This is a genomic window from Oscillospiraceae bacterium MB24-C1 (assembly GCA_030913685.1).
Taxonomy (GTDB): Bacteria; Bacillota; Clostridia; order Oscillospirales; family Ruminococcaceae; genus Yanshouia.
The window spans coordinates 1,952,501-2,010,171 of record CP133187.1; the positions used below are offsets into that span (position 1 = coordinate 1,952,501).

At 45.9% G+C, this 57,671-nt stretch carries 53 protein-coding genes, 3 tRNA genes and 2 rRNA genes (2 of these 58 running past the window's edge); 37 read left to right on the forward strand and 21 right to left on the reverse strand.

The features are described 5' to 3' along the window. Positions 1-986, forward strand: a 23S ribosomal RNA gene (locus tag RBH76_09355) (it extends 1,845 nt beyond the left edge of the window). Positions 987-1,087: 101 nt separating this feature from the next. Beyond that, positions 1,088-1,204, forward strand: a 5S ribosomal RNA gene (rrf, locus tag RBH76_09360). Between the two features lie 486 nt (positions 1,205-1,690). Here the strand turns inward: rrf and RBH76_09365 are convergent. Next, positions 1,691-2,389 carry an alpha/beta hydrolase gene (locus RBH76_09365; GenBank protein WMJ82941.1) on the reverse strand — a complete coding sequence of 233 codons (699 nt, stop codon included), beginning with the start codon at positions 2,387-2,389 and terminating at the stop codon, positions 1,691-1,693. Between the two features lie 404 nt (positions 2,390-2,793). On the opposite strand from RBH76_09365, the gene RBH76_09370 reads away from it, so the two are divergent. From RBH76_09370 to RBH76_09380, 3 genes are all read left to right on the forward strand, one after another. Then, complete coding sequence (locus tag RBH76_09370; protein ID WMJ82942.1) at positions 2,794-3,003, forward strand: hypothetical protein; 210 nt, start codon at positions 2,794-2,796, stop codon at positions 3,001-3,003. Between the two features lie 846 nt (positions 3,004-3,849). Further along, positions 3,850-5,922 carry a methyl-accepting chemotaxis protein gene (locus RBH76_09375; protein WMJ82943.1) on the forward strand — a complete coding sequence of 691 codons (2,073 nt, stop codon included), beginning with the start codon at positions 3,850-3,852 and terminating at the stop codon, positions 5,920-5,922. A 174-nt stretch (positions 5,923-6,096) separates the two neighbouring features. After that, complete coding sequence (locus RBH76_09380; GenBank protein WMJ82944.1) at positions 6,097-8,433, forward strand: bifunctional diguanylate cyclase/phosphodiesterase; 2,337 nt, start codon at positions 6,097-6,099, stop codon at positions 8,431-8,433. Positions 8,434-8,856: 423 nt separating this feature from the next. Here the strand turns inward: RBH76_09380 and RBH76_09385 are convergent, their stop codons facing one another. Then, positions 8,857-9,501, reverse strand: a complete 645-nt coding sequence (locus RBH76_09385; GenBank protein ID WMJ82945.1) for a flavin reductase — start codon at positions 9,499-9,501, stop codon at positions 8,857-8,859. 886 nt (positions 9,502-10,387) lie between these two features. After that, positions 10,388-10,963 carry a hypothetical protein gene (locus tag RBH76_09390; protein ID WMJ82946.1) on the reverse strand — a complete coding sequence of 192 codons (576 nt, stop codon included), beginning with the start codon at positions 10,961-10,963 and terminating at the stop codon, positions 10,388-10,390. Here RBH76_09390 and RBH76_09395 point away from each other — a divergent pair. Together RBH76_09395 and RBH76_09400 are read left to right on the forward strand one after the other, a co-directional pair. After that, positions 10,942-11,355 (forward strand): hypothetical protein, encoded by a 414-nt coding sequence (locus RBH76_09395; GenBank protein ID WMJ82947.1) that lies wholly within the window; start codon positions 10,942-10,944, stop codon positions 11,353-11,355. The two genes, RBH76_09390 and RBH76_09395, sit on opposite strands and share 22 nt — an antisense overlap. Positions 11,356-11,485: 130 nt before the next feature. Next, positions 11,486-12,631, forward strand: coding sequence for a glycosyltransferase (locus RBH76_09400; GenBank protein WMJ82948.1), 1,146 nt, complete (start codon positions 11,486-11,488; stop codon positions 12,629-12,631). Positions 12,632-12,761: 130 nt separating this feature from the next. Here the strand turns inward: RBH76_09400 and RBH76_09405 are convergent. Together RBH76_09405 and RBH76_09410 are read right to left on the reverse strand one after the other, a co-directional pair. After that, a tRNA-Tyr gene (locus RBH76_09405) sits at positions 12,762-12,847 on the reverse strand. Positions 12,848-12,867: 20 nt separating this feature from the next. Beyond that, positions 12,868-12,943 (reverse strand) — tRNA-Thr (locus RBH76_09410). A 229-nt stretch (positions 12,944-13,172) separates the two neighbouring features. On the opposite strand from RBH76_09410, the gene RBH76_09415 reads away from it, so the two are divergent. From RBH76_09415 to RBH76_09435, 5 genes are all read left to right on the forward strand, one after another. Next, positions 13,173-13,248, forward strand: a tRNA-Pro gene (locus RBH76_09415). Positions 13,249-13,700: 452 nt separating this feature from the next. Further along, on the forward strand, positions 13,701-14,198 hold the full coding sequence (locus tag RBH76_09420) for an RNA polymerase sigma factor (GenBank protein ID WMJ82949.1): 498 nt from the start codon (positions 13,701-13,703) through the stop codon (positions 14,196-14,198). Next, entirely contained in the window at positions 14,188-15,135 is a 948-nt protein-coding gene (locus RBH76_09425) for a hypothetical protein (protein ID WMJ82950.1), read from the forward strand. Before RBH76_09420 ends, RBH76_09425 begins: the two co-directional genes overlap by 11 nt. A 234-nt stretch (positions 15,136-15,369) precedes the next feature. Further along, positions 15,370-15,633: a hypothetical protein gene (locus tag RBH76_09430; protein WMJ82951.1), complete on the forward strand. Its 264-nt coding sequence runs from the start codon at positions 15,370-15,372 to the stop codon at positions 15,631-15,633. A 273-nt stretch (positions 15,634-15,906) separates the two neighbouring features. After that, positions 15,907-17,082 (forward strand): pyridoxal phosphate-dependent aminotransferase, encoded by a 1,176-nt coding sequence (locus RBH76_09435; GenBank protein ID WMJ82952.1) that lies wholly within the window; start codon positions 15,907-15,909, stop codon positions 17,080-17,082. A 217-nt stretch (positions 17,083-17,299) separates the two neighbouring features. On the opposite strand, the gene wecB is transcribed toward RBH76_09435, so the two are convergent. Then, the gene (gene wecB / locus RBH76_09440; protein ID WMJ82953.1) at positions 17,300-18,466 is read right to left on the reverse strand and encodes a UDP-N-acetylglucosamine 2-epimerase (non-hydrolyzing); all 1,167 of its coding nucleotides are present in this window, start codon (positions 18,464-18,466) and stop codon (positions 17,300-17,302) included. 212 nt (positions 18,467-18,678) lie between these two features. Here wecB and RBH76_09445 point away from each other — a divergent pair, with 212 nt between their 5' ends. The 7 genes from RBH76_09445 (at position 18,679) to RBH76_09475 (ending at position 27,724) form a co-directional block, all read left to right on the forward strand. Continuing rightward, a complete protein-coding gene (locus RBH76_09445) occupies positions 18,679-20,178 on the forward strand; it encodes a hypothetical protein (protein ID WMJ82954.1) in 1,500 nt (499 codons plus the stop codon). Then, positions 20,169-21,317, forward strand: a complete 1,149-nt coding sequence (locus RBH76_09450; protein WMJ82955.1) for a hypothetical protein — start codon at positions 20,169-20,171, stop codon at positions 21,315-21,317. Before RBH76_09445 ends, RBH76_09450 begins: the two co-directional genes overlap by 10 nt. Next, positions 21,314-22,615 (forward strand): DUF2334 domain-containing protein, encoded by a 1,302-nt coding sequence (locus RBH76_09455; GenBank protein ID WMJ82956.1) that lies wholly within the window; start codon positions 21,314-21,316, stop codon positions 22,613-22,615. The genes RBH76_09450 and RBH76_09455 overlap by 4 nt, the downstream gene beginning before the upstream one ends. Positions 22,616-22,649: 34 nt before the next feature. Further along, positions 22,650-23,879: a glycosyltransferase gene (locus RBH76_09460; GenBank protein WMJ85221.1), complete on the forward strand. Its 1,230-nt coding sequence runs from the start codon at positions 22,650-22,652 to the stop codon at positions 23,877-23,879. Positions 23,880-23,892: 13 nt separating this feature from the next. Next, the gene (locus RBH76_09465; protein ID WMJ82957.1) at positions 23,893-26,052 is read left to right on the forward strand and encodes a cellulose biosynthesis cyclic di-GMP-binding regulatory protein BcsB; all 2,160 of its coding nucleotides are present in this window, start codon (positions 23,893-23,895) and stop codon (positions 26,050-26,052) included. Then, positions 26,049-26,900, forward strand: a complete 852-nt coding sequence (locus tag RBH76_09470) for a diguanylate cyclase (GenBank protein ID WMJ82958.1) — start codon at positions 26,049-26,051, stop codon at positions 26,898-26,900. Before RBH76_09465 ends, RBH76_09470 begins: the two co-directional genes overlap by 4 nt. A gap of 173 nt (positions 26,901-27,073) precedes the next feature. Next, positions 27,074-27,724: a DNA-3-methyladenine glycosylase 2 family protein gene (locus tag RBH76_09475; protein ID WMJ82959.1), complete on the forward strand. Its 651-nt coding sequence runs from the start codon at positions 27,074-27,076 to the stop codon at positions 27,722-27,724. Between the two features lie 40 nt (positions 27,725-27,764). Here RBH76_09475 and RBH76_09480 read toward each other — a convergent pair whose 3' ends face one another. Both RBH76_09480 and RBH76_09485 read right to left on the reverse strand, forming a co-directional pair. Next, positions 27,765-28,184 carry a YjdF family protein gene (locus RBH76_09480; protein WMJ82960.1) on the reverse strand — a complete coding sequence of 140 codons (420 nt, stop codon included), beginning with the start codon at positions 28,182-28,184 and terminating at the stop codon, positions 27,765-27,767. Positions 28,185-28,468: 284 nt separating this feature from the next. Beyond that, positions 28,469-28,984, reverse strand: a complete 516-nt coding sequence (locus RBH76_09485; GenBank protein ID WMJ82961.1) for a DUF2179 domain-containing protein — start codon at positions 28,982-28,984, stop codon at positions 28,469-28,471. Between the two features lie 256 nt (positions 28,985-29,240). Here RBH76_09485 and RBH76_09490 point away from each other — a divergent pair, with 256 nt between their 5' ends. Continuing rightward, the gene (locus tag RBH76_09490; protein WMJ82962.1) at positions 29,241-29,597 is read left to right on the forward strand and encodes a CoA-binding protein; all 357 of its coding nucleotides are present in this window, start codon (positions 29,241-29,243) and stop codon (positions 29,595-29,597) included. Between the two features lie 249 nt (positions 29,598-29,846). Here RBH76_09490 and RBH76_09495 read toward each other — a convergent pair whose 3' ends face one another. Then, entirely contained in the window at positions 29,847-31,868 is a 2,022-nt protein-coding gene (locus RBH76_09495; GenBank protein WMJ82963.1) for a thioredoxin domain-containing protein, read from the reverse strand. Between the two features lie 258 nt (positions 31,869-32,126). Here RBH76_09495 and RBH76_09500 point away from each other — a divergent pair, with 258 nt between their 5' ends. From RBH76_09500 to RBH76_09515, 4 genes are all read left to right on the forward strand, one after another. After that, positions 32,127-32,327 (forward strand): 4Fe-4S binding protein, encoded by a 201-nt coding sequence (locus RBH76_09500; protein ID WMJ82964.1) that lies wholly within the window; start codon positions 32,127-32,129, stop codon positions 32,325-32,327. Continuing rightward, complete coding sequence (locus RBH76_09505) at positions 32,324-32,920, forward strand: 4Fe-4S binding protein (protein WMJ82965.1); 597 nt, start codon at positions 32,324-32,326, stop codon at positions 32,918-32,920. Before RBH76_09500 ends, RBH76_09505 begins: the two co-directional genes overlap by 4 nt. 102 nt (positions 32,921-33,022) lie before the next feature. Then, on the forward strand, positions 33,023-33,334 hold the full coding sequence (gene trxA / locus RBH76_09510; protein ID WMJ82966.1) for a thioredoxin: 312 nt from the start codon (positions 33,023-33,025) through the stop codon (positions 33,332-33,334). A 74-nt stretch (positions 33,335-33,408) separates the two neighbouring features. Next, positions 33,409-35,853, forward strand: a complete 2,445-nt coding sequence (locus RBH76_09515) for a DsrE/DsrF/DrsH-like family protein (GenBank protein ID WMJ82967.1) — start codon at positions 33,409-33,411, stop codon at positions 35,851-35,853. Positions 35,854-36,128: 275 nt separating this feature from the next. Here the strand turns inward: RBH76_09515 and RBH76_09520 are convergent, their stop codons facing one another. Continuing rightward, the gene (locus tag RBH76_09520) at positions 36,129-36,833 is read right to left on the reverse strand and encodes a hypothetical protein (protein WMJ82968.1); all 705 of its coding nucleotides are present in this window, start codon (positions 36,831-36,833) and stop codon (positions 36,129-36,131) included. Between the two features lie 424 nt (positions 36,834-37,257). After that, positions 37,258-38,451: a bifunctional phosphopantothenoylcysteine decarboxylase/phosphopantothenate--cysteine ligase CoaBC gene (gene coaBC, locus RBH76_09525; protein ID WMJ82969.1), complete on the reverse strand. Its 1,194-nt coding sequence runs from the start codon at positions 38,449-38,451 to the stop codon at positions 37,258-37,260. Positions 38,452-38,717: 266 nt separating this feature from the next. Between coaBC and RBH76_09530 the strand changes: the two genes are divergently transcribed. Then, positions 38,718-39,371, forward strand: a complete 654-nt coding sequence (locus RBH76_09530) for an ECF transporter S component (GenBank protein ID WMJ82970.1) — start codon at positions 38,718-38,720, stop codon at positions 39,369-39,371. A 9-nt stretch (positions 39,372-39,380) separates the two neighbouring features. Next, positions 39,381-40,172 (forward strand): type III pantothenate kinase, encoded by a 792-nt coding sequence (locus RBH76_09535; GenBank protein WMJ82971.1) that lies wholly within the window; start codon positions 39,381-39,383, stop codon positions 40,170-40,172. 107 nt (positions 40,173-40,279) lie between these two features. Here RBH76_09535 and RBH76_09540 read toward each other — a convergent pair whose 3' ends face one another. Next, positions 40,280-40,621 (reverse strand): DUF5658 family protein, encoded by a 342-nt coding sequence (locus RBH76_09540; protein ID WMJ82972.1) that lies wholly within the window; start codon positions 40,619-40,621, stop codon positions 40,280-40,282. Between the two features lie 130 nt (positions 40,622-40,751). Here RBH76_09540 and RBH76_09545 point away from each other — a divergent pair, with 130 nt between their 5' ends. From RBH76_09545 to RBH76_09555, 3 genes are all read left to right on the forward strand, one after another. Next, a complete protein-coding gene (locus RBH76_09545) occupies positions 40,752-41,516 on the forward strand; it encodes a M15 family metallopeptidase (protein WMJ82973.1) in 765 nt (254 codons plus the stop codon). A 215-nt stretch (positions 41,517-41,731) separates the two neighbouring features. Beyond that, positions 41,732-42,085, forward strand: a complete 354-nt coding sequence (locus RBH76_09550) for a DUF1622 domain-containing protein (GenBank protein WMJ82974.1) — start codon at positions 41,732-41,734, stop codon at positions 42,083-42,085. A 372-nt stretch (positions 42,086-42,457) separates the two neighbouring features. Beyond that, positions 42,458-43,753, forward strand: a complete 1,296-nt coding sequence (locus RBH76_09555; protein WMJ82975.1) for a cation:proton antiporter — start codon at positions 42,458-42,460, stop codon at positions 43,751-43,753. 111 nt (positions 43,754-43,864) lie between these two features. On the opposite strand, the gene RBH76_09560 is transcribed toward RBH76_09555, so the two are convergent. Further along, positions 43,865-44,848, reverse strand: coding sequence for an ABC transporter substrate-binding protein (locus tag RBH76_09560; GenBank protein ID WMJ82976.1), 984 nt, complete (start codon positions 44,846-44,848; stop codon positions 43,865-43,867). A 184-nt stretch (positions 44,849-45,032) separates the two neighbouring features. On the opposite strand from RBH76_09560, the gene RBH76_09565 reads away from it, so the two are divergent. Beyond that, positions 45,033-45,530 (forward strand): hypothetical protein, encoded by a 498-nt coding sequence (locus RBH76_09565; GenBank protein ID WMJ82977.1) that lies wholly within the window; start codon positions 45,033-45,035, stop codon positions 45,528-45,530. A 71-nt stretch (positions 45,531-45,601) separates the two neighbouring features. On the opposite strand, the gene RBH76_09570 is transcribed toward RBH76_09565, so the two are convergent. Together RBH76_09570 and RBH76_09575 are read right to left on the reverse strand one after the other, a co-directional pair. Further along, complete coding sequence (locus RBH76_09570; GenBank protein ID WMJ82978.1) at positions 45,602-45,982, reverse strand: RidA family protein; 381 nt, start codon at positions 45,980-45,982, stop codon at positions 45,602-45,604. Positions 45,983-46,084: 102 nt separating this feature from the next. After that, positions 46,085-46,489, reverse strand: coding sequence for a GNAT family N-acetyltransferase (locus tag RBH76_09575; protein WMJ82979.1), 405 nt, complete (start codon positions 46,487-46,489; stop codon positions 46,085-46,087). A gap of 367 nt (positions 46,490-46,856) precedes the next feature. Here RBH76_09575 and RBH76_09580 point away from each other — a divergent pair, with 367 nt between their 5' ends. Beyond that, positions 46,857-47,534 carry a Crp/Fnr family transcriptional regulator gene (locus RBH76_09580; GenBank protein WMJ82980.1) on the forward strand — a complete coding sequence of 226 codons (678 nt, stop codon included), beginning with the start codon at positions 46,857-46,859 and terminating at the stop codon, positions 47,532-47,534. Positions 47,535-47,814: 280 nt separating this feature from the next. On the opposite strand, the gene RBH76_09585 is transcribed toward RBH76_09580, so the two are convergent. The 3 genes from RBH76_09585 to RBH76_09595 form a co-directional block, all read right to left on the reverse strand. Next, entirely contained in the window at positions 47,815-48,537 is a 723-nt protein-coding gene (locus tag RBH76_09585; protein WMJ82981.1) for an amino acid ABC transporter ATP-binding protein, read from the reverse strand. Beyond that, positions 48,524-49,231, reverse strand: coding sequence for an amino acid ABC transporter permease (locus RBH76_09590; protein WMJ82982.1), 708 nt, complete (start codon positions 49,229-49,231; stop codon positions 48,524-48,526). Before RBH76_09590 ends, RBH76_09585 begins: the two co-directional genes overlap by 14 nt. Positions 49,232-49,342: 111 nt before the next feature. Next, positions 49,343-50,167 carry a transporter substrate-binding domain-containing protein gene (locus RBH76_09595; GenBank protein ID WMJ82983.1) on the reverse strand — a complete coding sequence of 275 codons (825 nt, stop codon included), beginning with the start codon at positions 50,165-50,167 and terminating at the stop codon, positions 49,343-49,345. A 321-nt stretch (positions 50,168-50,488) separates the two neighbouring features. Between RBH76_09595 and RBH76_09600 the strand changes: the two genes are divergently transcribed. From RBH76_09600 to RBH76_09615, 4 genes are all read left to right on the forward strand, one after another. After that, positions 50,489-50,671, forward strand: a complete 183-nt coding sequence (locus RBH76_09600; GenBank protein ID WMJ82984.1) for a hypothetical protein — start codon at positions 50,489-50,491, stop codon at positions 50,669-50,671. A 147-nt stretch (positions 50,672-50,818) separates the two neighbouring features. Further along, positions 50,819-51,658 (forward strand): fumarate hydratase, encoded by an 840-nt coding sequence (locus RBH76_09605; protein ID WMJ85222.1) that lies wholly within the window; start codon positions 50,819-50,821, stop codon positions 51,656-51,658. Between the two features lie 12 nt (positions 51,659-51,670). Further along, positions 51,671-52,246 carry a Fe-S-containing hydro-lyase gene (locus RBH76_09610; GenBank protein ID WMJ82985.1) on the forward strand — a complete coding sequence of 192 codons (576 nt, stop codon included), beginning with the start codon at positions 51,671-51,673 and terminating at the stop codon, positions 52,244-52,246. Then, complete coding sequence (locus RBH76_09615) at positions 52,243-52,497, forward strand: hypothetical protein (GenBank protein WMJ82986.1); 255 nt, start codon at positions 52,243-52,245, stop codon at positions 52,495-52,497. Before RBH76_09610 ends, RBH76_09615 begins: the two co-directional genes overlap by 4 nt. A gap of 222 nt (positions 52,498-52,719) precedes the next feature. On the opposite strand, the gene aspS is transcribed toward RBH76_09615, so the two are convergent. The 3 genes from aspS to RBH76_09630 all read right to left on the reverse strand — a co-directional run bounded on the left by aspS (position 52,720) and on the right by RBH76_09630 (position 55,832). Next, positions 52,720-54,468, reverse strand: a complete 1,749-nt coding sequence (gene aspS / locus RBH76_09620; protein ID WMJ82987.1) for an aspartate--tRNA ligase — start codon at positions 54,466-54,468, stop codon at positions 52,720-52,722. A 198-nt stretch (positions 54,469-54,666) separates the two neighbouring features. Further along, positions 54,667-55,161: an SLOG family protein gene (locus tag RBH76_09625; protein WMJ82988.1), complete on the reverse strand. Its 495-nt coding sequence runs from the start codon at positions 55,159-55,161 to the stop codon at positions 54,667-54,669. 125 nt (positions 55,162-55,286) lie between these two features. Then, positions 55,287-55,832, reverse strand: a complete 546-nt coding sequence (locus RBH76_09630) for a manganese efflux pump (GenBank protein ID WMJ82989.1) — start codon at positions 55,830-55,832, stop codon at positions 55,287-55,289. Between the two features lie 337 nt (positions 55,833-56,169). Between RBH76_09630 and RBH76_09635 the strand changes: the two genes are divergently transcribed. Both RBH76_09635 and RBH76_09640 read left to right on the forward strand, forming a co-directional pair. Then, the gene (locus RBH76_09635) at positions 56,170-57,360 is read left to right on the forward strand and encodes a hypothetical protein (GenBank protein ID WMJ82990.1); all 1,191 of its coding nucleotides are present in this window, start codon (positions 56,170-56,172) and stop codon (positions 57,358-57,360) included. 139 nt (positions 57,361-57,499) lie between these two features. Next, positions 57,500-57,671, forward strand: partial view of an oligosaccharide flippase family protein gene (locus RBH76_09640; protein WMJ82991.1) — the 5' portion only. Its footprint extends 1,244 nt past the window's final position; 172 of the gene's 1,416 nt are visible here — the first part of the coding sequence; its start codon is at positions 57,500-57,502; the stop codon falls past the right edge of the window.

Below are 57,671 nucleotides of genomic sequence, written 5' to 3' on the forward strand. Positions count from 1 at the left end.
AACGGTCCTAAGGTAGCGAAATTCCTTGTCAGGTAAGTTCTGACCCGCACGAATGGCGTAACGATCTGGACACTGTCTCAACAGCCCACCCGGCGAAATTGTAGTACCGGTGAAGATGCCGGTTACCCGCGACTAGACGGAAAGACCCCATGGAGCTTCACTGCAGCTTGATATTGGATTTCGGTATTTAATGTACAGGATAGGTGGGAGCCTATGAAGCGTGGACGTCAGTTCACGTGGAGGCGCCGTTGGGATACCACTCTTTAGGTACTGGAATTCTAACCTGCGGCCATGAATCTGGCCGGGGGACATTGTCAGGCGGGCAGTTTGACTGGGGCGGTCGCCTCCGAAAAGGTAACGGAGGCGCTCAAAGGTTAGCTCAGCATGGACGGAAACCATGCGTCAGAGTGTAAACGCATAAGCTAGCCTAACTGCGAGACCGACGGGTCGAGCAGTAACGAAAGTTGGAGTTAGTGATCCGGTGGTATGTGAGTGGAAATGCCATCGCTCAACGGATAAAAGCTACCCTGGGGATAACAGGCTGATCTCCCCCAAGAGTCCACATCGTCGGGGAGGTTTGGCACCTCGATGTCGGCTCATCGCATCCTGGGGCTGTATTCGGTCCCAAGGGTTTGGCTGTTCGCCAATTAAAGCGGTACGCGAGCTGGGTTCAGAACGTCGTGAGACAGTTCGGTCCCTATCTGTCGTGGGCGCAGGATATTTGAGAGGAGCTGTCCTTAGTACGAGAGGACCGGGATGGACGCACCTCTGGTGCACCAGTTGTCACGCCAGTGGCACAGCTGGGCAGCTATGTGCGGATCGGATAAACGCTGAAAGCATCTAAGCGTGAAGCCGTCCTCAAGATAAGATATCCCACTGCTATAAGCAGGTAAGACCCCCGGAAGACTACCGGGTTGATAGGCTCAAGGTGTAAGCACGGCGACGTGTTAAGCCAGCGAGTACTAATCGGTCGAGGGCTTGACCTTTAAGTGATCTTAATAGGTCTCGCATATTGCAGACATTTCATTGTTCAATTTTGAGTGTGCAGAACATTCTAAATAGTCTTGGGGCTATGCCGCAAGACACAGCCGGTGCCAATGACGATGAGGATCCACCCGTTCCCATTCCGAACACGGTCGTTAAGCTCATCAGTGCCGAAAATACTTGGATGGAGACGTCCTGGGAAGATAGGTCGGTGCCGGCACTTTTACGGACATCCCTGCAATAGCGGGGGTGTTCGTTTTATTTTTATGTTATTATTTACGCTTTTGAGATGACGCCATTTTGTGCTATAATACCATACGGTGATGATATGAAAAAAATGCCCAATGAAGCGGTTTTAGTGCTGATAATATCAAGCCTATCTTTGCTTCGTGGAATTATCGTAAAGGATGGTAATATTACTAGTCCACCAGCAATTATTATTGAAATATTGTCACAGATCTGTTGGGTTTCTCTATTCCTAATGGATGGCTGGGACAAAACGCGACTCAAAGATGTTGAGGACGTTGACATTTTAGCGTTATATAATATCGCGGATTGTCTGTTTTTATGGCGGTTCTTTTTGCGTTCAAATCAGGTATACGCAGGGATATCAGGATAAATTCGGAAACAAATGGCTGAGGTTACTTTTACTCGCAGGAATATTACTTTTGCTTTATTTCTTAAGCACTATATACTGGCTATAAGTTTAAAGCTTATCATCCAGCCAGTGGCCATAAAATGCAAGTTGTTTAGGTGTATGGAAGAAATGTTCGGATTCAACCTTTGTCACACGCGAACTACTTTGTATGCTAAACTGATCTATCACGTCTTCAGGTATAAGATTATCTTCAAAGCCCCAAAGAATGTCAGTAGGCGTGTTCCAGCAGATGGGGTGGGCGCAGACATAGGAATAATAACTCCAGTCTAAAAATTGGCCATTGGGTAGGCTGATGTATTTTTTTGTTTGAAGCTGTTCAGAAGTTATATTAAATGAAGCCATCAGGCCTTCAATCAAAAACTTCATATCGACAACAGGTGACAGGAACATACTATGTACAATATCTTTTTCGGCCAAGGCCATCATACTCATATAGGCACCGATGCTACACCCATACAGGCCGATACTTCTTGAATTGGTTGCAAGTGTATCATAGACGCTGCACAGCTCCTCTGTACAGGTCCAGGGGTTGAGTTTTGCACTATCTTTACGCTCACCGTGTTCCGGCAGGTCGATGCTAATGATCTGATAGCCCTTGGGCACGGCGTTTTCAGCCAACAATCGGATATCGATGTCGGCCTTATGCGACATAAGACCGTGGACAGCTAGTATCGTATTACCGGTGAAATCCCCCCAATTTATGGCGGGTATTGCATTTATATCGATATATTCTGTTTTTATATTCATATTAAAACACTCCTGAAAATGGTATGCACATTATAACATAATATAGGAATTTAATTCAAATAGACTAAAAACATAACAGTGAGGCCGCATACTCTTGAACATGGAATATGCGGCCGTATTTTAAGCTTTAAAACATATTATAAATTTACGCTTACAAAGGGCGTCCTCACCGGATTTATGACAAGAGGATGTGCCTACGGATATTTTATTTAATATTAAATCTTTTTGTTTATCAACCTGCGTCCCTATCCGGAGAGGGTTGTCGGTCACTCAGGTGCTTTTTGATGCATGGAGACACCTTTGTGCAATCAATACCTTTAATCCCTCGAAAAAAAGAGTTATCAAAGGGCAGCAAGAGCCGCATTTATCAGCCCCAGAGCAAAGGCTACAAGTGAAAAAATCTTATGCGCAACGCAGACAACCAAATTATTCTGCCCGTCAAAGAACTGATAGCGGTCGAACTACGTGCGATGATGGATGGCTTCGTTTCAGTCGCATTCTTGACCCCGGTGCAAACCATATCAGGCTCTCTTGAGGATGTGGCTGCATCGGATGTACTGGTTAAAGTGCTGCGCAGCTATGCCGTGGGGTGCCGATATTTCGCGGATGCGTAAGGAGTGGTTGCATTTGTCCTAAAAGAAATGGCGTGACATCTTTCAGTACAAACAGCAGCTTATAAATTTTAGATATTTTGATATAATGTAATGGGTTTTAGTTTTGGGCGATTGAACCGCTGCCGACTTATTTTGTTGACAGCGGTTCATTTTAACGTAACCCAAACCGGGGCGCACATACTTATGGGAGATACCGGACGGAAATGGACTTTTTAGTTGTTGCTTTTTCACTTAGCATCCTTCATTTTAAGAAGATTTGGCCGATTAAGATTATTGAGGGCTTGAAACTCGAGACTGTTGCAAGACGACGTTTCTACATTTCCTAAAATCACAAATAGAAACTGATACGGGGTGGCTTCGCCCCCAAGCTCCAATCCGGTAACGCGAAATCGCCAGGTCAGTGATTTGTTTTGGTATTCTTATCGGCTACCGGGGGGCTCAACCACGGCACAGCCCAATAAAATCATCACATTGGGATGAGGGCACAAAAACAGCTGGCAATCTACGATGGCTTGTCGGGCACTTTTTATAAATATAAAAACAAACATTTAAATACTTGTGACTGAGTTACAGAAGAAATACTTTATATTTAGTACAATAATGGAAAATAAGGAGGAATTTTTATGAGCAATCATGGGTGTTAAGTTTATCTTAGCAAATAGTACAGATGAAAGTTGCAAACTGCCCGGTCCTACCGAATATTGAAGAGAATTTACAAACTAAAAGAATTATGGATATCGGTAAGCAAGTGATTTTCCAAGAGCTGTTTGTAATATGACAAATAAAATGTCATAGCGAATTTGAGATTTCGGTAAAGTAAAATTTGATTTTTTAGGAGGCTGAATTATGAAATCAATAAAACTAAAGCTACTACTGATATTTACTGCAATTATTGTGATCTTAAATTTGGGCATCGTCATTGTTACAACAACCGTTGTCACCAACCAGATTGTTCAAGATTCCCATCAACATCTGATGGATATGGCAAAGCAGGAGGCGAAGCATGTACAGGCAATAGTGGACGGCCGACTGGAATATATCAGCTCGCTCGCCCAAAACCCGATTTTGTTGGATGAGGAGATGACATTTCAAGAAAAGGCCGCTTTTTTTGAAGCTGAAGCCAAAAGAACGGGTTACCTCGCTTTTGCTTTTGCAGATAAACAAGGAAATGCAACTGTTTTTAACACCAAGCGCGAAACTACCAATATAGGTTCGCGTGATTACTTTCAAAGTGCATTAAATGGTCAAGCCGCATCTTCAGACTTGATAGTCAGCAGCGCTACCGGTGAACTGGTCATGATTTATGCCGCCCCTGTTTATAAGCAGGGTCAGATTATCGGTGTCATCTATGGCAGAAGAGAGGGGAATGACCTAAGCCAAATTGTCAACGGCATTAGTTATAAACAGACAGGCTATGCTTATATGATTAATAACCAAGGTGTAACAGTTGGGCATGAAAATATAGATTTAGTCTTTGCACAGGATAACGACATAGAGAATATGAAAACGGATGCGTCTTTGCGTGAACTGGGGGAGCTAACTCAAAAAATGACGGCTCGTACAGTAGGCAGCGGGGAGTATAGCTACAACCACATCACCAAAATTGCAGGCTACGCACCTATTGAAAACACACCTTGGATTATGGTGTTTGGCGTTGAGAAAAACGATATTTTATCCGGTGCTAGATTGTTGCAAGGCATTCTGGTAGGGATATCCATTGGAGCAGTCTTGATAGGGGCATTGGCAACATATTTTGTCAGCAGCAGCATCACCAACCCCATTAAAAAAGTTACCGTTGCAGCACAGCAAATTGCGGATGGCAATTTTGATGTATCGCTTTCCGTAAACTCCAAGGATGAAGTAGGACAACTTGCAAATGCCTTTAACTTTACCATCGACAGATTGGTTAATTATCAAGGTTATATCGATGAAATTTCCGATGCGCTACACCATGTGTCAAATGGTAACTTAAAGGTTGAACTTCAACGAGAGTATGCTGGTCAGTTTAAAAAGCTTAAAGATAGCATGATGGCGTTGCTTGCCAATTTGAACTCCACCATATTGCAGATAAATCAATCTTCGGAACAGGTACATAGTGGTGCTGAGCAGGTTGCAAATGCTTCTCAAGCGCTTTCACAGGGTGCAACTGAACAAGCAAGTTCTATTGAAGAATTATCCGCGTCTATCACAGAGGTAACTGAACAAATAAGAAAAAATGCAGAAAATGCAAAATTGGCACATGAAAAGGCCAACTTTGCTGGGAACGAAATGCGTGATAGCAATGAACAAATGCGCGAAATGATGGCCGCTATGGAGCAGATTACTTTTAAATCTTCTGAAATCTCAAAAATAATCAAAATAATTGAGGATATAGCATTTCAAACCAATATTCTTGCGTTAAATGCTGCGGTGGAAGCGGCTCGTGCAGGTGCAGCAGGAAAGGGTTTTGCAGTTGTTGCAGATGAAGTAAGAAGTCTTGCTGGAAAGTCGGCTGAAGCAGCAAAGAATACAACAGGTTTGATTGAGGAGACTATTAAAGCTGTTGATAATGGGTCACAAATTGCTGGCAAGACGGCCGCTTCTTTGGACAAGAGCGCTCAAGTGACAGTGGATGCTGTAACTTTGATTGATGAAATTGCGTTGGCTTCTCAGGAGCAGGCGACGGCTATTGTACAGATAAATCAGGGCATAGAACAGATTTCAACGGTCGTTCAAACTAATGCTGCTACCGCTGAGGAGAGCGCCGCTGCAAGCGAAGAGCTGTCCGGACAAGCGAATATTTTACAGGAGCTTATTTCTAAATTTATTCTTAGCGAAACTGATCACACTTTTAATTTGAAGAATGATAAAATTAGCCAAGACAATTCTTTTAACCATTACGATTCTTTTAACTTTGATAATGGCAGCAGTAAATATTGATGTATGCTTAAATTTTAGTCAACTATTTGTAGCACAATAAAAGCCGAAGATCTAAGCAAATACAGCTGCAGGTACCCGGTTTGGTATTTGCAGCTGTATTTATGAAAAGACGTGTTTAATTTCTGCTTCTTTAAGCTGCCTTGAAATTTCAATAAAAGTAGAAAAGGAGCGAAGATGATGAGAGAAGCTAGGCCGAAGCCAATCCTACACATTCTTCTGATCATGTTCTTTATATATTTCGCTATCATATTGATGGGAAGCGACTTTTGGGGGAATATATTGTCCCCCATTGTAGCTTTCTTGTCTTCGTTACTGATTTTTATCTCTGCAAAGCGCACAAAAAGTTCTAAGCTATATGACGTACTGCTGTTTTTTAGCACTTTAATTTGGGGTATCGCTGATTTAGCTTGGTTGATTTATGAGAATGTTCTCTTAATAGATCCCATAAGCATTAACTTTTTAAATGCCCTTTATGTGATACCAAACCTGATTTTTACCATTTTTTTAACACATTATATTTTCAAAACCTATTCAAATTGGAACCTATGGCAACTAGTTATTGATATTTTTACATTTTCTACAATGGGCTCAATTTTAATTTGGTCTTTTATTTTTTCAAAAACAAAGCTTGCATTTAATTGGGATTTTAATTATATCCTTACAATGTTTTATTTATTTTTAGACTTTTATTTAATCGTCGCTATTGGCCTAATTTGTTTTTCTAAAAGTTTTAAGCGGATTAAAAAGAGTTCGTTATTTGTGTTAGCAGGAATGTTTATATATGTTGTCACCGATTATTATTACGCCTATCTGGGTTTGATCAGATCTTATGATCCCAATACATTTATTGACGTTGTCTATATGCTTTGTAATGTGCTTTTTGCGGTGGGAATCGCTTACGAAGCGGTAAATCCATTTATTGGCAACAACTCACGGCTCAATCAACTTTCCGAAAACTTAAGAAAGCCCACTAAATTAGTGTTTCTGAATATCGCTGCTTTCTATTTTTTATATTTGACTAATATTTTCAGTTTGCAGGTATTCACAATTGCAAGCGTTATTTGCATTTTATATTGGGTTCTGACAACCAATTTACTGGCAAATATGCTGGATAAACTTATGTTAAAAACAGAAAAAGAAATGAATGAACATCTCGAAAAACTTATCACAAAAAGAACGATGGAGCTTAATCGCGTAAATCAACATTTGCAAGAGATATCAAATAGAGATGCTTTGACTGGATTATATAACCGAAGGTATCTTGTCAGCCATCTCGATTCATTGGTTTCTATAAAAACTCCTTTTGCATTACTGTATATAGACGTTAACCGATTCAAGTCAATTAATGATTCCTATGGCCACGAAATGGGTGATAAAGTTTTATGTACATTGTGTGGGCACCTTTTAGGTAATCATAGCCCTAATTGCACCGTATTTCGCATAGGCGGTGATGAGATTGCTATTACAATAGAAAATTATGCTGATAAAGCGAATGTTGCTCTAATTGCGGAAAAAATCTTAAAAACAATACAAGCTCCTATTAAAATAGAGTCTTTTGTATTTACATTAAACGCAAGCATTGGAATTGCACTATACCCACAGGATGCCGATGATAGAGATATTCTAATGCAGTATGCAGATATGGCTATGTATGAAGTGAAGTCTATGGTAAATAGAAACAATTATCTGTTTTTTAATGCAGAGCTTAGTGAAAAAAACAAAAGACATTATGAAATTGATCTTGCATTACGGAGTGCAAATTATGATAAAGAATTTGTTTTATATTTTCAGCCACAATTTAGCGTCAAAACAAATTCACTTATGGGAATGGAAGCCTTGATCAGATGGGTTCAACCACAAAAAGGATTTATTTCTCCTTCCGAATTCATTCCCGTGGCAGAAAAAAATGGAACGATCTTTGATATTGGGGAGTGGGTTATAAACAGAGCATTTGCTCAGATAAAAAAGTGGAATCAAACATATGACTTGAATTTAAAAATGGGCATCAATATCTCTCCCATCCAAATTGAGAATATTGGTTTTATTGATTGGTTTCGTGAAAAACTTCAAAATGAAGATATAAAACCAAATTGGATTGATCTAGAAATAACAGAAAGTATTGCAATAAAACCAGATGCTTTAACCGCGCAAATATTCGATTTATTGCATGAAATTGGTGTGTACACTTCAATTGATGATTTTGGCACAGGGTATTCGTCCCTTAGTTATATTAAAAGATTTAATATTGATCGACTCAAAATTGCAAAAGAGCTAATTGACAATATTGAAAATGATCAAAATTCATTACTTATCGTCCAAGCTATTGTTATGATGGCAAAAGGAATGCAAATAAAAACCATAGCAGAAGGGGTTGAGGATGTTAATCAGCTAAAATTCCTTAACCAATTGGGCTGCGATGAGATACAGGGGTATTTTTTCGGAGAGCCTGTCACCGGCGAAGCGTTTGAAGTGCAGTATATAAAAGAAAAAGAGTCAGAATGTCTTGTCTGAATATTATTTGCTACTGTACTAATTTGCACTGCCAAAAGTGTTATAGTAGCGAGAATCACCCAGAACCACTGAAGGGAAAATACCGTTTGGGGGTGTAGTTGGTTATAGTCTCAAAATATACGTAAAGCATTAGTAGCTTCAATCTGAACCGAAGCTGCTAATGCTTTTTATCATGTATTACCTTCGGCAGATTAGCGGTTATTTATTTTCATATATCTTTTGATTAAAGACAAGTCAAACAAATATAAGGAGAAATTAGGAATGATAGGGTTATTAAAGCCCGTACTTCTAAAGAAAAGCGAACATGTCGCACAACCTGATTCTAGTTAGCCATCAGTGCACAAAAAAGCCCAATCAGACTGAGCTTTTTCGATAAGCTATCATGTTATGCATAAAAATATTGCTGGGTGCCAAGCGATTCATTTACTCCTTAGCAAAATCGCTCTTCGGATGCCCACAAAGGGGGCACTTCCAATCATCAGGCAACTGCTCGAAAGGGATATCGCCATCATAGACATACCCACAAATCTGACAGACCCACTTTTCTTTCTTTACCTCAGGAAGTGATCCGGCATCCTTAAATGCATTGAAAGCTTCCCGAGCTTTGGCCTTCATGCTCTTTTGATAGTTGCCGTATATGATTGGCTCTCCTTCTCCCAACCAGGCATCGGTCACCTCACAGAAAAACGCCGTATGGGTTGACAGCTCGTTTGAATCCGTCACCTTGCAGCGCAGATAAGCGGAAGCATTTTCGAGAACTGGTAACTCATCTACAATTTTGTGGGGCACATGAGCCCATTTATCGGCATTTCGGCCCGATTGAAAGCCAAAATTCCCGATAACAAATGGGTTAACATCTGTCCCGAGGATGGAAATAGTAAACTCGCCGGTTTCCTTGATCGCAGCATTAGTCTGGTTTGCCTTAATACTGCAGAGAATAACAGTTGGAACGGGCGAACTTGTTGACTGTATCAATGCGTCCACAACGCAGCCTGCAAATTTGCCATTTAGTTTTGCTCCTACAACGTAAAGACCGGCAGAAATGTTATAAAGCGCTTTTGAATCCATGGAATCCTCCTCAAATAATCAATCGCAATTAACGTATAAAGTTTAAATGACTGCCTAAAAGCATAGTCAGCTTTGCTAATCATACTTCACATTCTCATAGCTATATTTTTAGCAGTATTCTCAGCATTTCTTGTATTATATTACCACGACTTTCCTCAACATGCAATTAACTCTGATTACGATTACGCCTAAATTCAAGGGTATAACCTAGGCTTATCCTTTTTATTATGGCCAATGCACAAAGGATGGCATGTTGCTAATTTACACATTCTCATATAATTTTCTATTTAAAAGCTGTACTTTCTGTTAAAAACAATTCCTTCTATATCATACCAGATTATCGGTCAAATGTCAGGAAACCGCTAGTTTAGGGGTAGTGGTAGCCACAAAAACAACGATCTTCTACTTAAAAAGCTGACCGTTACTGGCGTATTCATGATATGTATGGGTGTTAATAGCTGTATCCCATTAAGTGGGGTGATCCCTTGTCAATTGTTTACAGATCCAATTGGAAATGGATAGCGCAGCAAATAGGTTATAGCCGAAGGGTGGTGTGTAGCAGAGCCGCCACCAGATAGATACAAAAGGATATACCATATGTAACTCATTACAGCCTAACCAAGTGCCGACAGGCACCAGAATTGGTGCAAGGATGAGTGTGGTAACCATATCATCCACAGCAAATGCAAAAACATGCATAAGGTGAATAAAGAAGACATATTCCCTTGCTGTGACGTACTTGAGGACAAGCGCTGGGGTGTTGGGTTTCGGGTCAAAAGACCGCCGGCGGTCTAAGCGTCAAAAAGGCACTAGCTATCTGTAAAAGGGTATTCAGAGCAATATTTCTTTTCAATAACGCATAAAATCGCATGCTCACACTTTAAATTTACCTGCATAGCATGTTGGTGGGGAGGTGTTTTTTTGAAAAAACGTCAGTATCAAAATGGAGTTTTAGATATACGAGAAGATATGAGAGAATGGGATAGATATCAATTCCCCAATTGTGGTTGTAAATGCCAACCATGTTGCTGCATTCCCGGCCCTCCTGGCCCTCCTGGCCCCCCCGGACCAACAGGAGCAACAGGACCAACAGGGCCAACAGGGCCAACAGGAGCAACAGGACCAACAGGGCCAACAGGGCCAACAGGAGCAACAGGACCAACAGGGCCAACAGGGCCAACAGGAGCAACAGGACCGACAGGACCGACAGGGGCAACCGGTGAGACAGGGCCAACAGGGCCAACAGGGCCAACAGGGCCAACAGGGCCAACAGGGCCAACAGGAGCAACAGGACCAACAGGGCCAACAGGGCCAACAGGAGCAACAGGGCCGACAGGACCGACAGGGGCAACCGGTGAGACAGGGCCAACAGGGCCGACAGGACCGACAGGGGCAACCGGTGAGACAGGGCCAACAGGACCAACCGGGCCGACTGGAGCAATGGGGCCGGGGGGTACAACAATCTATTTAGCTTCAGCTACATCTGTTGGTAGCGGACATTTTCTAGGGCTTGGAGCTTCCTCTGCACTGTTTGAAAGAAATAATGTAGTTATACCGGTAGATGCTATTATAACTGGTATAGTTCTAAATGTTAGAGATGCAGCTTTAGGGGATGATGATACCGTTACAGCTACGGTCTATACGAGTCCATGCGGGTTTGGTGAACCTATACAAACAAACCTCTATGCAATGGTGGAAGGGCCAAGTTCTGAAGCGGATCCTCATTGTTGTGCAACTGGTTTTGAAAGTGTAGCTGTTGATCAATGTACACTTTTGTCCGTAGAAATTGTGACAAGTACAGGAAATGCATTAAATGGTGGAGCTGCTGTAACTGTATTCTTATCTATACCGTAAGGATATAATTTGCTTACGATAAAGGGTGTCGACTCAGTCGACACCCTTTTATTTACTAAAACAGAATACGATCAATCGTGTTTAACATATTTAATGGTGTAAAATGAATTATGTGAAGAAGGAGATTAATATGCCAAAATTACGATTTCATCTCTTAGGTCAGGCTCATTTAGAAACGCATAAACGCAACTCATCCTGTGCTTTTAATCAGAAAATAATCAATTTAGCTAAAATGATAAAAGAATATGGCCATACAATATATTTTTATGGTGTTGAGGATTCTCAAGTGACATGTGATAAGTTCATTCAAGTATCAACACAAGAAGTTCTCAAACGTACTTATGGCGATTACGATAGGTCAACTAATTTCTATAAACAAGACCCCAATGATTATGCACATCAGTATTTCAATATGAATGCCATCAGTGCGATTTTAAAAAATAAGCAAGAACGAGATATCTTATTATGTCCCATGGGTATATATCAAAAGCCAATAGCAGATGCTGTCGGCCTTCTGACAATAGAGTCCGGAATAGGTTATCCAGCCGTATTTGCACCCCATCGTATTTTTGAATCATATGCGTGGATGCATTATATTTACGGTAAACTAAAGATCGATGATGGCGTCTGGTATGATGCTGTAATACCAAATTATTTTGACCCTGACGATTTTCCGTTCCAACCAAATAAGCAGGATTATCTTTTGTATTTTGGAAGAATTATTAGCCGAAAAGGGGTTAAGGTTGCTTCTGACATAGCTAAAGCAACTGGGCATCAGTTATATGTGGTAGGTCAAGGTTCTCTGGATAATCCAAATGAAGGACTTAGTCTGGGTTTAGAAAAGCATATATTATATAAACCGGCTGTTGGGCCAGAAGAAAGAGCTGAATTATTGGGAAATGCCAAAGCAGTTTTAATGCCCACTTTTTATCTGGAGCCATTTGGAGGCGTTAACATAGAGGCACAGCTTTGTGGAACACCTGTTATCACTACTGACTGGGGGGCTTTTCCGGAAACAGTTTTGCACGGTGTAACCGGTTATCGTTGCAGGGTTTTTGAAGAATTTTGTTGGGCCGTGGACAATATTTCTAACATAGACCCGATAAAATGCCGCGAGTGGTCAGAAAAAAATTACTCAATGAAACGTATAAGTAAAATGTATGAAGAGTATTTCCAAAGAGTTTACCATCTTTTTGATGATGGATGGTCTGCAAAAAATCAAGATCGCAAAGAGTTGAGCTGGCTGGAACGTTACTACCCAAACATTACAATATGATTAATTACAAGATAAAGTATACCGCTCCCAAAAGTTAGTCAACTTATCAACTTTCTTTTGAATACTAAAAAAGCAACAGGGTTAAAACATATGAGGTGCAAGAAATAAATTCTTGCACCTCATGCTGTACTGGTGGGAGCGGATGGATTCGAACCATCGTAGTCGTAAGACAACAGATTTACAGTCTGCCCCCTTTGGCCGCTCGGGAACACTCCCATGTATATTAATTTTTAGGGTGGAGCTGGTGGACGGACTTGAACCCCCGACCTGCTGATTACAAATCAGCTGCTCTACCAACTGAGCTACACCAGCATAGCGAGTGAATGACAGCGAAATCTACTATAACATTAACTTCGATAAATGTCAACTAGTTTAAGCATTATTTTTAAAATAAATTAAATTTAAGTTAAATACCTCGATACTCTTGATTGACAGTATCATTTTTATACAGTATAATGTACAACGGGTTATTACTCAAACTGGTGGACATTACTTTTATAAATGGAGTTTTCTATCGTTTGTTGCCTTATCATTATTTTACCCGGGTGTGGCGCAGTTGGTAGCGCGGGTGGTTTGGGACCATCAGGCCGCAGGTTCGAACCCTGTCACTCGGACCAGTCAGAGTGTGGATATAGGATTTGAAGACGTGGTAAACATCTTCAAATCCTGAACACAAGGTTAAAACGATTTATAAAGGGGAGTAGCTACAAGCTACTCCCCTTTATTTGTGTTGTAGAACTACTTGCTAGGCGATTTGTTTCGTAGTAGTGGCAGCGTTGGAATGTATGAACCAGAGCGTTCCCCATATCTAACGCCTTTTTATATCGCCCAGGGTACTGTTGGCCGGTACTTGCATATCCAATGGGCAAACAAAGCTTTGGCTTTATATAGGCATCAAAAACTATCAATATAAAGCACATTACCTATGGTTATATTAAACGATTGGCTGTTTTCCAAAAGATAACGCGGTAAAAATTTCAAATAAAAACAAGAACAAAAGAAAGAAAAGTAAATTTTATCCGACACTTTAAAGTCCTCAATCGTATTATTAGTGAGAGGGGGAAATGAGATGGCAAAATCTTTGTTACGTACGAACGAAGAGATTGCAGAGATTTACGATCGACATATTGATACGGTTTATCGAATTTGTTTTACATATTTAAAAAACTCTGCTGATACAGAGGATGTGGCACAAAACACTTTTGTAAAACTTATGCAATACGATGGCACCTTTGAAAGCATAGAGCATGAGAAGGCCTGGCTGATTGTGATTGCGACAAATCTTTGCAAAGATTTTTTGCGCCATTGGTGGCGTAAACGTAAAAACGTTGAAGACTATGATAAAGAACTTTATTCACAACCTTTTCAGACAGATGAAACTATTATTGCTGTAATGGAGTTGCCAGATAAATATAAAACAGCTATTTATCTTTACTATTACGAGGGGTACACGAGTGTTGAAATTTCAGCGCTTTTAAAAAAGCCCCAATCAACAATACGAAACTACCTGCATGAAGGAAGAAACATCCTCAGGCAGAAATTAGGTGGTGATTTCCATGAAGAATAAGCAGGTCATTAGCGCCTTTAATAAAATAAAACCAGACCAAGTCGCAAAGGAAAGAATGCTATCAAATATCCTCAAACAATCAGAATTGGAGAGGGTGGCAAATAGAAAGGGAGATATTATGACAAACAATATAATTAAAAGATTAGTTCCCATAGCAGCTTGTTGTGCTGCTGTGTTGGTAGCTGCAGTTACAATTCCCAATATGATGGATCTAAATAAACCGCCTCAAATTGAAGTAGTAACCCCTGCTGCGGATTCTCCTATGGGGATACGCAAAATTATCAATTATAATGGACACCGGTATGCTTTTTTAGAAAACGGGTCAACATATAATCTCAATAAATCGGAGATTACTAAATCACTGGGTGAATTGGAATACGATATTACCGAAGACCCCCAAAATAACGGTACAAAAGATTTTTCTGCTACTTTTGCGGTTGGTGGAACGGTTTATGAAATTTCATATTATAATCCCGCGTTTAGAGTGGCGGTTGAGTTTGACGGAAACTACTATATCTGCGAAAATGTTGATGCAGTTGGCGACAAAACAGTGGATGTATCTGATTATTTTACAAAAGCAAATTTTGTCGAAATAGTAGACGAGATTATAATTTACGATCATTTTAAGCGTAACGCACTTGATGCTATTTCTGACAAGGAAACGAAGCAAATGATTGCGGGGCTTTCTAAGTCCTCCCCTGTGGTATTATCAAATGATGACTATGAGAAGATTGGAAAAGCACAAAAATCGGGTAGGTCGTTTTTATTGTCCTTTGAGTTAAATGATAAAACGCAATATGAAATGTATGTTATTCCTACTCTTGGAATTTCAATGATAGGGGACAATAGATATACATTACCGGATGAATTTGTTTCTACTTATGGTGATTTGTTTAGCGGACTAGAACAAAAAGGACAGCCTATACCCATGAGCTAATTTCATTATTTTATCGCAGCGGCATAGATGTTTTTCAATTTGCCCCAACCTATTCAGTACCGGATAATGTATCTATTGGAAGAAGGCTTTACGGCTCAATATAGTGTGAAATCAAAGGAAATCACATAAAATAATAAAATTTCTTAAAAACATTCATTATTTTCTCTTGGATTGTTTTTCATATATGTTATAATATAGGTACAACCATATCACCAATGCAAAAGGAGAAAAGCTATGAAATACGAAGTTTACAGCGATGCAGCAAGTGGCCTTCATTTCGCGGTAGTGTGCGATGATGGATCGTGCAAATACTACTTTAGCGATAAAAACAAGGAAGAAATCCCCCAGCTGGTTGAAGCGGCTAAAGCAGGTGAAGATCTGAGCCGGTGGAACGGTAACGACGCCGACCCACAGTCCAAATACGAAGCGCTTCTCGCTGATGTTGAGGAGAAAAAGGTTCAGGACGTAACCGACGAATATCTCAAAGAGTCCAACTAAGGGCGAAAGCCCGGTAAATTGTGGCTTATAAAGCTTGCATTTACTGTGGCATGCCAAAAATTATGACATAAGCGCAAGGGAATAACCCCGGTACCAAAACCGGGCGCATTCTCTTGCGTTTTGTTTTTGCCAGCACTTCCTTTGGCATATTAAATTAGTTATATCAAGATACAAAAATCGGTATTTTATTTTCCTCCGGGATAATGTTAAAATTTAAGAATAAACAATTCAATCACCAACAAGGTGTGAAATAAAACTTTAAGGAGGCATTCCATGAAGAACCGCATAGCAGCCCGTATGTCGCTTTTAGCCCCTTCAGGCATTCGAAAGGTCAACGAAAAGGCGTTGGCAATGGAGCGGGCCGGAGAACCTATCATTCACTTCGAAATTGGCCGCCCTGATTTTGATACGCCTGAATATATCAAGCGCGCCTGTGAAGAGAGCCTGAAAAAAGGCGAGGTATTTTACACCTCTAATTTTGGCGATATGGCATTGCGCGAAGTGATTGCACAGAAATTAACGCGTGAGAATGATGTGGCATATAAGCCCGCTGAGATTCTTGTTACAGTGGGCCTCTCTGAAGCGGTGTTCGACGTTTTGTGCACCATTCTCGACGAGGGGGATGAAATCTTGGTCCCTGACCCGGTGTGGATGAATTATCTCAACGTACCGCGCCTATTGGGCGCAACGCCGGTGACCTATACGCTGCGGGAGGAAAATGACTATCAGATCGACTTGGCGGAGGTTGGCGCAAAAATTACCGAAAAAACCAAGGCACTGGTACTGGTGACACCCAACAACCCCACCGGGGGTGTTCTATCGGAGCAGACGCTTCGCGGTCTAGCCAAAATTGCCGTTGAAAAGGATGTTATGGTAATTGCTGATGAAATTTATGAGAGGCTGATTTACGACGATGCTAAGCATATCAGCATCGCCTCGCTGCCCGGCATGAAAGAACGCACCTTCACTCTCAACGGCCTGTCAAAAGCGTTTTCAATGACCGGTTGGCGTATCGGTTATGTTGCTGCACCCGAGGAATATATTGCAGCGTTAAACAAAATTCATCAGCATAACACCACCTGTGCCCCATCCTTCGTACAGAAGGCCTCTATCGCGGCGTTGCGTGACGAACAGAACGAAGTGGCTGATATGGTTAAAGAATACCAGCGCCGCCGCGATTATGCCGTTGCCGCCATCAACGCCATACCAGGCTTGAGCTGCCGCTGCCCCAAGGGCGCGTTTTATATTTTCATCAATATCAAGGCCTTGAACCGCCCCTCTGCTGAGGTGGCGCAATTCCTACTGGAGCAAGCTAAAATTGCGTTGGTGCCCGGTGACGTATTTGGGCCTGGCGGCGAGGGCTATTTGCGCATGAGCTTTGCCAACAGTTATGAGAATGTTGTCGAGGGTTGCAAACGCCTACAGGAGGCTGTGGCAGTGCTAAAATAAATCCGATTGTCTTATTTTTACGCGCTAGACTTTGAAAAAACAAGTTGTTCTATATTGAGTTTGCATATTTAAGAGTAATGAAATGCATCAAGATTCAACTTTAAGGAGCCCCTCGATATTAAAAATAAAAATACAGAGCGGCGCCAAAAACGCAGCTCTGTATTTTTATTTAGGTCTATTAACTTGAGCAAAATTAAATCCACACAGCGTCGTCGGACTAAACCTCCTGCAATCGCGGGACATACAAAGGGGCATCCAAAGGCACCGATGTATCTGAAAACGCCATAATCATTGCATTAATAATTCTTTCGCTAGCAAAACCATCTCCGTACGGGTTAGCAACGCCGGCCATCTTATTGTAGAGCGCACGGTCGGTTAAAAGTCTGGCGGCACAGGCGAAAACCGAGTCCTGACTTACACCAGCCAGCATTGCTGTTCCAGCGCAGACAGCCTCTATGCGCTCGGTCTCCCGACGCAGCACCAGCACCGGCTTATTTAATGATGGTGCCTCTTCTTGCAGCCCGCCTGAATCGGTCATGACCATGTAGCACCGACTGATCAGATTGTGCATGTCCAATACATTGAGCGGTTCTAAAAGGTGCACGCGTGGGTTATCTGAAAAGGCTGACTCGGCCAGATTTCGCACGGCCGGATTGGGATGTACCGGGAACAACACCTCAACATCAGGGAAATCTGTTATCAGCCTATTGATAGCGGCAAAAATATCGGATATGCCTCCGCCCAAATTTTCGCGGCGGTGTGTGGTAAGCAGTATCATGCGGCGGTCATAGTCCATCTGGTTGAGCAACGGCTGAGTAAAACGGTAGTCTGGGCGGACGGTATAGCGCAGGACGTCAATGGCCGTATTGCCGGTGACATAGATTTTTCCACCCACATTCTGGTGCAGTAAATTCTGGCGGTTCTGCTCGGTGGGTGCAAAGTGTAACGTACTTAAATTGCCCAATAGTGTGCGGTTCATTTCTTCCGGGTAGGGAGAATTGGGGTTGCCGGTACGCAGCCCGGCTTCGACATGCCCTATGGGAATTTGATGATAAAATGCGCTTAAACCGGCGGAAAGAGCGGTGGTTGTGTCTCCATGCACCAATAAAACATCCGGTTTATTCCGTGCCAGAACTCGCTCCATACCAGATAGAACCCGGGCAGTGATATCAGTGAGAGTTTGATTTTCCTGCATAATGTTCAGGTCGAAGTCAGGTGTAATATTAAATTGTGTCAGCACGTCATCAAGTATCTGGCGGTGCTGCGCGGTGACGCATACAGTCGTGTCCAGCCGAGCATCCTTTTGGCATGCGAAAATTAACGGCGCCATTTTTATAGCATCTGGCCTTGTGCCAAACACCAGCATCACTTTCAGATGTTTCATACACTTCTCCCCTAAATATTGCTAAAAATATGAAAAATATGCAATTAAAAATCACAAATTTGTTTAAAATATTACCTAAATAGCAAAAAAATTGTTGAGCCTGTTTAAAATCGCTAAAACATATGTTATAATGCCATCATTATATCAATATATCAAATTAAAAACAACATTTTTAACTTTGCCCATTTTAACGTCAAGAAAGGGGGACAGCAATGCAGTGGACAACACAAAGAAAAATTTCATACTCATTGCCGTCGCCTGCTGCCGCGGCTGTTATTGTCGCCGGACTTATTCTTGTCTTTACCCTGTTTATACCGCCGCTGGTGGGCATGGCGGATAATGGCGACTTTTACCGCGTTATAAACGGGAACGGGCTTTATAAGCTTGACCGTGATACGCCGGACCAATTTCTTTCCTATTTTAGCAGTCAATACGGCATGTATCAGTATTTTAATGATTATGAAGACAGTCTAGTTTCGTCACAGACACCGATTATTCATGTCGCGGTTGCGCTCGACCGCCTTCTGACTGGTGACGACGCTGTGTTCGATGTTCGGTTTTTGGCTTTTTTAATCGGCTTGTGGGCATTAGTCGCGTTATACCTGCTGGTTGACTACGCTGCATGGGGATTGGAAAAGCGCTTTGGCTATATTGTTGCCGCAATAGCGGTCTTAATTTTTTTTGACACCGGGTATTTAGCTTACTTTAATTCGTTTTATGCAGAAGGACTTGTTTTGGTCAGTTTTTTGACTGCAATGACTTGTGCGCTGCTCATACGGCAAGAGCGTTATCCGCCGTATGTCCTATTAGCTGTTTATGTTCTGAGCGGCGTTGTTTTGACCTGTGCCAAGCAGCAAAATGCGCCGTTGGGTATATTGCTAGGGCTGCTATGCATCCCGATGATGCGGGGTGTGCCGCAGTTGGGTGCTGAAGTCACAGGGCGGACAAAAGCCGTACAGCGGGCAATTACAGGCATTTGCGCGTCGCTTCTCTGTTTTTGTGGTGTGGCAGTGTACATATTAATTCCACAGGAGTTTGTAGAGATCAATCAATATCATGCCATGACACGCGGTGTACTGATGTCGGCAGAAAATCCGGAGGAAGCGTTGGAACGCTTTGACATTGATCCGCAATATTCGCTGTTGGATGGTTCAATTTATTACGAGCGGTACCCCGCCGTTAATGTGGAAGGCGATGCGCTTAAAGAGGAGTTTTTTCCAAAATACAATTTCATATCGGTGACGGTTTATTACCTTATGCACCCGGACGACCTGTTTTTAATGCTTGATGAGGCCGCTAAAAACGCTTACGCTATCCGCCCCGATGCCATAGGCAACTTTGAACGCAGCGCAGGGCGGGAGCCGGGTCAGAAAGCTGCGTTCTTCACTTTGCACAGCACTTTAAAGAATATTATCGTACCCAAAACGGTAGGATTTGTACTGATCTGGCTTATCTCCATGCTCAGCCTCAGCTTTAGGGACAGATGGCGGATGCTGGTTCTGGGGTGTGTCATGCTATCGGGCTTTTCGCAGGTCGGGGTTTCAATCATTGGCGCGGGGGACGCCGATCTATCAAAACATATTTTCTTATATAATGTTGCATTTGATTATGTCAACTTTATCATTATATCCACTGTTTTTATGTCTTGGCGTTCAAACGTCTATCGCAAAAAGCATCCTGACATTAAAAAGGAGGAGGCAGTATGCGCGTGAAATCTCTTTACATCCTTTGCTTGATGGCAGCGGTTTTTTTGTTGCTGTCTGGCTGCGCCCCAAGAGGCGGGGATGTTCTGAAAGAGAACGCTTTTACGCCACCTGCGCCGGCCGACACAGCCGAACAAGCCTGTCTTGATTTTGTGCAGAACCAACTTGCCGCGAATGGCGGGATCTATACTAATTATCTCAGTGGCTCTGCACAGGGAGATTTGGCGCAGGGGCATGAGGTTCTCAGCGAATCTCAGGGGCTGATGCTTCGCTATTACGCCGCTATCGCAGATGAAGAAGGGTTTTCTCAAACGTTGGGCTATATTACCCAGATGCTTGACACCGGCGCGTTGCTGTCCTACCGGGTGGGTGAGGAGGGTTCGCGCTTTAGTACCAATGCTGCAATTGACGACCTGCGTATTTTGCGGGGCCTACTTGAAGGGGCGCAGGTGTTTTCACAGCCTGATTATCGCAAGCTTTGCCAAAACTGGGCTAAGCGTCTTTATAAAACTAACGTAAAAGATGATTTTCTGCTCGATTGCTATGACGAAACGCTGTCCTTTGCGGGGCGTGTCAGCACGCTGTGCTTTTCTGACCTTGAAACTATGCAGTTGCTAGGCTCTGCTGACAGACGCTGGAACAAGGTTGAGAGAAAAATGCGTGATATTTTAAAACAAGGTTACTTAGGTGATCACTTTCCGTTTTTTCAAACCCGCTATGATATCGACTCGGAAGCCTACGAAGCGGAGCAGATCAATATGGTCGAAGCGTTATTGACCGCGGTGCATCTGTCTCAGGTGGGCGAATGCCCGGCGGCTACCGTACGCTGGGTCAAAGAGGCGCTATCACAGGGGGCGATTTACGGCGCATATACCCCGCAGGGCGTACCGGTTAACACAATTGAATCCACTGCCATTTATGCGCTCTGTGCGCTGCTGGGTGGCGCCGAGGGTGACCAGGCGTTGGTGGAAGCGGCAATGGAAAAATTGCGCGGCTTCCAGATCACCGACAAGCAAAGCACACTCTATGGCGCTTTTGCGGACGCAGCCACACTGAAGGCCTATTCCTTTGACAATCTGATGGCGCTCGCAGCTCTGCGTACACAAGCGCAAAATGCGGTTGGCAGCGAGAAAGGAGAAGGCGCTTGAAATGTTTTTTTCGCTTCGCCACATTTTTAATGGCAGTTTTATTGTTATTGACACTTGGCGTACTGGCCGACTCAGAGCAAGCGGCCGAGCCACAAACAGCACAGGTATTGCTGGTTTGTGATGAAAAAAAAGGTCGGGCAGCAATTGAGGCGCTGATCAGCGCCTGTGGTAAAACGGTGGATTCGGTTTCAGAAACGACCTATACCGCCGATCTGCCTGCGCGTTATAGTTATGTCATAACTACGGCGAACCAACCATATCTCGACGCCGCAGCCGCTGGAATACCCACGGTCTGTCTTGGTGAAAGTGCCGGGCCGGTTGACGGCGTAACAACGCTTAGGCTAAAAAACATGGGCGTTACACTGCAACTGGATGACCACAGCCAATATCAGTTTATAAAGGCCGCTACCGTCGCGCAGCAGCTAGAACACGGCCAGCGCTACGGCAGCATTGAGCTCAGCTCAGGAGATAGCTTTCCGTTTGCAGTTATTCTTTCCAATGCGGTCTATGTGCCGTGGTACCAGCAGGAGGGGCTGAGTTATATCATGCTCGGCGGTCTGCTCCGCCAATATTTTGGCGCGGATTCGGCTGACGGGGCTATGTATGTGCTGCTAGACGAGATTTATCCCTTTTCAGATCTTGACATGCTGTACGAAACTACCGACCGTTTTGCTCAAAGCGGTATCCCCTTTATTGTCAGGGTGATGCCTGTCTATGATAATCTCGACTATCCCGCTTTTAAGCGTTATACACGGTCACTACGCTATGTTCAGGCGAAGGGCGGCGCCATTGTTTTGCACGATCCCATCGTGCGGCAGTACGAATCAGAGCGTGAGCCGCTTGCTGATAAGCTTACCCGAGCTAAGGCCGCGTTTGCCGAGGAAGGTATTACGTTGTTCGATATGAACTTTCCCGGTCTGGCTGTTTCTTTTGAAGATATTCAAGGCATCGCCCATACCCGGCTGAATTTCGGCAACCTGCCGATAGATACAATGATTCGCTTTTCGCTGTTTAAAGATGTCACGGCGCTTAAAAACACCGTGCAACAGCTGGATGATGCATGGCTTTCGATCTCAGACTATAAGTCAAAGTTTCCGGAGCTGGAGTCGTTGCACTATGAAGAAAAGACGATCGACGCGTCCTATGTTTACCGAGAGAGCATGATGGCAACGTTAAGTGGATTTTTCTCAGGTGCAAACCGAATTTTGCTGATAATTGTGAGTATTAGCGTCGCAGTGTTTCTGGTTTTGATTGCGGTGGGACGCAGGATTTATCGACAGATGTTTTACAGGAGATAATGGGAGGTAGACTGTGAACACCATTGACATCTTGATGCTGGCTTCCCTTTTTTGTATATGGTCGCTGTTGCTGATCAATGTGCTTATGATTGTGAGCGGCTACATGTATTATCTCGAGACTACGCGCTATACCCCGCCCGTGCCGGATCAATTCCCCATGGTTTCTATCATGGTTCCGGCACATAACGAGGGTATAGTCATTGTGCAGACGGTGCTGTCCCTGCTAGCGTTTAACTATCCGAAGGACCGATACGAAATTATCGTCATCAACGACAACTCCTCAGACAACAGTGCACAGCTTCTAGCGGATATTCAGCAGAAAAACCCTGGACGCAACCTGAAAATAATCAACACCGATAGCGTGACCGGCGGCAAGGGTAAGTCCAACGCACTCAACATTGGCTTTGCACACTGCACCGGTGAATATATCGTGATCTATGATGCTGATAATACCCCGGAGCCTAATGCACTGCGGCTATTGGTCTCTGAAATTTGTGCCGATAGCTCTCTGGGCGCTGTTATTGGAAAATTTCGTACGCGAAACAAAAATGCGACGCTGCTCACTCGCTTTATTAACATCGAGACGCTTTCTTTTCAGTGGATGGCGCAGGCCGGACGGTGGAAGCTGCTCAAGTTATGTACCATACCGGGGACGAACTTTATCATTCGGCGCAAGATTCTTGAGGAAATGGGCGGATGGGATATCCATGCCATTGCCGAGGATACTGAGATCAGCTTTCGTGTTTATCGGATGGGGTATCGTATCAAATTCTTGCCACAGGCGGTCACATGGGAGCAGGAGCCTCAGACCATTAAGGTTTGGTTTCGTCAGAGAACCCGTTGGGTGAAGGGCAATATCTATGTATTGATTAAAAACCTGCCGATGCTCTTTGACCGTAGGGCGGGGCAAGTGCGTTTTGATATCTTGTATTTTATGGCGATTTATTTCCTGCTACTGACCTCGCTCGTCATTTCGGACAGCGTGTTTTTGCTCAATGCCAGCGGCTGGGCACATATGACGCTAGCCGGTTTTAGCAACCTGCTTTGGGCGCTCGCCGTTGTGATGTTCATCTTGGGAACGTATGTGACCATTACGACCGAGAAAGGCGAGATGCACGCTTCAAATATTGTGATTATCGCGCTGATGTACTTTACATACGCCAAGATGTGGATGGTCGTCGCAGTGTATGGATTGATCCAGTATTTAAAAGATCTCATCCTGCGCAAAGAAACAACATGGTATAAAACAGAACGTTTTAAATAATGGAGGGCATATCTTGAAAACCAAAAAAAGAAGATGGGCTGCTGTTTTTTTATTTCTTATCTTCTGGGCGCAGATTGGCGGCTTATTACCCGTTAATGCTGCCGAACCAGATGCCGCAACAAACGGCCCAGAGGTGCAAAGTGAGGTTTTAAGCCAAACCGATCTGAACCTGACCGGACAGGGGGATGCGCCTTACATCCATGAAGAATCATTTGGGAGCGATCAGAGTTTAACCGGTCTGTTTTCTCAGACGATCAGATATTTTCAAGCAGGCGAATGGGATATTCGTGGCGCGACGCTGACATTGCGCTACGACGTGTCCCAACTGGCTGACAACACTGTTTCAAGTCTGACTTTTACGCTGAACAAGACCATGTTTTACTCCGTTCGGCCGACGCCTGGCCAAAACGGAAAAACGCAGGAGCTTTTGATTCCAATTCCGATTGATCAGATTAAGGCGGGGCAGAATGAGCTGACAATAGAAGCTTATATTCGTACACAGGACAGGTTGCCATGTGTCGACGATGTTTCGTTGGCGAACTGGCTTCAGATTTTTGGTGACTCCACCGTTTCTATCAGCTATTATCCAACGATGCCCTGTAACACACTGGCTGACTGCTATGAGCAGTTCACTAGCATCGACGCGCTTGAAAACCGGCAAAGCACGGTGTTTGTACGCGACGGTGGCACCGATGCAGAGTTAACCGCCACCACGTTGGCGCTGGCGGGGCTATCAGGCCAAGCCCAAATGGCATATGAGAATATTGCCCTGCAAAGCTTAACCGATGAACAAACGCTCTTTTCGGGGAAATATCGAATCTTTATCAGCCGGTATGACGCTCTTTTACCCAGCGTCAAAGAACGGCTCACCGACGAACAGCGACAGGCGGCGGAACAGGACGCTGTTATGACGCTGATAAAAAGTAATGGCAGCAACGTGCTGTTGATCACCGGCAACAATGACGCAGCCATGATCAATGCCGGTATGCTTTTGGGCAACGCTAGTTATATGTCACAGGCGCGCACACTGTGGCGGCGGGTGACTGCGGATGAAAACATGCTGATGCAAAAATCTGAAATTACGCAATACCGCCAGCTGACCGAAGCGGGAAGTTATGTGGACGGCCTGTTCCGTCAGAGCATTTCATACTACATGGAGCTGCCGGCCAACAGAAGACTTTCCACCTCAAGCCAGGTCAGCCTCTCGATGCGCTATTCCGAGAACCTGGACTTTAATCGCTCTCTGGTCACCATCTATGTTAACGACCAGCCTATTGGTAGTAAGAAGCTCGATAAAGAAAAGGCGCAGGGTGACACTATCCGCCTAGATATTCCGGCTGACTTGATGGTCAATGGTAATTTTTCGGTGCGCGTATCGTTCGACCTCGAAATGCAGGACGCATGGTGTACGCTGAATCAAGGGCAGCAACCCTGGGCTTATGTCACCAACGAGAGTATGCTTAAACTGATGCCGGTCGATTTTGAGGGCATAATATTTGAAGGGTATCCCAGCCCGTTTGTTAAGGACGGTAGTTTCAACAATGTTGTGATGGTGATGCCTGATTCGCCCGGTGCGGCTGATTTTGAAGCACTACGACAGATTACGCTGACCTTTGGCCGGTTTTTAAAGGACAACACCGGCGTATTGCGGGTCGCCCATATGTCAAATACCGGGGATTTAAAGCAGTCCAACGTCATCGCTATTGGGCGTCTTGAGACGAACCTTATTGTCCAACAAATCAATAATATGATGTTCTTCCAATTCAGCCCCCAGGGAACGACGATTGGCTCTAACGAGAAGATGACGATAGACCCCAACTACGGTACAACCCTTGGCACAGTGCAGCTGCTCAACTCGCCCTACAGCGAGCAAAAGCGCGCATTGATGGTGGTGACTGGCGTCAGCGATAATGCGATGCTGCGCGGTGTGGAATATATCGGATTGACCGATAACCTCTGGAAGCTTTATGGCGATGGCTATGTCGCTGACGGTGTGGATATTTTCCCGTTCCGGTTTAAGGAAGATAACGCCAAGCGCGAATCGCTAATTGAACAGCTGGCCTCCCGCGGAGACATTCATAAACTTGTGCTTGCAGTGGGATTGGCGCTGATGCTTATTGTGGTATCTGCAGTGATGCTGATTAGAAAATACGGAAGGCAGGGGCGGACATGAAACAAAACAGAAACTTTCTAATCGCTGATCTGGCGTTTCTTTGCATGTTGCTGCTCTTATTTGTCTGTATTCTGTTTATATCCGGCACACCGGATAGTTTTCAGAAAAATACGATTATTCTAGCGGCGGTGCTGACAACCGTTATCATCACTTATTTTTCAACCTTGCCCATCGGGTTAATACTCAATATTGTGATGATCTTCAGCTATGCAACCTATGTCATTGTTTATGCGGCTTATCGGGGCGTTACAATCTCGTCGGATATTTATTTCTGGATTATCTGGAGCCCCTGCATGACCACTGCGGTGTATTTGTTTTCGGGCCGAACCAAACAGGCTGAAAAGCATAATGAACAAATGAAGGAGCAGTTGGTGCGTCTTTCGGGTGTAGACCCAGAAACAGAGCTGAAAAACATCAGAAGCTTCGAGCGGGAATGCGGCGTGTATATGAATATTTCGCGCCGCTACCAAATGAGTCTGGTTGTTGTTGTTTGGCAGTTCCGCTATCAGCGTGAGCTGACGCAGATGCTGGGGCAAAATGGCCTGATGCAGTTGGCTAAGCAGATTTCCAAGGAATTATTAGAATCGTTACGTCAAGAGGACGCACTTTATATGCTTGATAACAATCCCTTTACGTGGGGGACGATGCTTTTCACCGATCTGGAATCGACGCACATTGTGGTTGATCGCGTGCTTAAAAGGCTTGAAAAGTTGGATTTGACCAGTGCTTCTGGCAAGCATAAGATTAATTTGGAGATGCGCTCGGGTGCCGCGCGCTTTTCTGAAAGAATTGATACGCCGTTCCAGCTGTTGGAGGAAGCCAAAAAGAAGCTAGAATACGATGTTTAGATCGTAAGTATTGACACTGACGTTAAACACCGAATGTTTTTCGAAGGTGGTCTAAACAATCTTTTTTTCGGTCGTTTCGATGCAAGACGCCGAACAATAAATGGTATGGCACTGCAAAAGGGAAAACAGGACGGTTTTCTGGTATGATAGCCATATAAGGCGGTGATAACAGGGTGTTTTTATACGGAGAAACAGAGCTATCCTATTTAAAAAAGAAGGATAAGCGCTTAGGGCAGGTAATTGATACACTGGGTATGATTGAGCGCAGCACCGACAGCGATCTGTTTGCTTCGGTAGTGCGTCACATTGTAGGGCAGCAGATTTCGATGGCGGCACAGGCAACGATCTGGCGGAGAATTATCGACACACTGGGTGAAATAACACCAGAAAAAATATATACCGCCGATGCCGCGGTACTGCAGGCCTGTGGCATAAGCTTTAGAAAAGCTGAATATATCAAAGATTTTGCTCAAAAGGTTCATCATGGTATGTTCGATATTGAAGCACTGGCCAATAAAAGTGACGCCGAGGTGATCGCTGAGCTTTCGAATTTAAAGGGCATCGGTGTGTGGACCGCTGAAATGTTGATGATTTTTTGCATGCAACGTCCCGACATTTTAAGTTTTGGCGATCTTGCAATTCAACGTGGTCTGCGGATGCTATATCATCATCGTAATATCGACCGAAAGTTGTTCGAAAAATATCGGCGTCGCTACAGCCCTTATGGCACTGTTGCCAGTTTTTATATTTGGGCGGTTTCCAACGGCGCTATCCCAGGGATGAAGGACTATGCGCCCGCCAAAAAGCCGAAGGGGAAGCGTTAATCAAACGCCTATGGATTATCCAACAAAGAAGCACCGAGGATTAGTGCCCCCGGTGCTTCTCTTTACGTTTTTGTTGTTTCATGCTGAATTTGCGTTGCTGCTCGGCTTCTCGGTTTTCTCGGGCGAGGCTCTTGCGCACCATCTTATTTTGCTCTTGCTGTAACTTTAGAGCCTGTTGCGCTTTTGTTCCAGCACCGGTTTCCTGAAGCTGGCGTTTAATGCTGCGCTGCATGCGTTTGGGGTTGATACGCTTTGCACCTGGCGGTGTCGTATTGACCGGCGTACTAAAGTGCAGCCCACGCCATCCTTCCAACAAAAAAGCATAGACCTCATAGTCCTTTGGTTCGGACCCAAAAGTCATTTTACAGACCTCATAATAATTTTCACATGTGCGCTCAAAGATGCCTACCCAAAATGGATCCTGAAAAAACACGGTTAACCTCACAATGGTCTGACACATAAAAGCCCTCCTTAAATTCGGTATTGCCGACAAAGAAGGGACAACCAAGGAGGCAGGTTACTGACGGCGTCGCGCCGCGTCCGGACTACCAACCGGAACTGTGTTTTTATCTTTGCAATTTTATTATACCCTAAAGAAGGCATCTGTAAAGAAGTTTTTTGAAAAACTGGGTCTATTTGCCTAAAACACCTCAAGAAGGTGGTGATAAATCGATGCCTTGCTAAAGGGCTAATAATAGCAAAAGACGCCATTATCAGACCCAGAAGCTTTTATTTGATGATCGTCTAAAAAGCACGGATATGCTTTGTCCAAAAACCGCCGGCAAAATTTTTAGGCTCATATGAAACGATGAATGCATTTGGCGCAATTTTTTTCAAAAGTGCTAGCAGTAGCTTTTCGTTGCTACGCTTGGCGAGCACCTGCAGCACCAGTCGGTCGCCGTCGCGGCCCTGTGCATGCCATGCGGTTACGCCGTACCCCTCTCCACGTAGCAGGTTGGGCAGATTACAATCGGCAGAGTTGACTATCACCTGCACATTGACATATCCCAGCGCAAGGCGTTGTTCAAGGCGGCTACCAATATAAACACCTATGCCATAACCGGTGCAGTAGGCAATAATATTTAGTGGGCTGGTCAGATTTTTTAATACCATTGTTAATCCCAGCAGATAGATTCCCACTTCGACAACAGAAAGGAGAGCGGCCGGCAACCGCTGCCCTTTGATTACTAAAATCGTGCGTAATGTGTTGAGCGAAACATAGACGATATTGATTCCGATAATGCTAAGGACGAGTGCCATGAGATGCCTCCTTTTTAGTCGTGCCCAGGTAAGTGGACAGGTAAATACAGTTCTTTTAATGGTATTGCGCAGGCCTTATAAATTAAAAGCTCTAACCATAACATATGATGCATAACTGTTGGCGAAAAGTCAATTAAAATATCAAAATTATAAGAGGGGGTTACATTTTAGGCATTTCTTTGCTAATATTGTAGATAGAAAGCTAAAAGCGTCGGGGGGACGCCCCGGCACAGACAAAAATTGTGAGGTGGTATTTATGGATTTAAAAGAAATTATGCAGCAGCACAACTTTGTTGTAGTGGGCGATACCCTAAATCAAGAAAAATATGCCTATAAAATTAAAAAAGGACTTCAAGAGAAGGGGTATAAGGTTCAGGCGGTTGGCAAAGAGCTAGCTTCAATCAATGATGTAGAAGGCGAGATCGACATTCTTGACTTATGCATAAATCCAGTAAAAGGGCTGCAGCTTATTAAAGAGAACAAAAAGACGTTTAAGAGTATTGTTATTCAGCCCGGCGCTGAAAGCGATCCGCTGAAAAGCTATTTGGATGAAAATAACCTGCCCTACATTGAGAGCTGTCTACTAGTAGGACTTAAATTGCACGCAAAATAAAACGACAAAGCCGTTTAAAAGGCGCGAAACTTAACAGTGCGAATATGACAGGCCGCCACTAATGGCGGCCTGTCTGCTTATTTGGAAGGTTACAGCGAAAGCTTAAAAGGTAGATATACCTGCCGAGGGTAGGCTTTTACCCTAGAAAAACCGACCCCGTCAGGGGGGGCTGCCCTACATGTGGCATGTTCCGCTGTGGAATTTAAGGAGTACCATGACGTCTGACGGCGCGAAGCAAGAAAAGGGACGTCACAATTTTAAAAGCAGGTTTTTCAGCTCAGCCAAAGAGTAAACCGGGGCAGCGCAGGCTTTATTGCGGCACAGGTAATATGCGCAGCCCTGCTCTGGTAGCGGGTAATCAGCAGTAAAGGGGGCGACTTGTTCCAGTGCATGCTGATTCGAAATTGTTTTGACTAATACAGTTAAATTCCAAACGGGGGTTTCACGTAAAAAACCCAAAATCCCCTCTGTACCGTTTTCATCCGCCGCGGTACAGATAAGCTCTTGCCCTGGAAACAGTGCAGTCATTAAAGCCAGCAGGGAGACACAATGCCCTGCGGGATACTCTGACAGTGCACCACAGACAAACCTGAGCTGTCGGTCGGCTGCTTGTTGCCATTTTGCTTCGCCGGTCAAGGCCGCTATGCGGCATAAAACGAGGGCAGCCACCGAGTTTCCAGAAGGCAGCGCCCCGTCATAAATCTCTTTGGTACGAGCAATCAGCTGCTCTGCGTCCGAAGCGCTGCGGTAAAACCCGCCGTTGGTATCATCTGAAAACAAGGTCAGCATCTGTTCCGTCGTCGTTATCGCCGCAGATAGATAACCGGCATCGAATGTCGCCTGATACAGCGCCAGAAGCGCTAAGGCGTAAAAAGCGTAGTCATCCAGTTGACCGTCGTGGGCAGATTCTCCATCGCGCCAGCGCAAGCGTAGTCGACCATTCGCATCGGTTAAATACTTTGTAATAAAATGTTGGGCTTTTATTGCAGCATTTAGATACTTCGCTTCATTCAGCAGCCATCCAGCGCGGGCAAGTGCGGCGATCATCAGCCCGTTCCACGCGGTAAGCACTTTATCATCCTTGTGAAGACTTACGCGGGACAGCCGATAATCGTACAATTTTCGGGATAAATATTCTATTTGACCGTCGCTTTCTTCAAAGCGGCGGTTTTCTATAAGGTTTAAAATGCTTAGACCCTCAAAATTACCCTGCTTGGTTACACCAAACCATTCACAAAAGCGTTTGCCGTCTGCTTCACCTAAAACGCTGATAATTTCTTCGGGCGAAAAGACGTAATATTTACCCTCGACCCCGTCGCTGTCAGCGTCCTGGCCGCAGTAAAAACCGCCCTGTGTGTCGGTCAGCTCACGCAAAACATAGTCAAGCGTTCTCGTGACGACAGTTTTGCACAGTGCCTTTCCGGTCATTTGATAGGCTTCAAGATAAGCGCAAGATAGCAGTGCATTATCATAGAGCATCTTTTCAAAGTGGGGGACCAGCCATTTTTCGTCGGTGGAATAGCGCGAAAAGCCGCCGCCGATGTGATCAAACATTCCGCCACGGTACATTTGCGCCAGGGTGTGTAACGCCATTTTATTCGCACTTTCATCGTCTAAAAGCACCGAGTAGCGCAACAAGAACAATAGATTGTGCGCCGTGGGGAACTTGGGCGCAGAGCCAAAACCGCCCCAGCGGGAATCGTAACCGCGTTTAAACTGTTCAAAGGCACGTGTCAGCAGCGCTTTATCAGGGTCGCCCGGTTGTGCACTTTGCTCCTGAGATTGCAGCAATAAAACAATCTGCTCACCGGACTTTAACAACAACTCTCGCCCAGTATGCCACTGCTGCATAACGGCAGCGAGTAAGTCCATCAGGCCCGGCATGCCATACCGGCTATTTTTTGGTAGGTAGGTACCGGCCCAAAACGGCTTTTGCTCCGGTGTCAGCATCACGGTCAGTGGCCACCCGCCTGAGCCGGTGAGCGCCTGACAGACAGACATATATACCGCATCAACGTCAGGGCGTTCTTCGCGGTCGACTTTAATGCTGATAAAATCGCGGTTTAGAATTGCCGCCACTTCTGCGTCCTCAAACGACTCATGCGCCATAACATGGCACCAATGACAGGTGGAATAGCCAATGGAAAGAAAAACCGGCTTATCCTCAGACTTGGCCTTGTCAAAAGCCACTTTGCCCCAGGGATACCAGTCTACAGGATTATTTACGTGCTGCAGCAAATAGGGAGATTTTTCAGATTTTAAATGATTCATGTGTTTTATCCACCTTCTATTAAACTAAGCCAAAAAATTTATTGTTTTCAGGGTTCCCAATTCAAGAGTAAATAAGCGGTGTATAAACTGTTTTCCATCACATAGCAGTATTTTTAAGAAAGTTAAAGCTTCGTTTGCAATAGAATGTTTCATGTGTGTTACATGCGGCAAGATTGCGGACTCATATGTGATTGAGTCACAGAAAATGAATTTTAAGTCTGTTATAATGCCGTTATAAAATGGAGGAGGGTATACGTTTTGAACAAAGCAAAAAAGAAGGCGACGATAGACCAGAACGCCTGCGTTGCCTGTGGCTGTTGCGTTGGGGCGTGTCCGATTGGGGCGGTCAGGATTTTTAAAGGCAGTTTTGCCGTCATAGATGAAAGCAAGTGTGTAGGCTGCGGTAAATGTGCAAAGGCCTGTCCGGCCTCTGTAATTAAGATTGAGGTGAGAGAATGAAGAGCAACCAAAAGCATTGGTATCAATATCTGTGGGTGTTTTCCGCCATTTACATCGTCATGGGTTTTTTTAATATTCTATTTGCCTGGATAGGGTTACTGTGCTTTTTTATTCCGCTGATTATTTCAATTGCGACGGGACACAAAAGTTATTGTAACAAATATTGCGGGCGTGGCCAACTCTTTGACCTGTTGGGTAATCAGCTTGGTTTTTCACGCAAAAAGGATATTCCAGCCTGGATGAAAAGCAAATGGTTTCGCTACGGATTTCTAGCCTTTTTTATGACAATGTTTTTTAACATGCTAAATGTCACCTATCTAGTATTCTCGGGCGCGAGCAGCATGCGTCAGGTAGTCACACTCTTGTGGACGATTAAGCTGCCGTGGCACTGGGCCTACACCGCGAATGTGGCGCCTTGGGTGGCGCAGTTTGCATTTGGGTTTTACAGCGTCATGCTCACCTCCACTGTGCTCGGGCTGATTACAATGCTGCTTTATAAACCGCGTTCATGGTGTGTCTACTGCCCGATGGGTACCATGACCCAAATGATTTGTAAGGCCAAGTGTCAAAACGATAAAATGGTCAAAATTTAAAATATGTCATATCGTTTTGTGATTGAGTTACAGAAAAATGCTAAAGCGATGGATATACTATGAACATAACAACAACTACAACCGCTAAAAGGAGAGATTATAATGGCAGTTTTAAAGGTAACAAAAGAAAATTTCAATTCGGAAGTTCTCCAGTCGGATAAGCCGGTACTCATTGATTTTTGGGCAACTTGGTGCGGCCCGTGCAGAATGCTTTCTCCGGTGGTGGACGAAATTGCTCAGGAGACCGATGCCGCTAAAATTTGCAAGGTCAATGTCGATGAGCAGCCTGAGCTGGCACGGCAGTTTCAGGTTATGAGCATTCCGACGCTCGTCCTCGTCAAGGATGGCAAGGTAGTCCAGCAGTCGGTTGGCGTTAAGCCCAAGGCTTCAATTTTAAACATGCTGAATGTATAAACAAGCAAAGATAAACAGCGAGGGAAGACATCTTTCTCTCGCTGTTTATACAGCCTGAAAGGAGAAAGGAACAAATGGACAAAAGACAAAAGGTTTTGATTGTTGGCGGCGTGGCAGGCGGCGCTTCCACCGCGCCTAGACTGCGCAGGCTCGATGAGCAGGCCGAAATAATTATGTTTGAACGGGGAGAATACGTTTCGTTTGCAAACTGTGGTCTCCCTTATTATATCGGCGGAGAAATCAAAGAAAAATCGGCCCTTACCGTTCAGACACCACAAGATTTTGTCGATAAATTCGATATCGATGTGCGTGTTTTTAACGAGGTGACCGCTATTGATACCGCCAAAAAAACGGTAATGGTACAGAACCTTCAAACCGGTAAAAGCTACGAAGAAAGCTACGACAAGCTGGTGCTTTCGATGGGGGCTGAACCGCTACATCCGCCCATTCCCGGTAGCGATTCTGACAAGGTGTTCACGCTGCGCAATATCCCTGATACTTACAGAATAAAAGAATATATCCAAAAGCACAAGCCCAACAGTGCTGTCGTAATGGGCGGCGGTTTTATCGGCGTTGAGATGGCTGAAAATTTGCATGCGGCAGGGCTGTGTGTAACATTGGTGGAGATGGCTGATCAGGTTATTGCGCCGATAGACCCTGACATGGCAGCCGACGTACATCGCCACATCGAGAGCAAAGGCGTACGTCTGGAGTTGGGCAACGGTGTCAAAGGCATGCGCGACGACGGATGCAAGTTGCAGATTGAGCTGGACAGAGGCAGCGTCGAAGCCGACATGCTGATCATGGCCATCGGTGTGCGGCCTGAGACTAAACTGGCCAAAGAGGCAGGTATTGCGCTAAACGCGCGCGGCGCCATTATTGTGGATGAACACATGCGCACCTCGGCGTCCGATGTTTATGCCGTGGGCGATGCTACTGAGGTAACCGACAGTGTTACAGGGCAAAAATGCTATGTTCCGCTGGCAGGCCCAGCCAACAAGCAGGGACGCATCGCGGCGGATAATATCTGTGGCATTCCCAGTGCCTATCCCGGAACACAGGGGTCTTCGATACTCAAAGTGTTTGACATGACGGTCGCTTCCACTGGCGTTAACGAAAAAACGGCGAAGCGGCTGGGACTCTCTTATGATAAAGTGTTCACCTATTCTGGCAATCACGCAGGGTATTACCCTGGTGCTGTCAACATGGCGATTAAAACGGTTTTTGAGCCGGAGACCGGGCGCATTCTCGGTGCACAGATTGTTGGTTATGACGGCGTTGATAAGCGATGTGACGTAATGGCCACCGCTATCCGCGCCAAAATGACGGCCGAAGACCTCTGCAAGCTTGAGCTTTGCTACGCACCGCCCTTTAGCTCGGCCAAGGACCCGGTAAATATGGCGGGCTTTGTCATAGAAAACCTGCTCACCGGAAAAATGAAGCAGACCCACTGGCACGATATCAAGGCATTGCCTCGCGATGGCAGTGTGGCACTCATAGACACCCGCACGCCACTCGAATTTGAAAACGGGCACATTGAGGGCTTTGTAAACTTCCCACTTTCTCAGCTGCGTAAGCGGTTAAATGAACTGGATAAGGCAAAGCCGGTGTATGTCAACTGCCAGATCGGCCTTAAAGCATATATTGCAGCCAGAATTTTGATGCAGAACGGATTTGATGCTTATGTTGTCGCGGGCGGATTCCGTCTCTACAACTCCATTTTTGGCAAGCGCCCCCAATCCGTATCGGCAGGACAGAAATCTAACTGCTGTCAACAGGATACCTGTAAGAGCGACGTGGTCATTGTTGACGCCTGTGGTATGTCCTGTCCGGGGCCTATCGTCAAGCTTTCTGGTGCGTTAAATACCGCAAAAAACGGTGACGTAATCGAAATTTCAACCAGTGACCCGGCCTTCGCCAGCGACATTGAAGGTTTTTGCCGCCGGACCGGCAATGTCTTTTTGGGGCTTGAAAGCAGCAAGGGCATCAGCACCGCCAAAATTCAAAAGAGCGAAAAGCAGCAAGCGGTGGTAGCGACAGGTGAAAGCAAGGACAAGAAGAACATTATAGTGTTTTCTGGCGATCTGGATAAAGCTATTGCCTCGTTTATTATCGCAAATGCCGCGGCAGCTATGGGCCGAAAGGTGAGTATGTTCTTTACTTTCTGGGGGCTTAATGTTTTGCGCAAAACCGAAAAGAGCAGTGTCAAAAAAGACTTTATGTCTAAGATGTTCGGCATGATGATGCCGCGTGGCAGCAAGAAGCTGGGACTTTCTAAAATGAATATGGGTGGTATGGGCGCCAAGATGATTCGAGGCGTCATGCAGAACAAAAACGTTGACAGCCTTGAAGATTTAATTAAGATGGCTCAGGATAACGGCGTTGAGCTGATCGCGTGCTCTATGAGCATGGACGTCATGGGTATTGCCAAGGAAGAGCTAATCGACGGCGTCAAGCTGGCGGGTGCAGCCGCCATGCTGGCAAACGCGGAAGAATCCGATATGTCGCTTTTCATCTGATGCATTTTACATCTGTGTAGGGCAAAGCTAGGGGGCGGTGGGGTAACGCTTTCTTAAAAGCTGCGCCCCAAAGGAGAAATCAGATTCAGGCTCTTTTCCAAGGCGATCTCTCTCGTACTCAATAATTTCTACACTTTTATAAATATCAGGCGCAAGGGGCTTTTCGCCTCTGCGCCTAATATTGTTAATGGCTTGAAGTTATTACATTTTTATAGGTTTTAAAAAGCGTGCCGCAACAGATTGTCGCGTCACGCTTTTTTCAGATGTAAACGGAACTATTCTTTTGTATAACCAAGCGGTAGCGCCACAAGCTGATCTGGGATATTGGGCGACAAGCCATTAATTTTTAACACGATCTCGTTGGCCTGCTCCTCGGCAATAGACTGCGTCATCCCAAGTAGTGTGTTGCCATCAAGAAAGAGTCGGACGGTCTGGTCCCCGCGCTTATACTCTGAGCAAGGCAATGTCTCACCCAAAAAGGGGCCGTTGCTCTCGCCGACATAATGCAGTTCAGTGAAGTCTGTGTCAAAGCTATTGGCGCTCTGAGACGCATCAATTTGTATATAACTACGCTGTGCGTCGTTAATTTGATAAACATTGTCTTCATAAATTAATGTGCGTATAGTCACCAAAACCCCCGACAGATCACTCGAAACACTGATGGAGGAATTACTGTCGCTGACCGCAATGAGCATGGCGTTTTCAAGCTGCATGCCTTCCATTTCGATGACCACATCGCAGTCGATATAATAAGTTCCGCTTCTGAGAATATCAGCATACCTTTCTGCGGCATTTACTGGCTGAGAAGGTGATTCATCACTCTCTGCGGGCGGGGGTTCCAACGTGGATTGAGATTGGGTTTGGCTACTTTGAGCCGCCGATGAAGTAGGCGACGACGAAACGTTGAGATTTCTTTCACCACAAGAAGTGAAAATTAAAATAAATATTACAATAAGTATAGAAAACTTGAGTTGTTTCATGTTGTCTTCCCCTTTTGCTACGCGAAACACAATGCTCATCCGGTAAAATGAAGAACACATAGTGCGCAGTAATATAATTGCCTATAAAAAGGCGGTTGCCGTGTTAAGCGGCGTGCCAGTGGGCAATTATTACGATTCAATAACTACTTTAGAGCTATTATATCACAGCCCTTGCGCCTTTTCAATTTTCGACAGAAAACAACCTACCAAGCTATTGGTAGGCGCGTCGCCATGTGTCAATTATGCGTCAAAAAAACAAAGGTGCAGCGTTGGAGGAGTAATTGCTGCACCAATTGAAAATCATAAGTGCTTGAAGTTTGCTCCAAAACCTAAACATTTTGGATTTTATGGACTTTTGCAAAACAATCAGGCGGCACTTCTTATAAGTACCGCCTGAATTCTATACCGTTATGAAGTGAATGCGTTATTTTCTATGGGATAGAATCTCATCTAGCAGTCGGTTGGCTGCCTCATCCTTAGACAACATTGGAAGTGCAATTTCATCTTCTGGTGTGATTACGGTCAACAGATTCGTATCGCTGGCAAAGCCTGCACCCGCCTGTTTAAGATTATTAGCGGCAATCATATCGAGGTTTTTGCTTTGCAGCTTTTTGCGAGAGTTTTCAACCATGTTTTGTGTCTCCATCGAAAATCCGCACAAAAACTGTCCCTTCGGTTTATGTTCGCCGAGATATTTTAAAGTGTCGGGCGTGCGTTCCAGCGCCAACGCCAGGTCACCATCCTTCTTTTTGAGTTTTTCATCGGCGCAGACAGCCGGCCGGTAATCAGCCACCGCTGCCGCTTTGATAATAATATCCATCTCGCTGCTGCGCGCTGTAACCGCTTCAAACATTTCTTTGGCGCTGAAAATATCAACTACTTCGACATAGGCTGGCGCCGACAGTTCGGTTTTTCCGCTGACCAATGTCACTTCGGCACCACGCGCACTGGCTGCGCGGGCGATGGCATAACCCATTTTACCAGTGGAATGGTTGGTAATAAACCGCACTGGGTCAAGGGCTTCTCGCGTTGCACCTGCCGTGACAAGCACTTTAAGGCCTGTCATATCCTTTGCATGGGCGGCGCTGTGCAATACGCTCTCGAGCATGTGCTCAGGCTCAGGGCATTTGCCCGCCCCGACATCTCCGCAGGCTAAGCGGCCATAGCCGGTTTTAAGCACCTCCCAGCCGTAGTGCGCCAGTGTCTTGAGGTTATCCTGTGTCACGGGGTTTTCATACATGGCGGTATTCATGGCTGGCGCAATAATTTTAGAACAGCGACAGGCCAAAACCGTGGTGGTCAACATATCATCCGCCAGACCGTGCGCCAGCTTGGCAATAACATTTGCGGTTGCAGGTGCTACAATACAAAAATCGGCTCGTTTAGCGAGCGACACATGCTCAACACTATGCTCAAAATTGCGGTCAAAGGTGTCCACAACGCAGCGGTTGTTGGTGAGCGCTTCAAAGGTCATGGGAGTAATAAACTGCGTAGCATTTTTTGTCATCAGCACATGCACATCAGCCTGCTGCTTAACCAGCAGCGAAGCAAGCGACGCTGCCTTATGTGCGGCGATGCTGCCCGAAACGCCCAGTAAAATGGTTTTATTTTTAAGCATTTGGTACACGCCCTTTCTATTCTACGGTTTTTTACAAAAATGTTTGTGTTTATGCGTCTCAGGCGTTATAATACTCAATAGCCAGCCGCATGGCAACACAATTTTTTTCATTTTATCACCGGATACCCCATTTGGCAAGGCGTTTTACCCACGCCGCTGCGCCGAAGGGCAAATTCGCTCTGGGGAATGATTGAATACGTCGTGTAGGCTCGGTGAATAATTGCGCTGTATCCCATAAAGGTGAACAGCAGCAGGAGGAATTAAATATGCAAGAGACCCGTACAAACCGCGGCCCCGATCTTCGCCACCTCACGCTTTTGGCACTTTTTGCCGCCATTATTGTCGTGATGGCCAACGTACCCCTTTTAGGGTACATTCCGCTCGGCTTTATGAACGCCACCACCATTCACATCCCGGTCATTATCGGGGCGTGCCTGCTAGGGCCAAAATCCGGGGCGTTTTTGGGCGGCGTATTCGGGCTGACCAGCCTGATTAACAACACCTTAAAGCCGTTGATCACCTCGTTTGTATTCACGCCATTTTATAGTCTGGATCCCCGCTTTTCTGGTGGGCTGCGTAGCCTTGTAATATGCTTTATTCCAAGAATTTTAATTGGAATAGTAGCTGGGTTAATTTTCAAATGGCTTAAAGAACGCACCGGGCCTTTTCTGGCCTGTGGGGCGGCTGGGTTTCTTGGTTCGATGACGAATACCGTTTTTGTTATGGGCGGTATCTACCTGCTGTATGGTGCAAGCTATGCCGAGGCGCGTAACATCGGCTTTGAAACGTTGCTTGGCGTTATCATGGGCGTCGTAGGCGTTAATGGCGTGCCGGAGGCTATTTTGGCTGCATTTTTAACCATCGTGATCTGCCCGTCACTTTATAAAGTTCTCCATAGCCGAAAGCTTGGAAAGGAGTAGTTTTATCGCATGATTATCGCGATCGATATCGGGAATACCAACGTTGTCATCGGCGGCATGCGGGATGAAAATGTGCTTTTTACTGCGCGGCTTCGCACCGACCCGGACAAAACCGATTATGAATACGCCTCGCTCTTAATGGAGCTATTTATACTGCACAAGGTCAAACTCGCCGATATCGAAGGCGCGATTATTTCCTCGGTAGTACCGCCGCTGAGCGCTGCAATGCAGAACGCGGTGGAGAAAATCATCGACAAGCGTCCGCTGCTGGTTGGCGCAGGCGTTAAAACTGGGTTGAATATCCTTGCCGACAACCCCGCCCGCGTGGGTAGTGATCTCATTGTCGGTGCTGTCGCAGCGTTGGCGCGCTACCCCAAACCGATTTTAGTATTTGACTTCGGCACTGCCACCACCCTTGTCGTGTTGGATAAAAAAGGGGACTATATTGGTTACATGATCATGCCGGGTCTGCGCAGTTCTGTGCAGGCGTTGGCCTGCGGAACGTCGCAGTTGCCACATATCAGTCTGGAACCACCTGAGATGCTGTTGGGTAAAAACACTGTGGACGCCATGCGAACCGGTGCTATCTATGGGAATGCCGCCATGATCGACGGGTTGATTGATCGGGTGGAAAAGACCGTTTTGGGCTGTCCGGCCACTGTGGTGGCCACCGGCGGCCTGACCAGTTGTATTGCCCCGCTTTGTCAGCATGAAATTATCTGCGACAGCGATTTAATTTTGCAGGGGCTCTATCTGCTTTATCAAAAGAATGCGCCCAAGCCGAGGACAAAATCAAAATAACACGCGTAAACAGCGGATGGCTTTGCCCATCCGCTGTCAGTTTATATAAGTTATGCTAGCTTTTTAGGGGGTCGCAAAGACACAAGATGCATGTTTGCCCGATGTTTTTATAAGCTGATCCAATACAACCAAAGGTGTAGCACGGTTACAATGAAATAGGCCACAATCAAGACTTCGAGCGCACGAGCAGAAAGTTTAAAGTGCCGGACATCGACAACTCTCAGCCGCCAGTCAAGATAGATCATTAGCGCAGCAGGGAGCAATAGCTTGAGTAGCAGTGTGGCCCAGTCGCTTTGTAACGCCAGTGCCATAACCGGGTTTACTTCACGAAATTTGCCGGTTTGCAGTAGAAACTTTGTTATGAACATATCCAAAACATTTAACGCGTACAATAACAGCATGCGAAATCGCACCCCGCTGCTAGTACAGCGCTTCATGAAAGGGGGCATTCTTGAATCCTCCTAAATATTTTTATTAGCATTTCCTGGTACAAATTGAATATTCCTTGCTAAACACAATGTTCTGTGAGAAAATAGACCCGTCAGATACACGAAAAGTGAATTAAAAGGAGTCCTACTATTGTCGCGATATCTTATTGTTTTCTTTTGCATCGTATTGATGCTACTGTGCGGATGCAGCCGAGAGGCCGCTGATCTCATTCCCAGCCAGTCCGCTCTTTCAGAGGGTTCGCAACCGGACAAGCCGTCGGAGAGCCAACCTCCCGTTTCGTCTTCCGAGATATCAGTACCCTCATCCGAAGTCACTGCCGAATTAGACGACTGGCGGCTGATGCTGGTCAATTTTGAGCAGCCCCTTCCGGAGGGTTGGTCGGTGGATCTTACCATGACCCGTTACGGTTACGAGGTTGATGCACGGATTACCGATGCGGTTGACGAGTTGATTACAGCTGCTTCAAACGACGGGGTCTCGCTGATTATCTGTTATGGTTACCGTACGATTGAGCAATCACGTCAGCTTTTTGAAAAACAGGTTAACAAACAACTGTCGTTGGGGCTTTCGCAAGAGGAGGCCCTTGTCGAAGCCAGACGCTGGGTAGCGCCTCCCGGCACCAGCGAACACCATACGGGCCTGGCGCTTGACATTGTTACACTTTCGCATCAGGTACTCAACCATGCTTTTGCCAATACTGACGCTGGCATTTGGATGGCCGCACACAGTTGGGAGTATGGATTTGTCATTCGCTACCCCGAAGATAAGCAGGACATCACCGGTATCACATACGAGCCGTGGCATGTACGTTATGTAGGCAAAGAGCACGCCGCCGCAATGCACGCAAATGACGAATGTCTTGAAGAGTATGTCGCACGTCTAAAAGACAAATAAGTTTTCAATAGTTTTTAAACCTGAAAACGCGGAGGCTTCTGGTGGGCACTGCAACACATTGCGCAGTTTGTCTATGCTACGCTTTAGAAAGTAACAATCTTGTTATAAAAAGTGCGCCGATATTCTTTGGCATGAATAATTGTGTTAAAAATTCAAAAAATCGGGATGTCTGCAACTGAAAACGGCCGGGCAGCCTTATTCAAGGAGTATGCACTATGAATCTGGAACACTTAATAGAACTGACTCTGCCCACCATCATCGCGCTTTTAGATATTATCGGCATATTCATTATAACACTGGGTTCGTTAAAAGCTTTTTATTATTACCTGAATCATGTCATTCGCAAGAACCGGTATAACTATAAGTTTATGCTGCTACAGGACATGGCAACGGGACTTGAATTTAAAATGGCAGCAGAAATTCTTAAAACGGTTCTGATCAGAAGCTTGGATGAACTGATTATTTTGGGTGCCGTTATAATGCTTCGCGGACTGATGTCTTTTATGATACATTTTGAAATGAAGGCTGAACGCGAGGGAGAGTTACCCGATTCAGATAGCAGGCAATAACAATCGTAATTTTGTTGGATTAACCCCGCCTTATTTTATGCGTGGCGTCGCTTTGATAAGCGATGCCTGTTTTTTTATAATGTTGCTATTTGCGAGGCAAGATAGCATTGTATTTAAGCAAGGAATGAAATACACAATCTTGTTTTTACGCCAAGCCATTTGTGCAAAACGCACCATTTACACTATATAAGTTTATTTAATATGCGTATTATTAATCTTGAATTCACACTTCGCGAGTGCTATACTGGGCAATACCGAAGGAAATGTTGCAATAAAAATCTAATATGTAGCATTTCTTTCATGAAAATATACCCCCTTCTCTCTACGTATATCTTTCGCACGGTAGTGCAGATCGATTAGAAAGGTGATCTTATGGAATCCTATCGTTTTATTTTTGATGTCGCCATTATACTTTTGATGACTAAGACTTTTTCAATACTCACAAAAAGAGTGGATATGCCACAGGTGGTAGGTGCACTTGTAGCTGGTTTGCTGTTGGGCCCCAGCTTGCTGGGTATTGTTCAACCTTCCGAATTTATGAATCAAGTCTCTGAACTTGGCGTTATTGTTTTGATGTTTGGTGCAGGTTTGCAGACCGATATTAAAGAACTGCGCCGATCTGGAAAAGCTGCATTTTTTATTGCACTTTGCGGCGTGTTGATTCCTTTGGCCGGGGGTTACTTTCTTGCGACGGTATTCAACCGCGGCCATGAGGTGTTTCTCGAAAACCTGTTTGTCGGTATCGTATTAACTGCAACCTCGGTTTCAATTACAGTGGAAACCCTCAAAGAGATGGGCAAGCTTTCTACGAATTCTGGTAACGCCATTCTTGGCGCGGCATTGATTGACGATATTATCGGTCTGATATTGCTCACAACGGTCACGGGTGCAGCCGATGAGACGGTCAGTCTTGTCAGCGTTCTTATCAAAGTTGTGGCATTCTTTGGGATCAGCCTGTTGGTAGGCGGATTTTTGCACCGGATAATCGAAAAATGGATGGAGTCAGCTGCCTGGGACAGAAAGCGCTTCGCCATCATTTCTTTGGCCTTTTGCTTTTTCTATGCCTATGTTGCCGAAGAGATCTTCGGTGTTGCGGATATCACGGGCGCGTTCATTGCCGGCCTCATTATCTCAAATACCATCCGCGCAACCTATGTGTCGTCACGTTGTGAAATATTGTCTTATATGCTGCTTTCGCCGATATTCTTCGCCGGCATAGGTTTAAAGGTGACACTTACCGCGCTGAATCTCGATACAATCATTTTATCTGTAAGCCTCCTTGTTATCGCGGTTATTACGAAAATCGTCGGTTCCGGCCTGGGCGCAAAAGTATGCGGATATACAAAAGAAGAATCTCTCCGCATAGGTGTTGGAATGGTTTCCCGTGGTGAGGTAGCGCTCATTGTCGCCAATAAAGGAATTGCCAGCGGGTTGATGAATACCATATTTCTGGTTCCACTCGTCTTAATGGTGGTAGGTACAACCGTCATAACCCCGATATTGCTCCGTCTGGTTTACCCGAAAAACAAGACCGGCGCATACGACGATCTGGTTCACAGCGATCTGATCGAGAACTACAGCGAGGTCAGAGACTTCGATCTTGCTTCAGAAACCGTGTTGGAAATGCACCGTGAGCTAAGAGGGAATGATGCGAAAAAGAACAGATAGACTTAAAAACCGTCTTCGATAACGCGACACCTTTCTGTTTGATTGCTCATGGGCATCTAAACAGAAAGGTGTTTGGTTTTGTTAATTAATAAGCGAACAGCACGGAACCATTCACTTTGAAAATAGCTTTTGCCACCAGGTTTTTTCAGGCTCTGGTTCCGGCTCCGGCATATCCATAACAAAGGAGGGCTTAGGCGATACGAAAGCCTCAGGAAAAGCTCTTTTCATCAAGTCTTCCAGCTCAAAAAACATTCTGGGGGACTGCCGTTCAAACATTCTGGCATCAAAGGTATAAACCCGTTCGTGAGTGACCGCTGAGGTCCTTTTATAATAGTCACTGCTTTGCAGTGCCTCAAGACTGATTGACTCGTCGCAGAAAATATAGTTGGGGTTTAGATCCGGCTCAGCTTCCAGCGGATAGTTCCAGCCAGTATAAGCATCACCCTGATTTACAAAGCCCATTTCGGTTAGCAGTCCGCCTTCAAGCGTGTCGCCAGTGGCCATCACAAACGGAATCTGCCTTAGATAGACCGCTTTGTTTTCCTCCGGTGACAATGCAGACGATACCGTCTCGCTAACATAGTCTAGCGTTGTGTGGACAAACAGTGAGAGCTGTTCCGTTTTTAGATCGCCCATTTCGCTGCCCTCAAATGCCGTGCAGAGCAAACGGTAGTTTTCTAATATGCCGTCGAGGGTTTGAGCACTCGTTACCACAATAATCTGAACGCCTGCCGCCTCCAGGCTTTTTGTTATCTTGGTGGGCAGCGTAGCCGAACAAAAGATAATATCGGGTTCAAGCTGCAAGAGGGTATCGGCATCCGGCATCAGAGCCGTTCCACAGGCAGCCGTATCCTGTGCAGTTTCCGGCAACTCGCAATAGTCGCTCACTCCCACAATTCGGCCCCCATAACCCAAGGCAAACAGCGTATCGGTGAGAGCAGGTGAGAGGCTGATTACCCGCTTGGGTACGTGGGTAAAAGTAGTATCGCCTACCGAAACTGGCCAGCGATCATCGTTGCTCTTGGAAATTTTTCCACAGGCGCAAGACAATATCAGCAGCATACACGCCAAAAGGGCGTACAGCAATTTTTTCATTTGGGTTTCTCCTTGCATGTATAAATAAAGCCACTCCATTTTAACGCAGTGAGACAAAGCTTGTCAAATAAAACGAGCACAGTTGGATACTGTCATTTTTTGGAGCGTTTGCTGTAATCAGTTGATAATTCGCTTGATAGGCGCTATACTTAATACATTGAACAACAAACGAGAGGTGCCTTTGATGAACTATATGATCAAATACGTTTCCGGCGAACCGTGTTTTGATGCGCTTGGCGTTATCAAGCTTAGCTGTGCGCAGTCGGTGCCGATAAACGACCGCATCTATGCACAGGCCCAGCTTGGGCGAAACGACGAGAGCCTGTTTGTGCGGATCATTTCTTTTGAGACAAAGCCCGCGGCAAACGCGCGTCTGACGGCGGTGTTCTGCCTTGGCGAGCGGGAGCTGCGCATGACCGTAACGGCCGGTGGACAGGCTGAAGCTTACTGTGGGGATAGCGATCTCACCGCTCAGATGACCGCTTATATTAAACAGGGGGAGGACCTTCAGGGGGAATATTGGGCCGGTGTGCTTTTGTTTCCGCTGGAGTCACTGTTCGCTGCGCTCGACACGGACAAAACGGCCCTTCCGATGACCCTCTCGGGCAATATTCTTCGCGAGAACCCTGCGCTCTCCTGTGCCGTCCCCACCAACGAAGTGGTTGCCTTTACGCTTAAATAGTGGTTGTGGATTCTTATTAACGCTAAAGCGCCCTGCCATAACGCTTGGCAGGGCGCTTAATTGTCTAGTTGTTATTCTTTGTAAGCCACTGCTTCAATTTCGACCAACGCGGCCTTTGGCAGTGCCGCAACCTGAAAGGCTGCGCGCGCAGGACAATCGTTAAGGAAATATTTAGCGTACTCCTGATTCATGGGTGCGAAGTCGTTGATATCATTAAGCAAAACCGTGGTTTTGATGACGTGGGAATAATCCATGTCCGCCTCTTTTAAGATGGCGCCGATATTTTTAAGTGCCTGAGCAGTCTGGGTAACGATATCCGTGCCTGCGAATTCACCGGTGGCTGGGTCAATCGGTAGCTGGCCCGAAATATAAAGAAAATTGCCGGCGCGAACAGCTTGTGAATATGGCCCAATTGCACCCGGAGCGTTTTTGCTTGAAATGATTTGTTTCATAAATTTTTACCAACCTTTCATTCTATATATGGTAGCATAAAAGCTACAGGGTCGTTATTTTGATAGCCAGATTCTTTTCTTTTTAGCAGTCGGGCATAGGCATCAGGTCCAAAGCTCGGTGATAAACATTGGAGATTCATCCTGGCCCTTTTCAAAGCCACAGGCCTCATAAAACGGCACTGCCGTGTCGTAGGCGACCAGAACAATACGAAGATAATCCTGATAATGCTGCTTGGCCATTTCCATCAGTTTTCTACCGATGCCATGGCGTTGATATTCAGGATGGACAAGAAAATAGTGAATATACGCTGTCATTACTCCGTCATCCATTGCGCTTAACAAGCCTACCAGCGTGTCACCTTCCCAGGCGGTATAAACTGTCTTATAATTTTTCATCGCTGCATGAAGCTTATCGGGGTAATGCCCACTGGACCACTCCAGCGCCAAAAATAATTGCTGCAGCTGTATTTGGTCGATATCATGAATTCTCTTATAGCTGATGCGCACTGCATCGCCTCCAAAATTTAAAGTTTCTCAATTATTATAACAGCATACCATTGCAAAATCTAGCTTGTGTTACTCTATTATGCAATCGCTTTACATCAAAAGCGTAAGGCTTCTATTTAATGTTCTTTAAAAATAAAACCCGGTGCTAAGCGAAAAGCTGGTCGCTGCCCTCAAAGACACTTCTGCACCGGCAGTCGATCAAAGCAAATGCATCAATGCGGTAGGTGGGGTAAATTTAATCCAATAGGAACGCTTTAAGAGAATGATTTTTTTCGCCAGTGAACTTTACGAGCTTTTTTATGCTAAAATGATACTGTCAGTATGTTCAAGCTGGCAAACTATAGCCACAAGAAAGGGGGCGCATTAAATGCTGCAGCACGATTGCTCAGATCTGTTTATAAAAAACCTTTCCTTTTGGGAGCAGCTTTCGGACAACGAGAAGCATCTCCTCTGCGATAATACCATGCTGGCCAAATACGCCAAAGGTACGAACGTTCATGGCGGAGGAGACGACTGCATTGGCATTATGCTGTTAAAAAGTGGTCAATTGAGAACCTATATTATGTCAGAGGATGGCCGCGATATCACGTTATATCGCCTGTTCAAAAGCGATGTCTGCATTTTGTCGGCCTCCTGCGTGTTGGATGCCATCACTTTTGACGTTTTTATTGATGCTGAGGAGGATACGGAGGTTTTATTAATCAATTCATTGGTATTCCATCAGCTGGCCGACCAAAATATTTATGTTAAAAGCTTTGGGTACCAATTGGCGACCACCCGCTTCTCGGACGTGATGTGGGCTATGCAGCAGGTGCTATTCATGAGTGCCGACAAACGGTTGGCGATCTTTCTCACCGACGAGCTTGCCAAAAACGGCAGTGACGAGATAAAGTTGACCCATGAGCAAATTGCTCGGTACATGGGCAGTGCCAGAGAGGTTGTCAGCCGCATGCTTAAATATTTTGCACAGGAGGGTGTGGTGACGCTCTCGCGAGGTGGATTGAGGGTTATTGATAAAGCGAAGCTGCGCCGTTTGGCACAATAAATGCCGTTGAATCTATTAAAAAGCGGGCACGGAATTTGCTTCCGTGCCCGCTTTAGCATCCTAAAGTCGGCACAAGTGAAACAAATTTTGTAACGAGTAGCAACAAGGTAATAATGCGAAAAAACGGGTGCGGGGGCCGTAGTGGGCGATTTATATGACCTATGCGTTCAGCGAAACCGTCAAGCCGCGCAAGCGGGATGTCAGTAGACACCGACCTTTGCGTTGCAAAACAAATCGGGCCGCAACAGTTTGTTGCGGCCCGAAAACCATTGGCTTTTAATTACAGTACTTTAGATAAAAAATCCTTCAGGCGGGGGTTCCGCGGGTTTGCAAAGAAGACGGAGGGGCGGTTCTGTTCTAAAATGCGTCCCTCATCCATGAAGAGCACGCGAGTTCCCACCTCACGGGCGAAACCCATCTCGTGGGTGACCACCACCATTGTCATGCCCTCGTTAGCCAGTTCTTTCATAACCTCGAGCACCTCGCCTACCATTTCGGGGTCTAGCGCTGAGGTTGGTTCATCAAACAGCATAACATCCGGCTTCATGGCCAGCGCGCGTACAATGGCGACACGCTGCTTCTGACCGCCCGAGAGCTGCGCGGGGTAAGCCTGAGCCTTATCCGATAGACCGACGCGCTCCAGCAGTGCAATGGCGCTTTTCTCCGCCTCCTGTGGCGTTTGAAGCTTTAGCTTAACGGGCGCTAGCGTAATGTTTTGAATGATACTTAGATGCGGGAAAAGGTTAAAATGTTGGAACACCATTCCCATGCGTCTGCGCAGCGCATCAATGTCGCACTTGGGGTCGGTGATATTATTATCCTCAAACCAAATTTCACCAGAGGTTGGTGTTTCCAGCAAATTCAGGCAACGCAAAAATGTGCTTTTGCCCGAACCTGAGGGTCCAACAATAACGACTTTTTCACCTTTTGTAATGGTTTCGTTCAAACCCTTTAAAACGTGTTTTTCGCCAAAGTATTTATCAAGCGCTTTAACGGTAATCACTTTTTGCAAGCCTCCTTTCCAGCAGGCCCACAAGTTTTTCAAGGCCTATGACCATGACAAGATAGATGAGCGCCACAGCAACAAGCGGCAATAGCGCCTCATAAGTACGGCTTCTGATAATGTCGCCACCCTTTGTTAAATCCTGGATGGCGATATAGCCGGAAATGGAGGTTTCCTTTAGCAACACAATAAATTCGTTGCCCAATGCCGGAAGGATGTTTTTAATGGCTTGCGGCATGATAATCAGCCACATGGTTGCGTTGTAGTTAAGTCCCAAGCTTCGACCCGCTTCCATTTGACCGCGGTCTATGCTCATAATGCCGCTTCTGAAAATCTCGGCGACATAGGCGCCGGAATTAAGGCCAAACGCGACGCTGGCCACCAGCGTTTTGTTTATATCTACCGAGGCAAAAACTACATAGTAGATGATCATGAGCTGGATTAGTGCGGGGGTGCCTCGGATGATGGTGAGATATAGCTTTGCAAAAACGTTAAGTAAACTGAGCCACCACCTAGGTTTGGGGGATTTGTCGTGCGTTGTGCGCACCATTGCAATTAAAAAACCGATGGCGACACCAATAAGTACCGCAAACAGTGCGATAATAATCGTGTTTTGAAGGCCGGTAGTCAGATATTTCCACCGATTATCCTTGATGAAATTTAGATAAAATTTTTCGGAGAAGCTCAAAGCCATTCACACCCTTGACATTTCTTTATCGTTGCGACGGTATATGCATTAGTATAACACAATAGGGGCCCTGAAAAGAACCCCTAAAGCATATAATAAATTTGCCTTTTTTGCAACTTACTTCTTGATGATGATAACCTGAGAAGCAGTGCAGTAGCTGTCAGTAAAGTCGATGCTCATCAGGCGGTCCTCGGTGATAGTCATGCCCGCGGCACCAAAATCGGCCTTGCCGCTCTGAACGGCAGCGATAATCGCATCAAACGCCATGTCTTCAATTTTCAACTCATAGCCAAGCTTGTCGCAAATTGCTTTTGCAAACTCTGCGTCAACACCGACAATGCTGTCGCCTTCATGGTACTCATAAGGGGGGAACTCAGCGTTTGTCGCCATGACAAGGGTGCCCTTGGAACGGTCGACATCGGCGGGGGACTCGTAACCCTTAGCACCTTCGACCTGGCCGATATACTTGTCGAGAATGGCCTGTAGTGTACCGTCGGCCTTTAATTCGGCAATGGCAGTATTAATAGCTGCGGTGAGGTCACTCTTGTCCTTAGAAACGCAGATAGCATATTCCTCAACGGTGAACGGCTCTTCAAGCACGGTAACATCATCGTTGTTTTCAGCAAGTGCCTTGGCAACCTGATCGTCGACCATGACGGCGTCAATCTTGCCCTGAGAAAGTGCCTGAACAGCCTCAAATGCCTTATTGTATTGCTCGATGGTTGCGTCCTCGATGTCCGAAGCGTAGATGTCACCGGTGGTGCCCAGCTGAACGCCAATCTTCTTGCCGACAAGATCAGCCGTGCTCTTAATGGCAGGCTCAGCGCTCTCGGAAGAAGCGGGTGCAGAGCTCGACGGTGTAGCAGAACTCGAAGCCGAGCCACAGGCGGTAACCGCCAGCAGCATCATGATTGATAGCAGTAATGCAGTAATTTTTTTCATTCTATTTTCCTCCATCTCATCTTAAAGTTTGTCGTTGTCAAATTGATTCTGTTTGTATATTATACTCATATCTCATAATAAATCAAGTGCTTTCGTGAAATTTATTGCAAATTTATTCATGCATATGCATTTTAGCTATTTTAAAGGCGCATAAATGTATCCGCTTTAGCCGCAAAGAACATATTTTGTCTAAGGGCCATACAATGTAGTGTACCTGTAAATACCAAAACTTACTTGATATATAAGGAGCACGATGCATTATGCATGATAGAAGGCGTAGGTCCGTAGCTGGGGCCGAAGACAAAGTACAAAGAGCAATGCATGAATATTGTTGTTGTTCGCCTTGGTGTAACTGCGGTTACCAGGAAAAGAGCTGCTGCGATCGCGGGCGCGATCCCCATCACTGTTGCTGCTGCTGTTGTTGCTGCTGCAAGCCGCCGCGCAAGCGGATTTGTTACCCGGTCTATCCGGATATCTGTAATGGCTGTGTTAGCTGCACCTTGAGCTGCTGATTCTCATCTTTCTCTATCGGAGGGGCGTAGCGCCCCTCTTTTTTTACAGCGCATAAGGGGTGTATGATGTTTGGTTGATACAATTTGCGCGTTGAGCCGTCTTTTGGACTGTGCTATAATGGACGTCGAGGTGATTAAGATGAAAACAATAACGGCCCAACAGGTGACGGAAGTTGTGAGAACGCTTTGCATTGAGGCGAACCGCTTTTTACCTGAGGATTTGCGCACAGCATTGGAGGATGCAAGAACTGCTGAAACCTGGCCCACTGCGTGTGGGGTGCTAGATGATATTATAGAAAACTACCACCGCGCCGAAACGCTGGACATGCCCATCTGTCAGGATACCGGCACGGCATGTGTTTTTGTCGAACTTGGGCAGGATGTGTTTGTCGAGGGCGGTCTTACCGATGCCATTAACCAAGGTGTTCGCCTTGGTTATGTTGAGGGCTATTTGAGAAAATCTATCGTCTCCGATCCGCTGGAGCGCAAAAACACCTGCGATAACACCCCCGCCGTCATTACCTATAACGTGGTACCGGGTGACTGCCTGACTATTACGGTGGCCCCCAAGGGTGCGGGCAGCGAAAACATGGGCCGGTTGGCCATGCTCAAGCCGTCCGACGGCGTGGAGGGCATCAAGGCATTTGTGCTGGAAACGGTTGAAAAGGCTGGCCCGAACCCGTGCCCACCTATCGTGGTGGGAGTGGGCGTCGGTGGGAACTTTGATCGTGTGGCTCAACTGGCCAAGAGGGCGCTGCTGCGACCTCTTGATTTAGAAAACCCCGATCCGCGCTACGCCGCGCTTGAGAGAGAACTGCTGCAAAGCATCAATGCACTGGGCATCGGCCCGCAGGGGTTTGGCGGCCGCACAACGGCGCTAAGGGTCAATATTGAGACGTTTCCCACTCATATTGCACAACTGCCCTGCGCCGTCAATATCAACTGCCATGTCACCCGCCATAAGACGGCGGTGCTTTAAGGGGGCGTTCACATGAAAAAGAAGATAACAGTGCCGTTTACCGAGGAACAGGCTCTTTCGCTGCGTGCGGGAGATTCGGTTTTGATTTCTGGCGTGATTTATACGGCGCGCGACGCCGCGCACAAGCGACTGGTGACGCTGCTTGATGAAAAGCAGTCGCTACCCTGTGATTTAAAGGATCAGATCATCTATTACGTTGGGCCTACGCCTGCCAAGCCGGGCGGCGTTATCGGCTCTGCCGGGCCGACGACCAGCTACCGCATGGATGCCTACGCCCCACGCCTGATGGATGAGGTCGGCTTGCGCGGCATGATCGGTAAGGGATTACGCTCTGCCGAGGTCATTGACGCGATAGAGCGTAACAAGGGCGTTTATCTGGCTGCCATCGGTGGCGCGGGTGCGCTGCTGGCCTCGACTGTGACTGCCTGCGAGGTCATTGCTTATCCTGAACTGGATTCGGAGGCAATCCACCGGCTTGAGGTGGTGGATTTCCCGGCGGTGGTGGTGTTGGATTGCCACGGCGGAAACCTCTACAAAACCGGACGCGACGCCTATCTTGAAACGGTATCGGAGGGCAGCGAGAAATGATTATGCTGTTTAACCGTCGTGAACTCACCGTGACCCATAGCATGAAGAGGCAAGGCGAGATACGCACGCTACTAGCTGATAACCACATTGATTACCGCTTAAAAACCCGCGGACAAGATGATTCCCGCACCCGGGCGGATACGCGGGCGCGTTTTGGCAGCGCAGGCATAAACCCCGAGTTCCAGTATATTTATACTTTTTATGTGCATAAAAACGACTATGAGAGTGCGTTGCATATTATAAACCAATAAATCCATCATCCACACAAAAGGCTGCATTGTTTTGGGGACAACACGGCACTACTCAAGAAAACTTCATCTAAAGAAGTATTCTGCGCCCTTTCTGTGTATTTAAACAAATTAAAAGCACCTGAAGGAAGCTTTGCCCTTAAAATTTAACCAACATATTTTTTCACCAACTCAAAATTCCCGCTCGGATGCTATTATCCGAGCGGGAATTTACATTTTGTAACCTTATCGAACCTTGATGTGTGCTTCTCTAAGCTGTTTTTCGGTGACGGGGGTAGGCGCACCCATCATAAGGTCTTCGGCATTGGCCGTCATCGGGAAGGCGATGACCTCGCGGATGGAGGTCTCGTTCATCAGTAGCATCAGCATGCGGTCTACACCCGGGGCCATACCAGCGTGGGGTGGCGCACCGTAGGCAAATGCGTTATAGAGGGAGCCAAATTTTTCTTTGACCGTCTCCTCGCCGTAACCGGCGATTTCAAACGCACGCACCATTGTCTCGCGGTCGTGGTTGCGCACTGCGCCCGAAGAAAGCTCGACGCCGTTACAGACAATGTCGTACTGCCAGGCGAGGATATCCAGCGGGTCTTTGGTGTTCAGTGCTTCCAGCCCGCCCTGCGGCATTGAGAAAGGATTATGAGTGAACGCAACCTTGTGGGTCACGTCGTCCAGCTCATACATCGGAAAATCAACAATAAAGCACATTCTAAAGTCGTCGGAAAGCAGTTCCAGACGGCGACCCAGCTCGGTGCGAATCTGTCCGGCCAGCTTGGCGGTGACAAGCTCGGTCTTATCAGATATAAAGTAGAGCACATCATTAGGCTGTAAGCCGCTGCGCTCAATCAACGCTTTTTTCTGTTCGGCCGGGACAAACTTATCAATCGGCCCTAAAAGCGCCATATCGTCGGCTGCTTTAACGTAGCCTAAGCCCTTCATGCCGATCGAGGTGGCAAACTCCAGCATTTGCTCAAAAAAGCTTCTCGGCTGGCTGCCGCATCCCGGCACACGGATGGCGCGCACAGTATTCTTCTGGAACGGTGCAAAGCTGCACAGTGCAAAAATGTCAGAAACGTCGATAATCTCCAGCGGGTTTCTCAAGTCAGGCTTGTCCGAGCCATAACGCAACATGGCATCTTTGAAAGTGATGCGCGGGAAGGAGGGCGACGTCACCGGCTTATCAGAAAAGGTCTTGAAAGCGTCGTAAAGCACGTTCTCAGCAACGGCAAAAACTTCTTCCTGCGTGGCGAAGGCCATTTCAAAGTCAAGCTGATAAAATTCACCCGGTGAACGGTCGGCTCTGGCGTCTTCGTCGCGGAAGCAGGGAGCAATCTGAAAATAGCGATCAATACCCGAAACCATAAGCAACTGTTTGAATATCTGTGGGGCCTGTGGTAGCGCATAAAACTTGCCGGGGTGCTTTCTGGCTGGAATTAAATAATCTCTGGCACCCTCGGGTGAAGAAGCCGACAAAATGGGGGTCTGCACTTCAATGAAACCCAGTTCAGTCATGCGGTTGCGCAAAAAGGAAAGCAGGCGGGCACGGGTTTTAATGGCGTGCTGCATCTTCTGGTTGCGCAGGTCTACGAAGCGATATTTCAAGCGCAGGTCTTCTTTGACTTCCGGCGAATTAGGCACTTCAAACGGTAGGTTACCTTGCGATTTGCCTAAAATTTCTAGCGATTTCACGGTTATTTCAATGGTTCCGGTCGCCAGCTTGGTGTTGACTGTCTCAGGGTCGCGGAGTACCACGGGGCCCTCAACCGAAACAACGCATTCCTTCATGACGCCTGAAAGCATATTGTCATCATGGATGACCACCTGAACCATGCCGTAATGGTCCCGTAAATCGACAAACAGTACGCCGCCATGATCGCGAATATTTTCAACCCACCCCGCTACTTTGACATTATTATTAACGTCGGCCTCGCTTAAGGCGGCACAGGTCTTGGTGCGGTACTGGTTTTCAAAAAACATGACGGTCATTCCTTTCTTAATTCTTCAATTCTTGTACGGTGGCAGTGCCACAAAATTAGTACACATTAAAATTGACAGGGCACCCCGCGAAGCTTCTGTTTCTTCGCCAGAATGCCCAAGTCATGCAAGTTATCATAGCACAACACGGCGGGTTTGTCCATATTTTGCGGCAAAAAGATACAATCTTGCAGTCTGTTTTCATATGGCGCAATGAATGAGGGAAACAACATCTATAATATCCAGTCCCTGTGCATCGGCCAGGGCAACCGTTTGCGCGCTGCCGGATCGCCGTCGCAGACAATAAGCCAAACAAGCACTGCTCATCTCAACCAAACAGCGGTTTCTTTTGCGCATACAGGTGGGGGTGTAAGTTGTTTCTAGACAGATAAAATCATTTGCTGCCTGGCGCAACCGCTCGTACCGCCGCTGGTCGGCAGCCGCCCAACTGTCCGCTTGGTCGGCACAGGGCGCCACAATGATCAGTCGCAGTTGGGTAAACTCACTTTTCAGTTTTAACACGACTTCGGCAGCAAGGGTATCAAAGCCCATTGCGCCACCCGCCACAAAAATAAAATAACCCTGCGCAATCAAGCGGCGGATAGCGCCTTCTACCACCGTGGTTAAAGCCTGAGCATGCTCGGGTACGATTTGTCGGTGTCCGGTAAAACAGCAGGTAAAGTTCCGATTGTGCATCTTTCACACTCCAAAGCCGTTTTATGGCAAATATGCTTCTGAAAAAGAGTTGGCAATTCGCCTAACAACCACAGAAAGAGAAGCCATATCTTTATTATACGGCGACCGAATAGCCTTGTAAACGCTTAAAACACCGCTTTTATTCCGATAATCACCAATAAAATTCCACCGAAAACTTCGGCCTTTTTGCCCAGCAGGTCTCCAAATTTTATTCCGATGTGAATGGCGGCTAGTGTTAGCAGCAGCGTAGTGGCGGCGATCACCAAGGATGCGGATAAAATCTCAATTTGCTGTGCGCGCAGACCTACGCCGACTGCGAGGGCGTCAATGCTGGTTGCTACCGCTTGAAACAGCAAAATCTTATGTGTAAGTAATGGTTGGCCAACTGGACAGTCGTCCCCTGAACATAGACCACTGTAGATCATTTTACCGCCTATAAACCCCAAAATAAACAAGATGAGAAAACCGCCCAGCCGGGTGACCACCTCAGAAAAAACCCCGCCAACAAAATAGCCGGCCAGTGGCATCGCACCCTGAAAAATTGCAAAAAGGCACACCATTTCTAAAAGCTTGGGGGTGTTCTTGTGATGTGTCATGGCATAAGACATGGACACCGCAACCGCATCCATGCTTAATCCTACACCAATAAGACATACTTCATTTAAACTCATGCACTTCTTCCTTTCAAAATCTTTCGCTATATAAAAAATAAAACCATGTGCAGCCAGCAAGACTACACACAGTTCTCGTTCTTTAATGCAAGCCAGATGCTTATAGCATCATTATGTTGACTTGACACGCCAATATGCGGCGCAAACTACTCCACCATGTTATTTTAGTATATGAAACAGATTGCGCAAAGTCAAGAAAAATTTTTCAGTGTAGATTTCACACTTTTTTCATTTCAATGTTAGTCGATTGTGCTATACTAATAAACATTGTTCGTTTTGTTCCCGCGCAGCAAAACGTAAGGCCTTTATTTAAGCGCGGAGAATGGTGGAAAAACACATGAAAACCAGGCTTATTGCGTTGCTGCTCTGTGTTTCGCTGGTAGCAGGCTGCGGCGCGGCTTCTTCTCAGGGGGATGCCGGTTCATCATCCCAGACAGAATATGTTCCTTCCTATACCTATGTAAACCCCAACCCCGATATGGTCATGATTACTTCGCCCGGTGGGGATATCACCTATGAGAACTATCGCCTTTATCTCGATGTCAATGAACAGTTCGGTCGTTTTTATTCTCGTCAGGAGATGGCTTCATGCGCTGTGCTGGAAAGCGACTTAAAAGAAATGGGCATCGAAATAAATGAGGACGACTATAAAAACATGGCGGCCCAGCAGGTGTATAGCATGATGATGTATTCTCCCTCGTATGCTGAGAATCTGCAGCAGATCATCGACATAACAGGCATGACACAGGAGGAAGTTTCCAACGCGATGCTACTGCCTTACCGTTCCCAGTACCTGGTTGGGCTTTTAGGCGATCATTATCAGAAGCTAGCCGAAGAAGAGCTTGATAAAGAAGCTACTGCATCGCAATCATCTGAGGCCGAATCAGCGTCCGAATCAGAGACATCTTCGGGCAACAGCGAAGAATCGGAGGTGCAAAGCCCCGAGGATGCTGCGGCACAGGCGGAGGCAGAACGTCAGCAGGCCATCTATGAAAAGGGCACGCAAATGATGCAAGACTATTTTGCGGATTATGATACCCGCCTATCCTTTGATGATGACGCTATTCTTGCGACGATAGATGGAAAAGCGGTTCCCTATACCGATGAAATTAAGCATTATCTTGAGTATACCGCGACTGCCAGCCGTATTGATGCTGTCGCCTTTATACAGGCCGGCGAGCTGGTGCTGCGCGAATTGGAGCGTCGCAACACTGAGCTTGACCGCACCAACTTTGAGACAACTTTGAACGCTTATACCGATCAAATCCGTGCGGACGAGACGATCATGAAGCAGCTTGAAAAGATCTGCGCCAGCTACGAGGCAACAGTGGACGACTATTTTAAGGTGCTGGAGCGTCCGCTCTGGCTGCAGGAGGTTGGCGACCGGTATTATATCGCCATGGCCGATGAATACAATGCACTTACTGTCGATTCGGGTGAGAAGCCGGATTCCTCGGATGGCTATTATGCACAGGAGTTTTCTAAGCTTTTAGAGGGCAGTGAAATCGTCAACGTCACCGGCGAATAAAAGTCAATTGAATTTTGGCGGCTGCAAATACAGGACAAATTATCCACGTATTTGCAGCCTTTTCTTATGCTTGAATTTTATTATATAAAATGGGATAATATAGTATGCATAAATTTGGTCAACAAAGGGGAGCGGCGTAATGGGGCGGTATGAAAGGCTGGTCGGAAACACGTTAGTGTTTGCGATCGGGTCGTTTTCTTCAAAACTGCTGGTGTTTTTCATGCTGCGGTATTACACCGCGATGCTCACTCCAGCCGAATTTGGTATTGCTGACCGTATCACCACCACCAGCAACCTCCTTATGCCGTTTG

Bases quoted from the DNA above. Each gene is read 5' to 3' on its own strand.
- RBH76_09365 (WMJ82941.1), bottom strand. From the start codon at position 2,389: ATGAATATAAAAACAGAATATATCGATATAAATGCAATACCCGCCATA.
- RBH76_09370 (WMJ82942.1), top strand. From the start codon at position 2,794: ATGCGCAACGCAGACAACCAAATTATTCTGCCCGTCAAAGAACTGATA.
- RBH76_09375 (WMJ82943.1), top strand. From the start codon at position 3,850: ATGAAATCAATAAAACTAAAGCTACTACTGATATTTACTGCAATTATT.
- RBH76_09380 (WMJ82944.1), top strand. From the start codon at position 6,097: ATGATGAGAGAAGCTAGGCCGAAGCCAATCCTACACATTCTTCTGATC.
- RBH76_09385 (WMJ82945.1), bottom strand. From the start codon at position 9,501: ATGGATTCAAAAGCGCTTTATAACATTTCTGCCGGTCTTTACGTTGTA.
- RBH76_09395 (WMJ82947.1), top strand. From the start codon at position 10,942: ATGGGGCCGGGGGGTACAACAATCTATTTAGCTTCAGCTACATCTGTT.
- RBH76_09400 (WMJ82948.1), top strand. From the start codon at position 11,486: ATGCCAAAATTACGATTTCATCTCTTAGGTCAGGCTCATTTAGAAACG.
- RBH76_09420 (WMJ82949.1), top strand. From the start codon at position 13,701: ATGGCAAAATCTTTGTTACGTACGAACGAAGAGATTGCAGAGATTTAC.
- RBH76_09425 (WMJ82950.1), top strand. From the start codon at position 14,188: ATGAAGAATAAGCAGGTCATTAGCGCCTTTAATAAAATAAAACCAGAC.
- RBH76_09430 (WMJ82951.1), top strand. From the start codon at position 15,370: ATGAAATACGAAGTTTACAGCGATGCAGCAAGTGGCCTTCATTTCGCG.
- RBH76_09435 (WMJ82952.1), top strand. From the start codon at position 15,907: ATGAAGAACCGCATAGCAGCCCGTATGTCGCTTTTAGCCCCTTCAGGC.
- wecB (WMJ82953.1), bottom strand. From the start codon at position 18,466: ATGAAACATCTGAAAGTGATGCTGGTGTTTGGCACAAGGCCAGATGCT.
- RBH76_09445 (WMJ82954.1), top strand. From the start codon at position 18,679: ATGCAGTGGACAACACAAAGAAAAATTTCATACTCATTGCCGTCGCCT.
- RBH76_09450 (WMJ82955.1), top strand. From the start codon at position 20,169: ATGCGCGTGAAATCTCTTTACATCCTTTGCTTGATGGCAGCGGTTTTT.
- RBH76_09460 (WMJ85221.1), top strand. From the start codon at position 22,650: ATGCTGGCTTCCCTTTTTTGTATATGGTCGCTGTTGCTGATCAATGTG.
- RBH76_09470 (WMJ82958.1), top strand. From the start codon at position 26,049: ATGAAACAAAACAGAAACTTTCTAATCGCTGATCTGGCGTTTCTTTGC.
- RBH76_09480 (WMJ82960.1), bottom strand. From the start codon at position 28,184: ATGTGTCAGACCATTGTGAGGTTAACCGTGTTTTTTCAGGATCCATTT.
- RBH76_09485 (WMJ82961.1), bottom strand. From the start codon at position 28,984: ATGGCACTCGTCCTTAGCATTATCGGAATCAATATCGTCTATGTTTCG.
- RBH76_09490 (WMJ82962.1), top strand. From the start codon at position 29,241: ATGGATTTAAAAGAAATTATGCAGCAGCACAACTTTGTTGTAGTGGGC.
- RBH76_09495 (WMJ82963.1), bottom strand. From the start codon at position 31,868: ATGAATCATTTAAAATCTGAAAAATCTCCCTATTTGCTGCAGCACGTA.
- RBH76_09505 (WMJ82965.1), top strand. From the start codon at position 32,324: ATGAAGAGCAACCAAAAGCATTGGTATCAATATCTGTGGGTGTTTTCC.
- trxA (WMJ82966.1), top strand. From the start codon at position 33,023: ATGGCAGTTTTAAAGGTAACAAAAGAAAATTTCAATTCGGAAGTTCTC.
- RBH76_09515 (WMJ82967.1), top strand. From the start codon at position 33,409: ATGGACAAAAGACAAAAGGTTTTGATTGTTGGCGGCGTGGCAGGCGGC.
- RBH76_09520 (WMJ82968.1), bottom strand. From the start codon at position 36,833: ATGAAACAACTCAAGTTTTCTATACTTATTGTAATATTTATTTTAATT.
- coaBC (WMJ82969.1), bottom strand. From the start codon at position 38,451: ATGCTTAAAAATAAAACCATTTTACTGGGCGTTTCGGGCAGCATCGCC.
- RBH76_09530 (WMJ82970.1), top strand. From the start codon at position 38,718: ATGCAAGAGACCCGTACAAACCGCGGCCCCGATCTTCGCCACCTCACG.
- RBH76_09535 (WMJ82971.1), top strand. From the start codon at position 39,381: ATGATTATCGCGATCGATATCGGGAATACCAACGTTGTCATCGGCGGC.
- RBH76_09540 (WMJ82972.1), bottom strand. From the start codon at position 40,621: ATGCCCCCTTTCATGAAGCGCTGTACTAGCAGCGGGGTGCGATTTCGC.
- RBH76_09550 (WMJ82974.1), top strand. From the start codon at position 41,732: ATGAATCTGGAACACTTAATAGAACTGACTCTGCCCACCATCATCGCG.
- RBH76_09555 (WMJ82975.1), top strand. From the start codon at position 42,458: ATGGAATCCTATCGTTTTATTTTTGATGTCGCCATTATACTTTTGATG.
- RBH76_09560 (WMJ82976.1), bottom strand. From the start codon at position 44,848: ATGAAAAAATTGCTGTACGCCCTTTTGGCGTGTATGCTGCTGATATTG.
- RBH76_09565 (WMJ82977.1), top strand. From the start codon at position 45,033: ATGAACTATATGATCAAATACGTTTCCGGCGAACCGTGTTTTGATGCG.
- RBH76_09570 (WMJ82978.1), bottom strand. From the start codon at position 45,982: ATGAAACAAATCATTTCAAGCAAAAACGCTCCGGGTGCAATTGGGCCA.
- RBH76_09580 (WMJ82980.1), top strand. From the start codon at position 46,857: ATGCTGCAGCACGATTGCTCAGATCTGTTTATAAAAAACCTTTCCTTT.
- RBH76_09590 (WMJ82982.1), bottom strand. From the start codon at position 49,231: ATGGCTTTGAGCTTCTCCGAAAAATTTTATCTAAATTTCATCAAGGAT.
- RBH76_09595 (WMJ82983.1), bottom strand. From the start codon at position 50,167: ATGAAAAAAATTACTGCATTACTGCTATCAATCATGATGCTGCTGGCG.
- RBH76_09600 (WMJ82984.1), top strand. From the start codon at position 50,489: ATGAATATTGTTGTTGTTCGCCTTGGTGTAACTGCGGTTACCAGGAAA.
- RBH76_09605 (WMJ85222.1), top strand. From the start codon at position 50,819: ATGAAAACAATAACGGCCCAACAGGTGACGGAAGTTGTGAGAACGCTT.
- RBH76_09610 (WMJ82985.1), top strand. From the start codon at position 51,671: ATGAAAAAGAAGATAACAGTGCCGTTTACCGAGGAACAGGCTCTTTCG.
- RBH76_09615 (WMJ82986.1), top strand. From the start codon at position 52,243: ATGATTATGCTGTTTAACCGTCGTGAACTCACCGTGACCCATAGCATG.
- aspS (WMJ82987.1), bottom strand. From the start codon at position 54,468: ATGTTTTTTGAAAACCAGTACCGCACCAAGACCTGTGCCGCCTTAAGC.
- RBH76_09625 (WMJ82988.1), bottom strand. From the start codon at position 55,161: ATGCACAATCGGAACTTTACCTGCTGTTTTACCGGACACCGACAAATC.
- RBH76_09630 (WMJ82989.1), bottom strand. From the start codon at position 55,832: ATGAGTTTAAATGAAGTATGTCTTATTGGTGTAGGATTAAGCATGGAT.
- RBH76_09635 (WMJ82990.1), top strand. From the start codon at position 56,170: ATGAAAACCAGGCTTATTGCGTTGCTGCTCTGTGTTTCGCTGGTAGCA.